The organism is Actinomycetospora sp. NBRC 106378, from assembly GCF_030269685.1.
In the GTDB taxonomy this organism is placed as follows: Bacteria; Actinomycetota; Actinomycetes; order Mycobacteriales; family Pseudonocardiaceae; genus Actinomycetospora.
Map to the genome: position 1 here is coordinate 111982 of NZ_BSTT01000009.1, position 57211 is coordinate 169192.

Consider the following 57211-nt stretch of genomic DNA (forward strand, 5'->3'; position numbering starts at 1 on the left):
GGTGGCCGTCGACCCGTCGTCGGGAACGGTGGTCGACACGGTGCGGTTCGCGGACTGGCCCCTCATGGCGAAGCTGGCGCGCTGGGGCGTGGACGCGCACATGGGGATGCTCTTCGGGGTCGCGAACCAGGTGGTGCTCGCGGCCCTCGCCCTGGGCCTGGCCTGCGGGATCGTCTGGGGCTCCGTGCTGTGGTGGCGACGCGGCCCGGGTCGCCGAGGAGGCACGGTGCCCCCGCGCGGCGCGTTCCTCGCCCTGTCGTGGCCCTGGCGGGCGGGGGTGCTGGCGGCGACCGTGCTGGTCGCGGTGGCGCTCCCGCTGCTCGGCGCGAGCCTGCTGATCTTCCTCGCCGCCGACGCGGCGTCCGGGGGACGGCGCCCGGCCGTCGAGGAGCGAAGGGTGCCGTCGGTCCGATAGACCGAGCGACGGGCGCCTTCGCTCGGGACGGCGGGTTCCGGACGGGGCTAGGAGCCGTGCCGTACCGCGACGACGGGCAGTGCCGGCCGTCCGGCACCCGGCTCGGCCGTGTCGTCCCGGTCGTCCCCGGCCTCCCAGGCGAGCCCGGGCAGGCCGCGCAGACCGGACACGAACGGGCCCAGCCCCGTGCGGGCGACGCTGTCGGCCAGGGTCTCGTGCCCGACCCGCAGGTCCTCCCACGTCCGCACGACCTGGTCCACGAGCTGGGCCACCTGGTCGGCGGCGACCCGGCCGAGCACCGTACCGAGGCGGTCGCGACCGAGGTCCCCGCCGAGGTGCACGCGGTACCCGGGCACGCGCCGGTCGCGGACCGACACCAGGTTCCCGGCGAGGCCGAGATCCGCGGCCTGGTGGCGGGCGCAGGAGGCGGGGCAGCCGGACACGCTGACCGCCACACCGGAGTTGCGGCGCAGGGCGGGCAGGTGCCAGAGGACCCGGGCCAGGTCGCGGGTGTGCGTGATGCCGAGCGCGCACGACGGGGCGCCGACGCAGGCCCGGACGTCGCGGGCCGGACGGTCGGTGTGCACGGCGAGGCCCACCGCGACGACCCGGGCGGCGAGCGCCCCGATCGCGTCGACGGACACGTCGCGCACCACGACGTTCTGGTCCCGGGACAGCCGCAGCACGCCGTCGCCGTGGATCCGGGCGGCGTCCGCGACGACGTCGAGGGCGTCGGCCGACAGGGTCCCCAGCGGCACCGTGACCGTCACGGTGGCCAGGCCCGCGACCCGTTGCGGCCGGACGTCGTCGCCCCAGCCGTGGCGGGGCGCCGGCCCCTCGGGGACGCCGGGGGCGCGGACGTCGGGCAACGGTGCGGGGGGCGGCCACGGGCGGTCCCGCAGGTCGGCCTCCGCCTCGGCGACCAGGGCACGGAAGCGGTCGACGCCGAGGCGGGCGACCAGGAACTTGAGCCGGGCCCGGTTCGGGTTCTCGAACGCCCCGTGGGCGAGGAACACGGCGAGCACGGCGTGGACGGCGGGGAGCACCCCGTCGCGGGGCACGAACCCGGCCAGCCGGGTCGCGAGCGTCGGCACGGACCGTCCGAGGCCGCCGCCCACCCACAGCTCGTAGCCGGGCCGGCCGTCGTCGTCGAGGACCGACACGAGCCCGACGTCGGAGGTCTTGGCCTGGGCGCGGCAGCCCGGGCACCCGCCGAGGCTCACCGAGAAGCGCTGCGGCAGCCGCGTGTTGAGCTCCGGGCCGAGGCGCAGCAGGGAGTCGGTGAGCTGCTCGGCGTCGGGCGTGCAGTCGAACGGCTCCTCGGCCGACACCCCGCCGTCCGGGCAGCTGGTCACCCCGCGCACCGTGTGGCCGCAGGTCGCGTCGGTGTCCAGCCCGGCGGCGTGCAGGGCGTCGAGGGTGTCGACGACCCGCCCGGACGGCACGTCGTGGAGTTCGAGCTGCTGGCGGGTGGTGAGGTGCACCGGTCCGAGGTCGCGGTCGCGGAGCAGGGCCGCGAGCGCGCGGGCGGCGGCCACCGGCACCTGGCCACGGGTGCGGGCCCGGAGCAGGAACATCCCGTCGTCGCGCTCCGAGCAGGCCCCGAGCGTCTTGAGGCTGTAGCGCTCCAGGGCGCCGAGCCGGGCGGGCTCGGCGACGGCGTCGAGGTCCAGGGGGAGCCCGGCGCGCTTGCTCGCGACGACGTCGCCCGGCGCGTCCCGTCCGCCGGGGCGGGCGGGGGCCGACGGGGCGTCGAGCGCCTCCTCGGGGCGCAGCGGGGCGGCCACCCGCGCGGGGGGCGCGGCGGGGGCGGCGGCCGCACCCGACGTCGGGAAGAGGGCGTAGCCGACGCCGCGCACGGTGCGGATCATGTCGCGGTGACCCGGCCCGAGCAGGCGGCGCAGCGCCCGGACGTGGACGTCGACGGTCCGGGCGCTGCCGTCGTAGTCGCGGCCCCACACCTGGCGCAGCAGGGCCGTGCGGGTGGTGGGACGGCCGGGCCGCGCGGCGAGGGCGGCGAGCAGCTCCAGCTCGCGGCGGGCCAGGGCGAGCGGGCGCCCGGCGATCCAGGCCTGGTAGGCGACGGTGTCGACGACGAGCTCGTCGACCACGAGCGCCCCGGGCGGCGGCGCGGCGGGCCGGGCGTCGCGGCGGCGGCGCGGGACCGGCGGGACGGGGCGGGCGAGCAGGCGCAGCCGGGCGGCGACCTCGGCGGGGGAGGCGTCGGGCAGCAGCAGCGTGTCGACCGGCACGTCGTCCTCGACCGGGAACGCCGCGTCCGGTCCGACCACGACCGCGACCGGCAGGCCAGGCCGCGCGGCGTCCACCGTGGCCGCCAGCTCGGCCGCCGCGAACGGCCGCGCGCGGGCGTCGAGCAGGACCGCGTCGACGTCCACGGCGGAGGTGAGGGCCTCGGCCGCGGTCAGCGCGCCGACGGTGACCCGGTGGTCGGGCAGCATCGCGAGCCCGGGGAGCACCTCGTCGACCGAGGACACCCCGGTGAGCAGCAGTAGGTGCACCCGCCCATGTCATCACCCCGTTATGACGGGCGTGTTGCTCCGTCGGCGACGTCGTGGCCGGCGAACAGGTCACGCACGGCGGCGCGGTCGGGCTTGCCGATGCCCCGCAACGGCAGCTCGTCGAGCACCCGGACCGCGCGGGGCGCCGCCCGGCCCAGCCGGTGCGCGACGTCGCGACGCACGGCCTCGGGCTCCAGGCCGGCGCCGGTGATCACGGCGACGACGCGCGCGCCCCACTCGGGGTCCGGCACCCCGACCACGCAGGCCTCCCGCACCCCGGGCACGCTGAGCAGGGCCTGCTCGACGACGACCGGCGGCACCTTCTCGCCGCCGGTCACGATGACGTCGTCGGCGCGGCCGAGCACCTCGAGCCGCCCGCCGGGCAGGACCCGTCCGAGGTCGGAGGTCCGGAACCGGCGCCCGGGGAGGAACGACGGGTCGTCCAGGCCCTGGTAGCCGTCGGCGACCGTCGCACCCCCGAGCACGATCCGTCCGGCGCCGCTCGGGTCGGGGTCCTCGATGTCCACCGTGACGCGGTCGAGCGGCACGCCGTCGTAGACGCAGCCGCCGCACGTCTCGCTCATGCCGTAGGTTGTGACGACCCGCACGCCGGCCGCCCGGGCCCGCTCCAGCAGGGCCGCCTCGGCCGCCGCCCCGCCGACGAGCACGGCCCCGATCGAGCGCAGCGCGTCCAGGCCGGCGCCGGCGTCGTCGAGCAGCCGCCGCAGCTGCGTGGGCACGAGCGACAGGCGGGCGATCGACGGCCGGGCCTCGGCCACCGCACCGGCGAACGCCTCGGGGCGGAAGCCGCCGCGCAGGTCCATCACCGCGGCCGGGACCCCGGCCCGCGCGGACCGCAGCAGCACCTGCACGCCGGCGACGTGGTGCGCGGGGAGCGCGAGGAGCCAGCGGCCCTCCCCGCCGAGCCGGGCCGCCGTCGCCGTGGCGGACGCGGCGAGCGCGGTGCCGGAGAGCAGCACGGCCTTCGGCACGCCGGTGGAACCCGACGTCGTCACCACCGCGGCCACCCCCGGCGCCACGGGCGCGCGCAGCGACGCCGGCGGGAGCGGGTCGCCGGGGCCGGTCGGCAGGATCGCCGGACCGTGCCCGGCGACGGCCGCCACGAGCCGCTCCCCGAGGGCGCGGGCGGCCGTGGCGGACCCGTCGGTGGGGACGACCTCGACGGGGCGGGAGCGGTCCATGACCGTCACGGTAGGCCGCGGGCTACGTTCGGACCGATGAGCGTTCTCGTCACGACCGCCGGTGGAGTCGAGCTGCAGGCGTACCCCGTGGCGCTGCCGATGCGCGTCCGCTTCCGCGGCATCACGGTCCGCGAGACGCTGCTGCTCTCCGGTCCCGACGGCGGGTGGGGCGAGTTCTGCCCCTTCGCCGAGTACGACGACGAGGAGTCCGCGCCGTGGTTGCGGTGCGCGCTGGAGTCCGCCCTCGGACCCGCGTGGCCGGCTCCGCGGCGCACGAGCATCCCGGTCAACGCGACCGTCCCCGCCGTCGGGCCGGAGCAGGCGCACCGCATCGTCACGGACTCGGGCGCGGGCACCGCGAAGGTGAAGGTCGCGGAGGCCGGGCAGGACCCGGCCGAGGACGTCGCCCGGGTCGAGGCGGTGCGCTCCGCGCTCGGGCCGTCGGGCCGGGTGCGGGTCGACGCGAACGGCGGGTGGTCGGTCGACGCGGCGATCGCCGCGGTCCGGGCGCTGGACCGGGCCGCGGGCGGGCTGGAGTACGTCGAGCAGCCGTGTCGCACCGTCGAGGAGCTGGCCGCGGTGCGCCGGCGGGTCGACGTCCCGGTCGCGGCCGACGAGTCGATCCGGCGGGCGGCCGACCCGCTGCGGGTGGTCGAGGCGGAGGCGGCGGACATCGCGGTGGTCAAGGTCGCGCCGCTCGGCGGGGTCGCGGCCGCGCTGGAGATCGCCGCCGCCATCGGCCTGCCGTGCGTGGTGTCCTCGGCGGTGGAGAGCTCGGTCGGGCTCGCCGCCGGGCTCGCGCTCGCAGGCGCGCTGCCCGACCTGCCCCACGCCTGCGGGCTGGGGACGACGAGCCTGCTCGCGGCGGACACCGTCCGGGAGTCCCTCGTTCCCGACGCCGGGTCGCTGCCGGTGCTGCGGAAGGCTCCCGCACCCGACGTCGGGAACGGGATGTCCCCGGACCGGGCCACGTGGTGGCTCGACCGGGTGACACGGGTGCTACGCCTGGTCGACGACCGTTGACGCGCCGCCCCGGCCCGACAGGCGGGGACGGACACGCCGGGGCTCGTGCCCCTGACTCGACCCGTGTCGGGTATAGCGTGCGGAGCGTGACGGGCAGGGCGTCCATGGTGACGGGGGAACGATGACCGCGGTGGCTGCGTCGTCCCAGGGAGCAGCGGCGCCGGGCGAGCCCGAGGGCCCGCCCGTGCACGTCCGCACCGCCTTCGGCGTCCGGGACTCCGTCCCGCGCCCGCGACCGCACCTGCCCGGGCCGGCGTGGAGCTGCGACGGCGTGCTCCTGCGTCCGGTCTCGGACACCGTGCTCGCCGCGTGGTCGGCCGCCACCCTCGAGGAGCTCGCCTCCGGCGGGGTCGACGGCGTCCGGCTCGCCCGACCGGTCCGCGCCTCCGACGGTCGCCGCGTGGTCTCCGGCTGGTCGGCCTGCCACGACGTCGCGGGCGAGGTCCGCCCCCGCCACGACGACGTCGTCGCGGTGTCGCTGCGCCTGCACCGGGCCACCGCCCGCCTGTCCCGCCCGCGGCTGGTCGACGACCGCGACGACATCCTCGCCCGCGCCGACCGGGCGGCGTTCGGGGAGAAGCAGGTGCCCCTCGACCCCGAGACCGGCGGCGACCTGTTCACCGAGCTCGCCCGCCGTCGGGTGGCCACGACGTTGCCGTTGCAGCTCGTGCACGGCGACCTGTTCGGCACCGTGCTCTTCGAGAGCGCCGGCGAGGACCAGACCCCGCCCGCCGTCCTGGACGTCGTCCCGTTCTGGCGGCCGGTGGAGTGGGCGGCGGCCGTGGTCGTGGTCGACGCGCTCGCGTGGGGCGGGGCCGACGCCGGCATCGTCACGCGCTGGGCGCACCTCGACCAGTGGCCGCAGATGCTGCTGACCGGACTGCTGTTCCGGCTCGCCGTGCACGCCCAGCACCCGGCGTGCACGAAGGAGTCGCTGCGGGGGCTGGAACACGCGGCACGGGTCATCACCGAACTGCTCTGAAACCGTGACGGTGGGCTCTTCGTCCGTCGTTCCGCCGAAACACGCTGTCATCGCCGTGTAACGGGCGCTTCCTAGCGTCGCCGCCGAGACAGGACGTCCCCGAACGGGACGTTCCCGGCACGGCGGGAGGACGACGAGATGACGGTGGCCGCGAGGTCCGAGGGGCCGATCCGGGGTCGGTGGATCGACGACTGGCGACCCGAGGACGAGTCCTTCTGGAACGGCGGCGGCAAGCGGGTCGCGAACCGGAACCTGTGGTTCTCGGTGTTCTCCGAGCACATCGGCTTCTCGATCTGGTCGCTGTTCGCCGTGCTCGTGCTCTTCATGCCCGAGCAGACCTATCACATCGACACGGCGGGCAAGTTCTTCCTCGTGTCGATGCCGACGTTGGTCGGGTCGGTGCTGCGCCTGCCGTACACCCTCGCGGTCGCCGTCTTCGGCGGACGGAACTGGTCGGTCATCAGCGCCGCGCTGCTGCTCGTGCCGACGATCCTGCTCGCCGTCTTCATGCACCCCGGCACGAGCTACACCACGTTCATGGTGATCGCCGCGATCGCCGGCGTGGGCGGCGGGAACTTCGCGTCGTCGATGACGAACATCAACGCGTTCTTCCCCGAGAAGGAGAAGGGCAAGGCCCTCGGGCTGAACGCCGGCGGCGGCAACCTCGGTGTCGCGGTGATCCAGCTGCTCGGGCTGCTCATCATCGCGACGGCGGGCACCGGCTCGCCGCGCATCCTGCTCGGCATCTACATCCCGCTCATCGTGCTGGCGCTGCTGGGCTCGGTCCTGTTCATGGACAACCTCACCTCGGTGCGCAACGACACCGGCGCGCTGAAGGAGGCCTGCTCCGAGGCCCAGACCTGGATCATCTCCTTCCTCTACATCGGCACCTTCGGCTCGTTCATCGGCTACAGCTTCGCGTTCGGCCTCGTCCTGCAGAACCAGTTCGGGCGCACCCCGCTGCAGGCGGCGACGCTCACCTTCATCGGCCCGCTGCTCGGCTCGCTGATCCGCCCGGTCGGCGGCGCCCTCTCCGACCGGATCGGTGGCGTGCGGGTCACCTTCTGGAACTTCGTCGCGATGGCCGTCGCCGCGCTCATCTGCATCGGTGCCTCGGCGGTCGACTCCCTGCCGATCTTCGTCATCGGCTTCGTCCTGCTGTTCATCACCTCGGGCATCGGCAACGGGTCGGTCTACAAGATGATCCCGGCGATCTTCCGGACGAAGGCCCTGGCCTCGTCGGAGTCGAGGGGCTGGGACCAGCAGGCCGCGCTGCTCTGGGCGCGGCGCATCTCCGGAGCGGTGATCGGCATCGCCGGCGCGATCGGCGCCTTCGGCGGGCTGCTCATCAACCTCGCCTTCCGCCAGTCCTTCCTCACGATGAAGAGCGGCGTCCCCGCGTTCTGGGCCTTCCTGGCCTTCTACGCGGTCTGCTTCGCCGTCACCTACCTCGTCTACATGCGCCGCCCGAAGGCCGCGACCGACCCGAAGACGGGGTCGACGGTCTCGTACGCGTCCGTGTGAGCACAGGTGAGCAGTAATCCGTGCTCAGGCACGGATTACTGCTCACCTGCGACCGAAGGGAGCACATCCGCATGAACCCCCGTACGGTCGTCGTCGTCGGCCACGGGATGGTGGGCCACCGGTTCGTCGAGAGCCTCCGTCGGCTCGACACCGAGGACGCCTGGAAGGTCGTGGTGCTGGCCGAGGAGAACCGGCCCGCGTACGACCGGGTCGCGCTGTCGTCCTACGTCGGCGACGCCTCGGCCGAGGACCTCACCCTCGACGAGCACAGCGACCCGCTGGTGGAGCTGCACCTCGACGAGCCGGTCACCGGCATGGACCTCGCGGCGCGCACCGTCCGCACCGCGAAGGGCCGCGACGTCGCCTACGACGAGCTCGTGATCGCCACCGGCAGCGTGCCGTTCGTGCCGCCGGTCCCGGGCCGCGATCTCGACAACGTCTTCGTCTACCGCACCCTCGACGACCTCGACGGGCTGCGGGCCGCCGCGGAGACGGCCATCGCCAACGCGGGGGCGGGCCGCCGGGCGGGCGTGGTGGTCGGCGGTGGGCTGCTCGGGCTGGAGGCCGCGAACGCGCTGCGCCAGCTCGGCCTCTCACCGCACGTGGTGGAGATGGCGCCGCGGCTGATGCCGGTCCAGGTCGACGAGGGTGGCGGCGCCCTGCTCCAGCGCCTGGTCTCCGACCTCGGCCTGCGGGTGCACACCGGCGTCTCGACGAGTTCGATCGCGCCGGACCACCGCGGCGGTCTCACCGTCACGCTCTCCGACGACACCGAGCTCGACGCGTCGGTGGTCGTGTTCTCCGCCGGCATCCGGCCCGCGGACTCCCTCGCCCGCGAGGTCGGCCTCGAGGTCGGCGAGCGCGGCGGCGTCCTGGTCGACGACCGCTGCCGCACCTCCGCCGAGCACGTGTGGGCCATCGGCGAGGTGGCCGCGGTGAAGGGCCGCACGTACGGGCTGGTCGCGCCCGGCTACGCGATGGCCGAGGTGGTCGCCGAGCGACTCACCGGTGGAGATGGCCGCTTCTCCGAGGCCGACATGTCGACGAAGCTCAAGCTGCTCGGGGTCGACGTCGCGAGCTTCGGCGACGCGCACGCGGCGAGCCCCGGGGCCCTCGAGGTCACGCTCAACGACCCGGTCGCCGGGACGTACTCGAAGCTCGTCGTCTCCGACGACGCGACGACCCTGCTCGGCGGGATCCTCGTCGGCGACGCGTCGAACTACGAGACGCTGCGCGGGTTCCTCGGCGAGAACCTCCCGGGCGACCCGATGTCGCTGATCGCGCCCGCGGGAGACGGCGCCGTGGGCGTCGGGGTCGACGCGCTGCCCGACGGCGCCCAGATCTGCTCCTGCAACGCCGTGACCAAGGGTGCGCTGGTCGCGGCCATCACCTCGGGCGAGGCCACCACGGTGCCCCAGCTCAAGGCGTGCACCCGGGCCGGCACCACGTGCGGGTCCTGCGTGCCGACGCTCGGCAAGGTCCTCGCGTCGTGCGGCGTCGAGGTGTCGAAGTCGCTCTGCGAGCACTTCTCCCAGTCCCGCGCCGAGCTCTACGAGATCGTCATGGCGACGGGCCTGCGGACGTTCTCCGAGATCGTCGGGCAGTACGGCACCGGGCGGGGCTGCGACATCTGCAAGCCCGCCGTCGCGTCCATGCTCGCGACCCTCGCCGGCGGCCACGTGCTCGACGGCGAGTCGGCGACGCTGCAGGACACCAACGACCACTTCCTCGCGAACATGCAGCGCAACGGCACCTACTCGGTGGTGCCGCGACTGCCCGGCGGGGAGGTCACGCCCGAGGGGCTCATCGCGATCGGCTCGGTGGCGAAGGACTTCGGGCTCTACACCAAGATCACCGGGGGTCAGCGGATCGACATGTTCGGGGCCCGGGTCGACGACCTCCCGAAGATCTGGCGCCGACTGGTCGACGCCGGGTTCGAGTCCGGCCACGCCTACGGGAAGTCGCTGCGCACGGTGAAGTCGTGCGTCGGCACCGACTGGTGCCGCTACGGCGTGCAGGACTCGGTCGGCCTCGCCGTCGCGCTCGAGCTGCGGTACCGGGGGCTGCGCTCGCCGCACAAGCTCAAGTCCGGGGTGTCGGGCTGCGCCCGCGAGTGCGCCGAGGCCCGCTCCAAGGACTTCGGCATCATCGCCACCGAGACCGGGTGGAACCTCTACCTGGGTGGGAACGGCGGGTTCACCCCGCGGCACGCGGAGCTGATCGCCTCCGACCTGGACACGACGACGCTGGTCCGCACGATCGACCGGTTCCTCATGTTCTACATCCGCACCGCCGACCGGCTGCAGCGGACGGCGCCGTGGATGGAGTCGCTCGAGGGCGGCATCGACCACCTCCGTGACGTGATCATGTCCGACTCGCTCGGCATCTGCACGTCCCTCGACGAGCAGATGGCACGCCACGTCGAGGGCTACGCCGACGAGTGGGCCGCGGTCCTGGAGGACCCGGAGAAGCTCGAGCGGTTCACCTCGTTCGTCAACGCCCCGGGCACGCCCGACCCGACGATCGAGTTCGTCGACCACCTCGGTCGCCGCGTCCCGGCCGGGATGAAGGACGGGCAGCCGACGGACCTCGCCGCCCTCGGCCTGGGCGGCGTTCCGATCACCGACGGAGCCCGCATCCCGATGGGAGCCCCCGCATGACCGCGCAGGCCGACGTCCGCCAGCACCCCTCGGGCTCGACCGACGGCGCCGAGGCCAAGGACCCGCACCCGACCCCCTCGACCCCCGCCGAACCCTCGTCCGGGACGGGGTGGACCGAGGTCTGCCCCCTGGAGAAGCTCCAGCCCGAGCGGGGGGTGTGCGCGCTGGTCGGCGGGGAGCCGGTCGCGGTGTTCCGTACCCACGACGACCGCCTGTTCGCCCTGCACAACGTCGACCCGTTCTCGAACGCCTCGGTGCTCTCGCGGGGCGTCGTCGGGGACCTCGGTGGCACCCCGGTGGTGGCCTCGCCGCTGTACAAGCAGCACTTCGCGCTGGAGTCCGGACAGGCGCTGGAGGACGAGACCGTCAGGGTGGCGACCTATCCTGTGCGGGTGGTGAACGGGACGGTCGAGGTCGGCGCATGAGCGGCGGGCCGCTGGACGGCGTGCGCGTCGGGGTGACGGCCGACCGTCGTGCCGACGACCAGATCGAGCTCCTGCACCGCAAGGGCGCGACCACGGTGCACGGGCCGACGATGCGGATCGTGCCCCTCGCCGACGACTCGGAGCTGGCCGCGACGACGCGGACGCTGCTCGACGCGCCGCCCGACGTCGTCGTGGCCACCACCGGGCAGGGCTTCCGCGGCTGGCTCGAGGTGGCCGACGAGTGGGGACTCGGCGAGCGCCTGCGGGAGGTGCTGGGGTCCGCGGAGGTGCTGGCGCGGGGCCCGAAGGCCCGCGGCGCGATCCGGAGGGCCGGGTTCCGCGAGGCGTGGTCGGCCGACGAGACCGAGTCGTCGCCGGAGGTGCTCGAGCACCTGCTCGCCGAGGGGGTGTCCGGGCGCCGGATCGCGGTGCAGCTGCACGGCGACCCGATGACCTCGTTCCTGGCGGCGCTGCGCGAGGCGGGCGCCGACGTCGTCGAGGTGCACGTCTACCGGTGGGAGCCGCCGCCCGACCTCCCGGCGGTCGACGCCCTGATCGCGGCCATCGTCGACGGTGCGGTCGACGTCGTGACGTTCACGTCCGCGCCGGCGGTGGAGGGCCTCTTCCACCGGGCGGAGGCGATCGGGTCGGTCCCGGACGTGGTGGCCGCCTTCCGCGGTGGGGTGCTCGCCTGCGCCGTCGGGCCGGTCACCGCGGCGCCGCTGGACCGGCTCGAGGTGCCCTCGATCGCCCCGGACCGGTTCCGCCTGGGCGCGATGGTGAAGCGGCTGGAGGAGCACGTGGGAGACGGAGCGCAGCGGAGCTCGGCCCCATGAGCGTGGCGGCGTCCTCGTGACCCTGGTGGTCCTCGCGCACGGCACGAACGACCCGGCCGGTCGCGCGACCTGGGGTGCGTTGCTCACGCGCGTGCGGGAGCTCCTCCCCGACACCGGCGTGCGGCTGGCCTGGGCAGGCGTGGCGCGTCCGCAGCTGGCCGACCTGCTGCCGAAGCTGCCCGACGGCCCCGTCGTGGTGGTGCCGGCGTTCCTCGCGTCGGGCTTCCACGTGCGCCGGGACGTGCCCGAGCAGCTGGCGGCCCTCGGGCGCCCCGACGTGCGGGTGACCGACCCGCTGGGCCCCGACCCGGTGCTCGTCGACGCCGCGCTCGCGCGGCTGCGCGACGCCGGGTGGCGCGACGAGCAGGTCGTGCTCGCGGCGGCCGGGTCCACCGACGAGGTGGCGCAGGCCGACCTGCGGGTGGCGGCGTCGCTGGTCGAGGAGCGGGTCGGGGTCGGGGTGCCGGTCGGCTACATCGCGGGCGGCGCGCCGAAGCTGGCCGAGGTGGTGGGCGCGCAGGACCGGCCGGTCGCGCTCCTGACGTGGTTGCTCGCGCCGGGGGTGTTCCACCGGTGGGCCGCCGCGACCGGCGCGGCGGTGGTCGCGGAGCCGTTGGGCGACCACCCGGCGGTCGTGTCGCTGCTCGTCGACCGGTACCGGGCCTCGGTGGCGCTCGCGGGCTGAGCCCGTGCCCGCCCCGGAGTATGTCCGGCGGCCCGGATGGGCACTCCCGACCGCGCGGACGGCGGAGGGAGAAGCATCGGGTGGCCGAGGACGAGCTGATCGCCGGGCGCTACCGCGTCGTCGCCCGCGTGGGGAGCGGCGCGATGGGGGTGGTCTGGCGCGCCGAGGACGAGCGGCTGCGGCGCGCGGTGGCCCTCAAACAGGTCCGGCTGCCCGGTGGCGTCGACGAGCGCAGCACCGAGCAGGCCCACCAGCGCGTGATCCGGGAGGGCCGGCTCGTCGCCCGCATCCACCATCCGCACGCCATCTCGGTGTTCGACGTCGTCGACCACGACGGCGAGCCGTGGCTGGTCATGGAGTACCTGCCCTCGCGGAGCCTCGCCGAGGTCGTCGCCGAGGACGGGGCGCTGACGTCGCACGCCGCGGCGGCGATGGGCCACCAGGTCGCCGCGGCGCTGACCGCCGCCCACGCGGCCGGGATCGTCCACCGCGACGTCAAGCCGGGCAACGTCCTCATCGGCACCGACGGCGTCGTCAAGGTGACCGACTTCGGCATCTCCCGCGCGGTCGACGAGGCCACCATCACCTCGACCGGCATGATGGCGGGCACGCCCGCCTACCTCGCTCCGGAGGTCGCCCGCGGGGCGGCCGCCGACTTCCGGTCGGACGTCTACTCGCTCGGGTCCACGATCTACGCGGCGGTCGAGGGTGCGCCGCCGTTCGGGACGGGCGAGAACCCGCTGGCGCTGCTGCACCGCGTCGCGACCGGGGACCACCCGGCGCCGCGGCTCGCGGGGAGTCTCGCGCCGCTGCTGGGGCGCCTGCTCGCCACCGACCCGCTGCACCGTCCGGAGATGCACCAGGTGCGCGACGAGCTCGAGCGCCTCGCCGCGGTCGACGTCGAGACCGACGCGTGGACCGAGGAGGCCCCGGGGACGAGCCCGACGGTGCCCGTGCCGCCCACGGACCGGCCGGAACCGATGCCGGCCGGCGCCGGCCGCGTCGCGGTCGCGCCGCCCGCACCGGGCCCCACGCATCCGCTGCCGCTCCGTCCGCAGGAGCCCGACCCGGCGCCGTCGCCCCGCCGTCGCCCGCTGCTGATCGGCCTCGCGCTGCTGCTGGTCGGGGCCGTCGCCGTCGTCGCCCTGGTGTTCTCGACGTCCGGGGGCGGGGTCACGGGCGCCACCACCGGGCCGTCGACGGGGGCCGCGCCCTCCGCCGGATCCGGATCCGGTTCCGCCTCCGACGACGGGTCGGACTCCGACTCCCCGCCCGCCCCCGCCCCGGGGACGTCCGAGCAGGTCGCCCAGCAGCAGGCGATCGTCGACTACTACGGCCTGATCCCGTCGGACCTCGCCGCAGGGTGGGAGCGGTTGACGCCGTCCTACCAGCGGAACACCGCGGGCGGCTTCGCCGGCTACTCGCAGTTCTGGGGCGACATGAGCCGCGTGACCGTCCGCGGTGTGTCCCCGGCGCCCGGCGACTCCGTGGACGCCACGGTCACCTACACCTACCGCGACGGGCGCACCAGCTCCGAGCGGACGCTGTTCCGGATGGTGCAGCAGGACGGCGGGTGGAAGATCGACGGGAGCCAGGTGCTCTCCAGCCGCTGACCCGTCGTCAGGAACGCCGGTAGCGCTCGGCGTAACGGGCCGCGGCCGCCTCGTCCTTGTCGCGGTCGCGTTCCGCGCGGGTGGCGACCCCGGTGCCCACCGGGAAGCCCGCCTTCACCAGCCGGTGCTCGGCGGTCTCGTGGACGTAGGCCACCGCGAAGATCATGCCCATGATCCCGCCGCCGAGCGCGCACATGAGACGCAGCCACAGCGGGCCGGGGACCAGGACGACGATCGCGAGCGCGAACGGCGCGATCTGCACGAGGATCCGGGCGACGTGCCGCAGCCACCAGGTGCGGCAGGTCGTGTCGTGCAGCACCCACGGCGCGAACCGCTCGGGCAGCCCGCCGCCGTAGGCGTACCAGAGCCACCACAGCGGGCCGGGTCGCTTGACGTTTTGCACACCAACAGTATGCACCCCACGTGTAGGGTCGCCGGTGTGACGGCGGCCCCGGAGGAGATCGACCCCCTCGCCCTGGAGAACCAGGTGTGCTTCGCGCTGGCCGTGGCGGCCCGCTCGGTGATCGCCCTCTACCGCCCGCTGCTCGAGCCGATGGGCCTCACGCACCCGCAGTACCTCGTGATGCTCGCGCTGTGGGGGGAGGAGCCGCTGTCGGTCACGGCGCTCTCGGAGAAGCTCGCGCTCGACCCCGGCACGCTCTCGCCGCTGCTCAAGCGCCTGGAGGCCCAGGGGCACGTGCGACGACGGCGGGTGCCGGGCAATGAGCGCACGCTCGCCGTCACCCTCACCGCCGCGGGACGGGCCCTGCGGGCCGAGGCGGAGCGCATCCCGCCGGCGATCGTCGAGCGGCTCGGGATGCCGGTCGAGGAGCTGCTGCGGTTGCACGGCGACCTGGGCGCGGTGATCGCGGCGGCGCGGGAGACGTAGTCCCGGACGGGATGTACAGGTCGGCCGCCGGCGGGGACGCTGCCAGGCATGACCACCACCACACCGGCGGCGCGCGACGTGGACGTCGCCGCGTCGCAGGACGTGCCCGAGCGGGGCCGGCTCGTCGTCGAGATCGACGGGACGACCACCGTCGGGATCTTCCGCTTCGCCGGCCGCCTCTACGCGTGGGAGAACGTCTGCGCCCACCAGGGTGGGCCGGCCTGCCAGGGGCGGATCGTCAGCCGGGTCCGCGAGCGGCTCGACGACGGGCAGCGCAGCCTCGGGATGCGGTTCGACGAGGACACGATGCACGTGGTGTGCCCGTGGCACGGCTACGAGTACGACGTGACGACGGGTCGGCACCCGGGGGTCCCGGGGGCGTCGCTGCGGTCGTTCCCGGTGGCCGAGGTGGAGGGCCGGATCCGTGTCACGATCTGAGCGGATCGCGGCGCTGGTGGCGGAGCTGGAGGCCGAGGTGGCGGCGGGTCTCGACGACGGGGCGATCGCCCGCCTGGAACCCGGCACCGCACGCCGGCTCGTCGGCGTCGCCGGCCGCTGCTGGGCGGTGGCCGCCGAGGAGGGGCACGACCCGCCGTCGCGAACCGATCTCAGTCCCACCGACGCGGTGGTGCTGGCGACCGCCGCCCTGCGCAGCAACGACCTGAACCCGTTCGATCTGGCCCTGTGGTTCTCGAGGAGCAGCTCATGACCGTCCGGCGCCTGGAGCCCCAGGAGATCACCACCACCACCGACACGCGCGACATCCTCGCCAACGCCCGGCGGGACACCGAGCGCTACGGGCTCGACGACTACTTCATCGTCGACGTCGACTCCCACCACGTGGAGCTCGACTCCTGGCCGGAGATCCTCGGGTACCTCGACTCGCCGGTCATGAAGGACACGGCCGCGCAGATGATGCGGAACTGGCCGCAGGCCTCGCACCTGGCGCTCCACAACCACCCGCCGGGGCTGACGATGCAGGACGTCTCCGGGCGCATCCCGCACCAGGCGTCGCTGGGGGAGCCGACCCCCGACGTCGGATCGGGCGCGGAGCGGGACGTGACGCTCGTGCGGCGCGCGATGGAGGCCATGTCGATCGACGTCCAGGTCGTGTTCCCGCAGCCGATGCTGGAGACGGGGCTGCACCCGCAACCGGAGGTCGCGACGGCGCTGCTGGCGGCCTACAACCGCTGGTTCACCGCCGAGGTGCTGCCCCGCGAGCCGCGGATCCGGACGATGCTCGGGCTGCCGTTCGAGAACCCCGATGCGTGCCTCGCGACGATCGAGGAGTTCGCGGACACCCCGGGCGTCATCGGGTTCCTCGTGACCTCGCAGCGGCACGCGGGCGTGCACCGCAACGCGTACATGCCGGTCTACCGGGAGCTCGAGCGCCGCGGCCTGCCGATCGGGTTCCACGCCGGGCCGAACCAGGCCGACACGATGACCTCGACGATGAACCGGTTCCTCTCGGCCCACGCGATGAGCTTCGTGACCTGCAACATGACCCACATGACGAACTGGGTCGTCAACGGCATCCCCGAGCGCTTCCCGGGGCTGCGGACGATCTGGATCGAGAGCGGCCTCGCGTGGCTGCCGTTCATGATGCAGCGCCTCGACCACGAGTACTCGATGCGCCAGTCGGACGCCCCGCTGCTCACGCGCCCGCCGTCGCACTACATCCGCGAGATGTACTACACCTCCCAGCCGATGGAGTGGACCGACGACAAGCTGCTCGCCGCGACGCTCGAGGCGATCGACGCGGAGAACACGCTGATGTACTCCAGCGACTGGCCGCACTGGGACTTCGACGTGCCGGGGCGGATCGCGGCGCTGCCGTTCGTCTCCGAGCACGGCAAGCGCAACATCCTCGGCGAGACGGCGCGCAAGGTGTTCTCGCTGGGCGGCTGACGACGTACCCACGGGCACCCTGTGCTCATGAGCGGATTCGTACGCCCGGCCGGGACCGGCGACACCTACGACTTCGACGGCGCCGTGTTCACGGTCAAGGCGTCCGCGGAGGACACCGAGGGCCGGGTGTCGGTCATGGAGCAGGCCGCACCCGTCGGGCTGGTCGTGGCGCCGCACGTCCACGAGGGGGAGGACGAGATGTTCCACGTCCTCGCGGGCGAGGTCGGCGGGCGGTGCGGCGACGACGAGTTCACCGCGGCCGCCGGCGACTTCATCTTCCTGCCGCGCGACGTCGAGCACACGCTCTGGGTCCGCGGCGACGAGCCGGTGCGGATGCTGACGATCTGCGGTCCGGCGAAGTTCGACCGACTGGTGACCGAGCAAGGTCGTCGACGCGGGTAACCGGCCGGATGGCGAAGGGCAAGCAGGACTACGAGAAGGACTACACCGACCCCGAGCTGCGGGAGCGCCTCAAGGAGGAGATCAAGCAGTCGGACAAGGGCGGTGCGCCCGGGAAGTGGTCCGCGCGCAAGAGCCAGCTGCTCACCCAGGAGTACGAGCGCCACGGCGGCGACTACAAGCACAAGGACCAGCCCACCGAGGAGCAGCGCAGCCTGAAGCAGTGGACCGACGAGGAGTGGCAGACCGCCGACGGCTCCGCCGAGGCCCGCGGTGAGGACGGCACCGACCGCTACCTGCCGAAGAAGGCGTGGGAGGAGTTGTCGGAGTCCGAACAAGAGGAGACCCGCGCGAAGAAGAAGGACGCGTCGAAGAAGGGCCAGGGCACCGTCGACAACACCGACGAGGCCAAGCAGGCCCGCACGGACGCGACGCTCGAGGAGATGAACGCCGACGACGCGGTCAAGCGGGCGACGTCGATGGAGCCCGACGAGGCGGAGAAGGCCCTCGAGCACGAGAAGGACACGAAGGACCGCAAGACCGTGGAGCAGAAGCTCGAGAAGGTCGCCGCGAAGGACTAGGGGCGCCGCGGGTCCTCCGGCCACGCGTGCTTCGGGTAGCGCCCGCGCAGATCGGCGCGCACCTGCCGGTAGCCCTCGCCCCAGAACGAGGCCAGGTCGGCGGTCACGGCCGCCGGCCGTCCCGCGGGTGAGAGCAGGTGCACGACGACGGGCACCCCCGCCAGCTCCGGCGCGCGCTCCCACCCGAAGGCGTGCTGCAGCTTGAGGGCGACGGTGGGCTTCTCGGGCTCGGAGTAGTCCACGCGTACCCGTCGCCCGTCCGGGGTGGTGACGTGCGTCGGGGCGAGCTCGTCGAGCCGGGACGCCTCGGGCCACGGGAGCAGCGCCGTCAGCGGAGGCGTCAGCCGGGCGAGGTCCGCACGGCGGCGGACGCGGCGCAGGTCGAGCCACTCGTCGGCCCGGGCGAGCAGCGACGCGTCGTCCATCGCGGGCCAGGGTGCGCCCCGGGCCGCGTGCAGGAAGGCGAGGCGCGCCCGGAGCTCGCGGGCTCCGTCGGTCCAGCGCAGCAGGCCCAGCCCCTCCTCCTGCAGCCCCGTCCGGACGGCGGGTGCGAGGGCCTCGGCGGTCGGCTGCGGGATCGGGCGTCGGGCGAGGACGATCGCGCCGAGCCGTTCGCGGCGCTCGGCGACGACGTCGCCGTCCTCCCAGGCGATCACCTCGTCGTCGGTGTGCAGGTGCTCGGCGGCGGAGCGGGCGAGGTCCTCGTCGATCGGCACGGCGAGCCGGACCCGGGCCACCCGGTCGCCGGGGCCGCGAGCCGCGTCGGCGACGGCGATCCACTGCTGGCCGCGCAGGACCGAGGACGGCCCGACCTCGACGCCGGTGCCACCCGTCGTCAGGAACTCGCGGGAGTCGGCGGAGCGGGCGCGGGCGAGGCGGTCGGGGTAGGCGAGGGCGACAACCGTGGCGGCGCCGGTCGCGAGGGTGACGTCAGGCAGGCGCGCGCCGCTCGTGGGCTGCCTGGTGTGCGCCTCGCGGAGGGCCCGGTCGAGACGGCGGACCTCCGCGCGCCAGCCGGGGTCGTCCCCGGCCCGGGCTGAGCGGAGGCGCTCCTCCAGGTCGTCCGATCCGCCCGGGCCGGCCGTGGCGAGGAGCGCGACCACCTCGGTGGCGAGGCGTGACCCGACGGCGTCGGCGCCGTCGAGCAGGGCGCGGCCCAGTCGTGGGTGCACTCCGACGCCCGCGACCGCGCGGCCCCGCGAGGTGATGGAGCCCCTATCGGCGTGCTCGGTTGCTCTGTCGTGAACGAGCCCGAGGCCGCGCAGGGTGGCGCGGGCGGCGTCGAAGGCGGCCGGTGGGGGAGGGTCGAGCAGGGCGAGGCCGCGGGCGTCGGGCGTGCCCCAGCGGGCGAGCGCGAGGGCGAAGGCGGCGAGGTCGGCGTGGGCGACCTCGGGGTCGTCGTCGCGGTCGCGGTGGGCGTGCTCGGCCTCCGACCAGCATCGATAGGCGACGCCGGGTGCCTCGCGACCGGCTCGACCGGCCCGCTGGGTGGCCGACGACTGCGACGCGAGCACGGTGACGAGGGCGTCGAGCCCGCGGGCGTGGTCGGTCCAGGGCTGCCGGGAGAGCCCGGCGTCGACGACGACCCGGACGCCGGGGACGGTCAGGCTGGTCTCGGCGATGGACGTGGTGAGGACGACGCGGCGGGTCGGTGCGATGGTCAGCCGTGGCCCACCGCTGACGTCCGGCGCCAGCAGGTCGCCACGCACGCTCCCCGCGAGCACGACGTCCTGCGCCGCGCTGCTCAGCCCGCCGTGCAGGGGGAGCACCTCGGCGTCGACCCCGGAGAGTCGCCGCGCCACGTCGTCGATCTCGCGGCGGCCGGGGAGGAACACGAGGGCGTCGCCGTCGTGCTCGGCCAGCGCCCGACGCGTGGTCGCGGCGACGTGGTCGAGCAGGGCCGGCTCCACCCGCATCCCCTGAGGCGGCGGTACGGGGCGGGGCGGCGGGGCCCAGACGACCGCGACGTCGTGCAGCGGGTCGGGGGCGGTGACGACGGGGCCGTCGAGGGCGTCGGCCAGCCGGTCGGCGGCGGCGGTCGCCGACGTCGCGAGGAGCCGGAGGTCGGGGCGCAGGACCCGGGCGTCGACGGTGAACGCGAGCGCCAGGTCGGTGTCGAGGTGGCGCTCGTGGCACTCGTCGAGGACGACCGCGTCGACCCCGGCGAGCTCCGGGTCGTGCTGCAGGCGGGCGACGAGCAGGCCCGTCGTCACGACCTCGACCCGCGAGCCCGGCTTGCGCTCGCCGCGGATCGCGTAGCCGACCCGGTCGCCGACCTTCTCGCCGAGCAGGGACGCCATCCGGGCGGCCGCCGCCCGCACCGCGACCCGTCGGGGTTCGGCGACGAGGACCCGCCCCTCGACCTGCCCGGCGAGTGCCAGCGGCACGAGCGTGGTCTTGCCGGTGCCGGGCGGCGCGACGAGGACGGCGGTGCCGTGCTCGTCCAGCGCGGCGCGCAGGGACGGCAGCGCGGCCCGCACCGGCAGGTCGAGCCGCACCTCGTCGATCACGCCCGCCGGTCTACCAGTCCGCGCTGCTCGGCGGTCGGTCGACGATGGTGCGCTGCACGCGTCCCGTGGGAGCAGCTCGCCATCGTCGTCATGCGCCGATGGCTCCTCCGACGCATCCGGTGCGACGGATCGGCCACCGACGCTGTGGGGCACCCGGCGTCGGGACGGAGTGCGGCACACTGCGCCACCCGTGACGCACATTGCCGCACTCGAGGGCGGACCGTGACCGTGGCGGCCTGCTGACACCGGACGTCAGCGGTGGGCCACGGCTGGCGCAGGACGTCAGCGCCGTGCCAGCCCCGTGCCAGCGGCCCGGCCCAGGGTCGGTGCCATGCACTCCACCCCCGCCATCGAGGTCGACGGCCTCGAGCGCTCGTTCGGCGATGTCCGGGCCGTCGACCGCATCTCCTTCACCGCCGAGAAGGGCCAGGTGCTCGGCCTGCTCGGGCCCAACGGGTCGGGCAAGACGACCACCGTCCGGATGCTCGCCACGCTGCTCCCGCCGACCGGCGGGCACGCGAGCGTCCTCGGCCACGACATCGTCACCGACGCCCCCGCGGTGCGTGGCCGGATCGGGCTCACCGGGCAGTACGCGGCCGTCGACGAGGCCCTGACCGGCCGCGACAACCTGTACCTCATCGGCCGGCTGCTCGACCTCCCGCGCCGCGACGCGAAGGCCCGGGCCACCGCGCTGATCGACCAGTTCGGGCTCACCGAGGCCGCCGACCGCCGCGCCCGCACCTACTCGGGGGGTATGCGGCGGCGCCTCGACCTGGCCGCGAGCCTGGTCGGACGGCCCGAGGTGCTGTTCCTCGACGAACCGACCACCGGGCTCGACCCGCACCACCGCAACGAGGTCTGGGACGCGGTCCGGACCCTCGCCGACGACGGCGTCACGGTCCTGCTCACCACCCAGTACCTCGAGGAGGCCGACCAGCTCGCCCACGACCTCGTCGTCCTCGACCGCGGCCTCGTCATCGCCTCCGGCACGGCGGCCGAACTGAAGTCGCGGGCCGGTGGCCGGCGGCTGCACGTCCGCCCGGAGCGGCCGGACGAGGCGGCGCTGGTCGCGGCCATCGTCGCCTCCGACGTCGGGCGGGAGCCGACGATCGCGCCCTCCGGCGAGGTCGTCGTCGGCACCCCGGACCCGCTCGCGCTGCGTCGCGTCGAGGAGCGGCTGGCCGTCGCCGACATCGCGGTCGCCGAGATCGGCCTGCGCCTGCCCAGCCTCGACGACGTCTTCCTCTCCCTCACCGGCCGCGCCACCGCAGGAGCCACCGCATGACCGCCACCCTCGAACCGACCACCTCCGTCGTCGGAACAGCGCCTTCCCGACGACGGGTGCCCTCGACCCTGCGCCACGGCCTGTCCCTCGCGCGGCGCGGGATCGTGAAGACGATCCACTCGCCGGAGGCGCTGATCGACGTGACGCTGCAGCCGGTCATCTTCCTGCTGCTGTTCGTCTACGTCTTCGGCGGTGCGATCGCCGGCAACAGCAGCGCCTACCTGCACTTCGCGCTGCCCGGCGTCCTGCTCCAGACCGTCGTGTTCGCCTCGGCGGGCACCGGGGTGGGGCTCGCCGAGGACCTCAAGACCGGGATCTTCGACCGGTTCCGCAGCCTGCCCATCTCCCGGGCGGCCCCGCTGCTCGGGGCGATCGGCGCGGACCTGGTCCGCTACCTGACGGCGGGCGTGATCATGCTGGTCTTCGGGTTCGCCCTCGGCTACCGCACGGTCGCCTCCCCGCTCGCGGTGCTCGCCGCGTTCGGGCTGGTCCTCGCGTTCGCGTTCGCCCTGTGCTGGGTGTTCACGGCGTTGGCGATGGTCGTGCGGGAGCCGCGGTCGGTGCAGGGGCTGTCGGCGACGATCATGCTGCCGCTGACGTTCGCCAGCTCGGTGTTCGTCCCGACGGCGACGATGCCCGGCTGGCTGCAGGGGTTCGTCGCGATCAACCCGGTGTCGCGGTCGGCCGACGCGGTGCGGGCGCTGCTCGACGGCGCTCCGGCCGGGGGAGCGGCGGCGATCTCGCTGCTGACGTCCGCCGTCGTCGTCGTGATCTTCGCGCCACTGGCCGTCGCGCTGTACCGGCGCCGCACCTGATCCGCGCGGCGCGCACACATTCTGGAGAGGCCGGCGGTCGATGCTGCGGACCCCTACGCGGGACGCACACACCGCCGGCCCGATGTGCGCGCGACGCGCAGGGGCCGCCGGAGTTCAGGCGTCGCAGCCCGAGAGGGTGTGCGGGACGCGCTCAGCCGGCGACCGGGTGGGAGCCGTCGGCGGCCTTCGGGACGAGCACCTCGCCCTCGAGGCCGTCGGGGTCGCGGAAGAACATGCTCCAGGCCGCGCCGAAGTCGCTGACGGTCCCGTCGGAGGCGCCGTGGGCGACGAGCCGCTCCCGGATCGTCGCGAACGTGGCGTAGGACGACGCGCGCAGCCCGAGGTGGTCGAGGCGGCCGCGGTGCCACATCGGGGTCTGGCGGTCGGCCTCGTCGCTGCTCGGGATCGTGAAGACGTTGAGCTCGGTGTGCGGCCCGATCCGCATCACCGTCATCGTCTCCTCCCCGTCCTGCCCGTGCCGCTCGGTCGGGCCGATCTCGGCGTCGAAGACGGCGGCGTAGAACGACCCGAGGCGGGCCGGGTCGTGGGTGAGGCAGGCGACGTGGTCGACCCCGTCGAGCAGCATGTCCTCATCCCCTCGTCGGCGGAACACGGGCACGGTACCGAGCCTGAGGAGCCGGGTCTTCTCGTGGCGCGAGGGTTCCCCTCACGCACGAGGAGTGAAGCCGCAGGCCGTCATGGTCGCGACGACGTCCGGGTCGCCCAGGTGCAGCGCCCCGCGCCGGGCGACGGCCTCCGCGAGCAGGTCGGCGGCCCGGGCGGGGTCGCCCTCGGCCAGCGCCAGCCGGGCCGCGGTCTCGGCGACCTGCCCGCGGACCGGGCCGTCCCTCGCCTCCTCGGCGGCGCGGCGGGCGGCGTCGACCTCCACGCGGGCCTCGTCGAGCCGGCCGAGATCGATCAGGGTGGCCGCGGTGATGCCGTGGACGACGGCCTCCCGCTGGGCGCGGCCCGGGCCGAGTCCGTCGCCCGACGACACCGGGTGTGCGTGCAACGTGGCGAGCGCCCGCTGCGGGTCCCCGAGGCGGCGGTCGACGTCGGCGCCGCCCCACGCGAGCCAGGCGGCGGTGCTCGGGTCCTGGGAGCCCCGCGCGGCCTCGTCGGCCCGCCGCAGCTGCTCGCGGGCCACCGCCGCATCGCCCTCGCGGGCCGCGAGCGCGGCGAGCCGGAGGCGGTACTGCGGGACGTCGTCGGCGTTGTCCAGCTCCGCCGCGAGCGCGATCGCCGTCGTGAACGTCCGGCGGGCGGCGTCCCGGTCCCCGGCGAGGTCCTCGAGCTCGCCGAGCGAGAAGGTCGTCATCCCGAGCCCGAACCGGTCGCCGAGCGCCGCGAACCCCTCGTGCGCCGCGCGCAGGCACCGGCGCTGGCCGTCGAGGTCGCCGGCGTTCTCGGCGTGCACCGCCGCGATCTGGGCCGCGGCCGCCCGCAGCCACGGGTCGTCGGCGGTCGCGACGAGGTCGAGCAGCCCGGACCGGTCGTCGTCGAGGAACGCCCGGGCCGTCGGCGCGTGCAGCGCGACCACCGGGTGCCACGGCCGGGGTAGCCCCGGGAGCATCGCGAGGACGGCGGCGGACTCGGCCCGGACGTCGGTGCCGGGGACGATCACGGCCCGCAGCACGGTGTGCAGCGACGCGTTGAGCGCGACGTCCGTCCCCGTCGCGGGAACCGGGAGCGCGAAGAGCGCCTCCGCCCACCGGATGAGGCTCGCCATGTCGCCGCGGACCACCCAGCTCCACGTGAGTGCCGCGAGCAGGCGGTGGCCCCCGACCGCGTCCCCGGCGTCGATCAGCCGTTCGAGGGCCCGCACCGCCTCGCCGTCGACCTCCCGCACGACGGCGAGCGCCTCGAGCTGCCGGCCGCCGCGCAGGCACGGCTCCACGGGTTCCAGGACGCCCAGCACCCATGCGGCGTGCGCGGCGAACACGGCGTCGCGCTCGCCCGAGGCCTCCAGCCGGGCCAGGGCGTACTCGCGGATCGTCTCGAGCATGCGGTACCGCGTCGGCTCGCCCGGCGCCGCGACGACCAGGGACTTCTCCACGAGCTGCCCGAGGAGATCGAACGCCTCCTCGCCGCACACCGCCTCCACGGCGCGGACGTCGACCGCGCCGGCGAAGGCCCCGAACCGGGCGGCGGCCCGGCGTTCGGCGTCGGTCAGCAGGTCCCAGCTCCAGTCCACCACCGCCCGCAGCGTCTGGTGGCGGGGCAGCGCGGTCCGCGCCCCCGTCGTCAGGAGCCGGAAGCGGTCGGCCAGGCGCTCGGCGATCTCGGCGGGTTCGAGGCTCCGGACGCGCGCGGCGGCGAGCTCGATCGGCAGCGGCTGGCCGTCGAGGCGCCGGCAGATCTCGCGCACGCTCGACTCCTGGCCGTTCGCCTCGAACCCCGGCCGCACGGCGGCGGCCCGCTCGACGAACAGCTCGACGGCGTGCCCGTCGTCGAGCGCGCCCAGCGGGTGGAGCACCTCGCCGGGCACCCCCAGCGGCTCGCGGCTGGTGGCGAGGACGACGAGCCCGGGCACGGCGGCGAGCAGCTCGTGGGCGAGCGTCGCCGCGGCGTCGACCAGGTGCTCGCAGTTGTCGAGCACCAGGACCGTCTCCCGGCCGCCGAGCGCAGCGCGCAACCGGGGCAGCACGCCGTCCGGCGCGACGGGTTCGCCGAGGGCGAGCTCCGGGCCGCCGACCGCGTGCAGCACGGTCGGGGCGACCTGGTCGTCGCCCGTCAGCGCGGCCAGCTCCGCCACCGCGACCCGGCGGGCGTCGTCGCGCACCGCCTCCGTCACCAACCGCGTCTTCCCCGCTCCACCCGGCCCGGTGACCGTGACCAGTCGCGCGCTCGTGGCGAGCGCCCGCAGGCGGGCGAGGTCGTCGGCACGCCCGACGAAGGAGGTCAGGGCGCGCGGTCGCGCCCGTCCGGACCCCCGGTCGAGCACGCCGACCGGGGGTGCGGGGGCAGCCGGCGCGTCCTGCAGGAGCTCGGTGCGGGCCCGCGCGAGCTCCGGACCGGGGTCGACGCCGAGCTCCTCGGCGAGGGCGCCGCGGGTGCGGTCGAGCGCGGCGAGGGCATCGGCGCGACGGCCGCCCGCGTGGAGCCCGCGGGCCAGGGCGACGGCGCTGGTCTCGCGGAGCGGGTCGGCCGCGAGGATCGCGACGAGGGTGTCGCGCCCGGCGTCGGGGCGGCCGACGGCGAGGCCACGCGCGGCGAGGTCCTCCGCGGCGGCGGCGCGGGCGTCGGTGAGACGCGCGGCGGCCGGGCGCGCGAACGGGAGGTCCTGCACGCCGCCCAGGACCGGGTCCTGCCACAGGTCGAGCGCCTCGGTCAGGACGGCGCAGGCGCGCCCGTCGTCGAGCTCGGCGCGTGCGGTGCGGCGCAGGCCCGCGAACCGGAGGGCGTCCACCTCGTCCGGTGCGACGTCGAGGACGTAGCCGCCGGCGGACGACCGGACCCGCTCCGCCCCGAGCGCCCGGCGCAGGCGCGACGCGAGCGACTGCAGGGCGTTCGCCGTCGACGGCGGGTCCTCGCCCCACAGCGCGTCGACCAGCGTGGCCGCGTCCACCGGACGGCCGGCGTCGAGCGCGAGCCGCGCCAGCAACCCGCGCAACCGCGGGCCGGCGGGCAGCAGCTCACGCCCGTCGTCGTCGGCCACCGAGACGGGGCCGAGCAGGCGGATGGGCACGGGATCATTGTGCCGCCGCCCGACCGCGGGAGCCCGGAACACACGAACGGGCCGTTCGTCACCGGAGACGGTGACGAACGGCCCGTTCGTGCGGAGAGAGCAGCGTCAGGAACCCAGCGCCAGCACGTTGCAGACGTCGCCGCGGCCGCCGGAGCTGGTCAGCCCGCGCTGCGAGCGGATGCGCTCGGCGAGGTAGCGGGCGTCGTCGCCCACCCCGGAGAACCGGCCCGAACCCCAGGTCCACTGCCAGGGCAGGCCGAGGAAGTAGAGCCCGGGCGCACTCGTGACGCCGCGCTGGTGGCCCGGCGCGCCACGGCCGGAGAACACCGGGACGTCGACCCACGCGAAGTTCTGCCGGAAGCCGATGCACCAGACGACGCTCGTGATGCCCGAGGAGGCGAGCTCGAGCGTCGTCGGGTCGGTCTCGGACCGCCAGACCGGGGTGTAGCGCTCCTCGACCGGGGCGTCGAGCTGCCGGTCGGCGATGTACTTGTCGATCGTGTCCTTGATCGACTCGGACACCTCGTCGGCGTGGTCGAGGCGCTCGGTGAGGTCGGGGTTGAAGTGCAGGACGCCGTCGCGGTGGTCGGTCATCAGCCCGTAGAGCCGCATCCCGTCGCGGGCGTGGGCGCGCAGGTCGATGTCGCGCCCGCCGTCGCGGCCGGTCACGTAGTGGTTGGCCTGCGCCCGGACCGCCTCCCGGCGCGGGTGCTCGGTGACGGGCATCCGGTAGTAGCCCATCTCGTCGAGCCAGTCGGTCACGTCGCGGCCGCGGTAGAAGCGCGCCACGCGCGGGGCGTCACCGACGACGAGGTGGACCGTGCGGCCCTCGAGGTGCAGGTCCTCGGCGATCTGCGCCCCGGACTGCCCGGAGCCGACGACGAGCACCTCGCCGGGCGGCAGCTGCGCCCCGCTCTTGTAGTCCTGCGACTGGACCTGGGTGATCCCCTCCGGCAGCGGCTGGGACAGCGGCGGGGTGATCGGGGTGTGGTAACCGCCGGTGGCGACGACGACCTGGTCGGCCGTGCACTCACCGGCGGTCGTCGCGAGGTGGTAGGTGCCGTGGTCGTCGCGGGAGAGCCGCGTGACCCCGACCCCCTCGAGCAGCGGCGGCTCCACGAACGTCCGGTAGGCCTCCAGGTACTCGACGATCTGCGAGCGCACCATGAACCCGTGCGGGTCGGTGCCCCCGAAGCCGCGGCCCTGCTCGTCGAGGCCGTAGGGGAAGTCGGGCAGGTTGCACTGCCAGTTCGGGGTCACCAGGCAGAAGGTGTCCCAGCGGTAGGTCTTCCACGAGTGCGCGACCTCGTCGCGCTCGAGCACGAGGTGGTCGACGCCCGCCCGCTGCAGGCACCGGCTCATCGACAGGCCGGCCTGGCCGCCGCCGATGACGATCACGGGGCGGTGGACTCCGGTGAGGTCGCTCGGGACGTCCGGGCGGCCGCGGGTGGGAAGCGGCGTGACGGTCATGGCCGGGGAGTTCCTTCCGGAGCGCGAGTGCGAATGAGCGCAGAGTTCGCCCGCGGTGTTTCCGAATGGTTGCGTGCGGAGGGCCGCCGTATTTCGGAATGTTTCGCAACACGCACGTCACGAACGGCCCGACCGGTGACGTCTTCGTAGTCACGTGGAAATGACCGGGAAACAGGCGGTTGGTGTGCTCTGGCAGCACGACGTCCGGGACAGCGACGACCCGGTCCCGTAGTCCCGGTCCGATCGTCACCAGGGGGTCATCGTGCCCGGCTTCTGGGCGACGGTGCGGCAGAAGGTGACCGGAAAGTCCGCGGGCAGCCCCGCGGCGGCTCCGGACACCGCTCCACCGGCGTCACCCGAGATCGCTCCGCCCACCGCAGATTCGAAGGAGAACGGCATGACCACGGCCGAACTGTCCGACGTCGAGCAGAAGAGCCTCGAGGAGATCCCGCACCCCTCCCTGCCGGAGGGCTCCAGCATCTACGGCGGCACCAAGGTCTTCCCCGACCTGCAGGCCGAGGGTGGCGAGACCTACTTCACCCTCGTCCACGGCATCGCCCACGAGTCCTCGGTCAGCTTCGTCGCGGTCCTGCAGGCCACGCGGGCGCTGCGCAAGGGCTTCGAGTCGGCCATGTACTTCTACGGCCCCGGTTCGCTGAACTGCCTCGCCACCCGCGGGTTCCCGACCACGGGCACCTCGGCCTTCCCCGGCGAGCACAACATCAACGACCAGCTGAAGACGTTCATGTCCGAGGGCGGCAAGGTGTTCTGCTGCCGCTTCGGGCTCTCGCTGCACGGTGCCCGCGAGGAGGACCTCATCGAGGGGATCATCCCGACGCACCCGCTCGACGTCCAGGACGCGCTCATCTACTACGCGCGCAAGGGCGCCATCATCAACTCGACCTACCAGCTCTAGGTGCCTCCGGCAGGTGAGCACTAATCCGTGCTCAGGCACGGATTAGTGCTCACCTGCGGCCCGCCGCACATCGAGGAGGTCCCCGCGTTGTCCGCTCCCGCCGAATCCCGTTCCGGGCTCGACGTCCGTTCCGAGGTGGCAGTCCGCGGCGTCGCGGTCGATCTCGGCTCCACCATCCCGCTGCGCCGCCCCGGCGGCGCCGGTCCCTCCGACGACGGGCACCTGCTCGTCGACGGCCTGAAGACCACCCTGCCGATCAACCCGTCGAGCCCCTTCCGGCTCCGGGACGGCCGGATCGTGCGCACCGGTCCCGACGGCGGGATCACCGACCTCGGCGTGGCCGTCGACACCGTCGCCCGGCCCGCCTTCTACGACCTCACCACCGCCGACGGCGTCCGCTACGAGCAGATCGCGCGGCTGCACGGGAACGACGTGCTCGCGACGACGGTCGTGCAGACCTGCGTGCGCTACGACGAAGCCGACCGCTGCCGCTTCTGCGCGATCGAGCAGTCGCTGCGCACCGGCGCGACCACCGCGGTGAAGACGCCCGCCCAGCTCGCCGAGGTCGCCGAGGCCGCGGTGCGGCTCGACGGCGTCCGGCAGATGGTCATGACGACGGGGACGAGCAACGGCCGCGACCGCGGCGCCCGCCACCTCGCGCGGTGCACCGCGGCGATCCGCGCCGCGGTGCCGGCCCTGCCGATCCAGGTGCAGTGCGAGCCCCCGGCGCCGGACGACCTCGACGCGCTGCGGGCACTCAAGGACGCCGGGGCCGACGCGATCGGCATCCACGTCGAGTCCCTCGACGACGCCGTCCGCCGCCGCTGGATGCCGGGCAAGGCCACGGTCCCGCTCGAGCAGTACTGGACGGCGTGGCACGAGAGCGTCCGCCTCTTCGGCCGCAACGCCGTGTCCACCTACCTCATCGTCGGTCTCGGCGAGGACCCCGACGAGCTGGTCGCGGGCGCCGAGCAGCTGATTGCTGCGGGCGTCTACCCCTTCGTCGTCCCCTACCGCCCGATCCCCGGGACGCTCGCGTTCGCCGACGGCGACCCCGCACCCGACCCGGCCCTCCTCGCCGACGTCACCGCCCGGGTGGCCGCCGCCCTGCGCGCGGCCGGCATGCGGGGCGCCGACCAGGCCGCCGGCTGCGCGGCCTGCGGGGCCTGCTCCGCCCTCTCCGCGGCGGGGGGCTGATCCGATGGCGCCGCCGCTCGACGATGTGGCTGTCCTGCCGTCCGGTGAGGGCAACGACGCTTTCCTGTCACGGGGGAGGGGACTCTCCGCCGCCGAGGAGATCCTCGGCGGTCTGGTGCGCCGCCCCCGGGACGTCACGATCTCCGAGGCGCCCGCCGCGGACGCGTCGCACCCCGACGTCGTCGCCCACCGCGCCCTGCGCCGCGCGGTGTTCGTCGACGAGCAGCGGGTCTTCGCCCACGACGACCTCGACGACACCGACACCGACCCCCGGGCGATCGTGCTCGTCGCCCGCGACGCCGACGGCAGCGTCCTCGGCGGCGTGCGCCTCGGACCCGCCCGGCCGGGCGAGCCCGACCTGGGCTGGTGGACCGGCAGTCGGCTCGCGGTCGACGTCGACGGCCGGCGCCGGGCCGGGGTGCGGGTGGGCGCGACGCTCGTCCGCGCCGCGGTGGCCCGCGCCGAGACGGCGGGCGTGCTCCGCTTCGAGGCCGACGTCCAGACCCCGAACCGGCGGCTGTTCGAACGGCTGGGCTGGGAGACCGTCGCCCCGTCGCGCACCGTCGGCGGCGTCGACCACGTGCGGATGCGGCGCCCGATGGACCGGATCCAGCGGCTCGTCGCCGCCACGAAGGCCCCGCTCGCCGGACTCGTGGCGGGCCTGGCCCCGGCCGGGTTCGTCGGCGACGACGGCGCCCCGGTGCCCGGCACGGACATGGTCGCGGCCTGCGACGCGATCCTGCCCGCGATGGTGGAGCGCGACCCGGAATGGGCCGGCTGGTGCTCCGTCCTGGTCAACCTCAACGACCTCGCCGCGATGGGCGCCCGCCCCGTGGGCCTGCTCGACGCGGTCGGCGGCACCGACGCCAGGTCCGTCGGGCGCGTGCTGCGCGGGATGCGCGCCGCGGCCGAGGCCTACGGTGTGCCGGTCCTCGGCGGGCACACCACGGTCGACGTCCCCGCCTCCCTCGCGGTCACCGCGCTCGGCACCACGTCCCGCCCCGTCCCCGCGGGGGGCGGTCGGGTCGGGCACGAGGTGCGCCTCACCGTGGATCTGGACGGCGGGTGGCGGCCCGGCTACACCGGTCGCCAGTTCGACACCACCTCGCGGCGCCGCCCCGAGGAGCTGCGCGCGATGGTCGGGGCGATCGGACCGGACGCCGCGTACCGGCCGGCGGCCGCCAAGGACGTCAGCATGGCGGGCCTCGTCGGGACCCTCGGGATGCTCGCGGAGGCCAGCGGCACCGGCGCGGTCCTCGACGTGGCCGCGGTACCGCGACCCGACGGGGTGGGCGTCGCGGACTGGTTCACCTGCTTCCCCGGCTTCGCGCTGCTGACCACCGACGAGCCGGGAGCCCCGCTCCCGGCCGCGGGACCCGCCGTCGGACAGGCGTGCGGGGAACTCGTCGAGGGCGCGGGCGTGACGCTGCGCTGGCCCGACGGGGCGACCACAACCGCGGTCACGGACACCGTGACCGGACTCGGGAGGGCCTGATGACGCTCACCTTCGCCGCTGCCGCCGAGGGCTTCGTGCGGGACCTGGACGAGGACTTCCGGCGGATCGAGGGCCTCATCGGGCAGGCCCGCGCCGCCGGCGCCGACCTGCTCGCGCTGCCGGAGGCCGCCCTCGGGGGTTACCTGTCCTCGCTGCACGACGACCCGGACGACGTGCCGCCGCAGCTCGACCCCGACGGGCCCGAGATCGCGCGGCTGGTGGCCCTCGCGGGCGACCTCGTGGTCACCGCCGGGTACTGCGAGCGCGGCGACGCCGCCTCCGGCGGGCGGCCGTACAACAGCGCGGTCGCGGTGCACGGCGACGGCGTGCTCGGCCGGCACCGCAAGGTCCACCAGCCGCTGAACGAGAACAACTCCTACGCGGCCGGCGACCGGTTCGCCGCCTTCGACTCCCCGGTCGGGCGGCTCGGGATGATGATCTGTTACGACAAGGCGTTCCCCGAGGCCGCGCGGGCCCTCGCCGTCGACGGCGCGCGGATCGTGGTGTGCATGTCGGCCTGGCCCGCCTCGCGGACCAACCGGGCTCCGGTGCTCGCCGACGACCGCTGGACCCGTCGGTTCGACCTGTTCGACCGGGCCCGGGCGCTGGAGAACCAGATCGTCTGGGTGTCGGCCAACCAGGCCGGGACGTTCGGCTCGATGCAGCTCGTGGCGAGCGCGAAGGTCGTCGACCCGGGCGGGGAGGTCCTCGACACCACCGGCACCCGCGCCGGACTCGCCGTCGCCTCGATCGACGTCGACGACGCGGTGGACAACGCCCGCCGCTTCATGGGCCACCTGCGCGACCGCCGGGAGGCCAGCTACACGTCGGTCCCGGCCTAGGCCCGGGCCCCGTGCTCCGGATCGCCGCCGCAGCGGCCCACTTCACCCGCGACCTCGAGTTCGACCTCGAACGGATCGGCGTCATCGTCGCGCACGCGCGCGACGCCGGGGTCCGGCTGCTGGCCCTGCCCGACGGGGCGCTCGGCGGGTACGTGACCGACCTGCGCCCGGACGACCTCGAGGCGGTGGACCTGCCGCCCGCGCTCGAGCCCAACGGCGACGCGGTGCGCTCGGTCATCGACCTCGCCGAGGACATGGTCGTGTGCCTCGGGTACTGCGAGCGGGGGCCCGGTGGCGAGCTCTACAACGCCGCGGTCGCGCTCTGCGGGGACGGGATCCTCGGTCGGCACCGCAAGGTGCACCAGCCGGCGGGCGTGGCCAAGCTGTTCACGCCGGGCTGCGGGTTCTCGGCCTTCGACAGCCCGGTCGGGCGCCTCGGGATGCTCATCGACCACGACAAGACGTTCCCGGAGTCGGCCCGGGCGCTGGCGCTCGACGGCGCGACCACGATCGCCTGCCTCTCCGCGTGGCCGACCTCCCTGACCAACCGCGCGCCGCGCATGGCCCAGGACCGGCAGGCCCGGCTGTTCGACCTCTACGACCAGTCGCGGGCCGCCGAGAACCAGGTGCTGTGGCTGTCGGCGAACCAGAGCGGGCGGTCGGGCGCGCTGCACTTCCTGGGGCGGGCGAAGGTCGTCGGGCCCGGTGGGGAGATCCTCGCGCGGACCTGGTCCAAGGGCGGCCTCGCCGTCGCCGAGGTCGACCCCGCCGCGATGGTCGACGCCGCGCGGGCCGTCCTGCACCACCTCGACGAACGACGGCCCTCGGCGTACTCGTGAGGATCCGGCTCTCCACCTACTCCACCAAGCCCCGCGGTGGGGTCGTCCACACGCTCGCCCTGGCCGAGGCGCTGGGCCGGGCCGGGCACGACGTCGAGGTGTGGGCGCTCGCGCGCGGCGGCGACACCTCCTTCTTCCGGGACGTCGCCGTCCCGATCCGGCTCGTCGGGGTGCCCGATCTCGACGGCGAGTCGGTCGGCGACCGCATCCTGCGCTCGATCTCCCTCCTGACCGCAGCGCTCTCGGAGGCGGGTCCGGTCGACGTCCGGCACGCCCAGGACTGCCTCACCGCCAACGCCGAGGGCGCGGCGCACGGGTACGCGGGTCTGGTCCGCACCGTGCACCACCTGGACCAGTTCACGACGCCGTCGCTCGCCGCCTGCCACGAACGCGCCCTGGTGCGGCCCGCGCAGCTGCTCTGCGTCTCCGAGTCGGTCGCCGCCGAGGTGGCGGCGGGCTGGGACCGGACCGCACCCGTCGTCGGGAACGGGGTGGACGCGGCCCGGTTCGCCGCGGCCGAGGCGGCCGGCGCGGGCGAGCCGTGGCGGGCCCGGTTCGGGCGCTACGTGCTGTCGGTCGGCGGCATCGAGCCGCGCAAGGGGACCGTGGACCTGGTCCGGGCGATGGCGGACGTCGACGCGCCCCTGGTGATCGCCGGCGGCGACACCCTCTTCGACTACCGCGGCTACCGCGACGAGGTGTTCGCCCTCGCGGCGTCGCTGGGCGTGGAGCCGGTGGTCCTCGGGCCCGTTCCCGACGACGAGCTCCCCGGGCTCGTGGCCGGCGCGTCCGCCTTCGCGTTCCCCTCGACCAAGGAGGGCTTCGGGCTCGCCGCCATGGAGGCGCTGGCCGCCGGGGTGCCCGTCGTCGCGCGGGACCTGCCGGTGCTGCGGGAGGTGTTCGCGGGCGCGGTGCGGTTCGCGGCGGACGCTCCCGGGTTCGCCGCCGAGCTCCGGGGTGTGCTCGCGGGGGACGACCCGGGCGCCCCGGCGCGCACGTCGATCGGGCGCGCCCTGGCCGCCTCGCACACCTGGGACGCCGTCGCGGCGCGGCACCTGGCGGAGTACGCCGCCGCGCCGTGACAGGACGTCGTTGCTGTCATCCAGTGGCAGCTCCGGCCACATCGTCGGGCGCGGTGCCCGCGTGGACCTGCTCGTAGACGGCGGGGGTCGAGGCGACCTCGGCCCACTCCGGCCCGCTGACGAGGGTCCGGAACTCCTCGTCGTGTGCCGCGGCGACGGCGGCAGGCGAGGCCCAGCGCGCCACGTTCACGAAACGGAACCGCGCGTCGGGCGCGAGTGAGCGGTACAGGCGGTGGCCCTCGTACCCGGCCCGGGTGCGCATGTGGGCGTTGACGTCCTGCCAGCGGGCGAAGAAGTCGTCCTCGCGACCGGCGGGGACCTCGAAGCAGTTGACGAACGTGACGGACATGACGGGCTCCTTCTCTGAGTGCACTGCTGTGCAGTGAGTGCACTGTCGTACACTGAGGCTTCCGTCGTCAAGAAGGAGCCCCGATGGACACCCGGGAGGCGCAGCGCCGCCGGACGCGCCGCGCGATCGTCGACGCCACTGCGGGTCTGCTCGCCGCCGATCCCGCGCGCACGCCGGCGGTCGCCGAGATCGCGGCGGTCGCCGAGGTCTCGCGGCGGACGGTCTACCTGCACTTCCCGACCCTCGACCAGCTCCTGCTCGACGCCGTGCTCGGCAGCCTGTCCGGCGACGTCGACGCCGCGCTCGAGGCCGCACCGGCCGACGACGTCCGGGCCCGGGTGATCGCACTCGTCGACGCCGTCGTGGCCACGATGGGCACCTCGCTGGGGCTGGGTCGCCGCCTGGTCGCGCTGACGGCCGGGTGGAGCCCGCAGGAGGACGGGGCGCCACGGCGCGGCTACCGGCGCGTCGGGTGGATCGAGGCGGCCCTCGCACCGCTGCGCGAGGTCCTCGGCGCCGACGCGTTCGAGGACCTCGTCTCGGCGCTCGCCGTCGTCATCGGCTGGGAGGCCGTGGTGGTGTTGACCGACGTCCGGGGGTTGACCGTCGCGAAGGCCGGCGAGGTGTGCCGCCGGGCCGCGCTCGCGCTCCTCGACGCCGCGACCGACGAGGTGCGACGCGCCCCGTGGGTACACCCCTGCCGTGACCACCCCTGACATCCGGTACTGGTTCGACCCCGTCTGCCCCTACTGCTGGCTGACCAGCGGCTGGGTCCGCACCGTGGCCCGTCGGCGTGACCTGACCGTGCAGTGGCAGTTCATCTCGCTGCGGCTGCTCAACGCCGGAGTCGACTACGACGCGCAGTTCCCGCCGGAGTACGAGGCCGGGCACACCGCGGGACTGCGGCTGCTGCGGGTGTGCGCGGCGGTGCGCGAGGCCCACGGCGACGAGGCCGTCGGCCGGTTCTACGAGCACCTCGGCGACGCCGTGTTCGAGCAGGGCGAGGTCCCCGAGCACTCCAGCGAGCGGGAGCGCCGCGGTACCCGGGACTTCGTCGTGCCGGTGCTGGAGGCCGCCGGCTTCGACCCCGCCCTCGCCGACGCGCTCGACGACGACCGTCACGACGCGACGATCCAGGCCGAGACCGACGAGGCGCTGTCGCTGGTGGGCAAGGACGTCGGCACCCCGCTCATGCAGATCGCGCCGCCCGACGGGCTCGCCTTCTTCGGGCCGGTGATCAGCCGCCGACCGACCGAGGAGCAGGCCGAGGAGTTGTGGGACCACGTCGTGGGGCTCGCGAGCTTCCCCGGGTTCGCCGAGCTCAAGCGCAGCCTGCGGGAACGCCCGCAGCTCCCGGCGTTCGGCGTCGCGGCGGGCGAGACCGGGATCGTCGAGGACTGGCACGGCGGCAGCCGCCGGCAGCACCGGTGACGTGACACGCGATCGGGCGCGACCGGCCGCGCGGACTGCTTAGGGTGGCGAACGATGAGTGCCCAGGCGGAGGCCCCGCCCACCCACCTCGGCCGACCCACCGTGCTGCTGCTCGCCGTGGTGTGCGGCGCGGCGGTCGCGAACATCTACTACGCGCAGCCGCTGCTCCCCGTCGTCGCGCAGGCCTTCGGCGTCGGCGAGGGCACGGCGGGCTACCTCGTCACGGCCTCGCAGATCGGCTACGCGCTGGCCCTGGCCTTCCTCGTGCCCGCGGGCGACATCCTGGAGCGGCGCCGGCTGGTCAGCACGCTGCTCGCGCTCACCGGCGTGCTGCTGCTGGGCGCCGCGGCCGCACCCACGCTCGGGGTGCTGCTCGGGGCCGTGGCGATCGTCGCCGTGACCTCCGCGGTCGCGCAGATCGTGGTGCCGATGGCTGCGTCGCTGGCCGACGACGCGAACCGCGGGTCGGTCGTCGGGACCGTGATGAGCGGGCTGCTGGTCGGCATCCTGCTCGCCCGCACCGTCGCCGGTCTGGTCGCCGAGATCGGCGGCTGGCGGCTCGTGTTCGTCCTCGCGGCCGTCGTCATGGTGGTACTCGCGGCGCTGGTGCGGCTCGCGCTGCCGAAGGTCGCGGTCGCGGCCGAGGCGTCGTACCCGTCGCTCCTGGCCTCGGTCGGCTCGATCGTGCGCCACGACTCCCTGGTCCGACGGCGGATGCTGCTCGGCGGCGTCGGGTTCGGCTGCTTCACGATCCTGTGGACAGCGCTGTCGTTCCTGCTCGCCGCACCGCCCTACTCCTACGGGTCGGGCGTCATCGGACTGTTCGGGCTCGCCGGCCTCGCCGGGGCGCTCGCCGCGATCTGGGCGGGCCGCTTCGCCGACCGCGGGCACGGGCGGCGAACCGTGACGGTCGGCCTGGTGCTGCTGCTCGCGAGCTGGGGGCTGCTCGCGCTCGGCGGCGCGTCCCTGGTCGCGCTGATCGCGGGCATCGTCGTGCTCGACCTCGCCCAGCAGCTGCTCCAGATCAGCCACCAGCACGCCATCTACGCCCGTCGCCCGAACGCCCGCAGCCGCGTGACCAGCGCCTACCTGGTCTCGGCGTTCATCGGCGGCGGGATCGCGTCGGCCCTGACGTCGGGGCTCTACGCCACCGTCGGCTGGGTCGGGGTGTGCACGCTCGGAGCGGTGGCGGCCCTCGTCGGGCTCGGGGTGTGGGTCCTCGAACTGCTCCGGCCGGCGCCGACCGAGCCGGTCGGCTGAGACCCGTCGTCGGGGGCCTCGAACGGAACGAACGACCCGTTCGTGGCTTCTAGGTGCACGAACGACCCGTTCGTTCCGGCTCCGGGAACACGTGTCGCTGGTCCTTCGCCGCGCGCGCGTCGACGACGAGGACCCCCTCGAGGGTCAGACGCCGGATCTGCTCGACGGCGATGTGCGGCGCCGGGATCCCGGTGGTCCGCAGCACGCGGTGCCACGGGACGTCCGCGCCGTCCTCGCGCAGGACCGTGCCGACCACCCGGGCCGACTTCTCGCCCGCGGCGGCCGCGACGTCGCCGTAGCTGCACCACGAGCCCTCCGGGATCGACGCGACCACCGCGCGGATCCGCTCGTGCCGTTCCTCGTCCACGCCCCGGAGTCTGCGCCCGGAGTGTGCGCCGCGGGCCCGTGGGGGCATCCGGCGGCCATGACGACCACGCCCCTGCAGGACGCCGCACGAGTGGGCCTCGGCACGTTCCTGGCCGGCGCCGGGCTCTCGCACCTGACCGTCGCGCGCCGGGGCTTCCGGGCGCAGGTGCCCGACTTCGTGCCCCTGGAGGTCGACCGTACCGTGGTGCTCTCCGGCGTCGCGGAGATCGCGCTCGGCACCGCGCTCGCGGCGCTCCCGTCGCAGCGCCGGCGGGTCGGGACGCTCGCCGCCCTGTTCTTCACCGCCGTGTTCCCGGGCAACGTCGCACAGTGGCGCCACCGTCGCGACGGGCTGGGCCTGAACTCCGACCGCACGCGGTTCCTGCGGCTGTTCGCGCAGCCGGTGCCGATCGCGGTCGCGCTGTGGTCGACCGGGGTCGTGCCCCGGCGCTGAGGAATCAGGCCCGGCGCGCGTAGGCGTCGACGAAGCAGTAGACGCCGTAGGCGGCGAGCCCCCCGCTCACCCCGACGAGGGCCACCGTGCCGAACGGTCCGGCGCCCTCGATGAACCACATCGCCTGGGTGAAGCCGCCCGAGTGCCGCGCGTCGCCGGTGATCGCGGCCTCCGCGAAGAGGATCCCGACGGAGCCGGTGAGAGCGGCGCGGGCGAGGTTGCCGTAGGTCCCCGCGATCCGGGCGACCACCCGCAGCCGCGGGGTCAGCCGCGCCGCGTGCAGGTCGCCGAGGTAGGTCGCGTTCAGTCCGGTCCAGCACATCCCGACGGCCATCCCGAGCGCGATCGCGGCGGCCACGCCGACCGCGACCCGCCCGGCGGGGAGCGCGAAGATGCTCGTGACCAGGTCACTGACCCCGTGCGGGGCGGACGGGGCGGGCGGACCACCGGGCGGCGGCCCCCGGAACGGACCGATCGCCGGCGGGAACGCGAGCGACGCCATCGAGAACATGGCGATGGCCTTGCCGGCGGCCCCGCAGCGCTTGCGGAACCGCTCGCCGCCCTCGACCCACCGGAAACCGACCAGGGCCGCCCGGGTCTGCCACACCCCGAAGGCGACGAGCCCCAGGATCGACAGCCCGAGCAGCGCCGCGCCGACCGGTCCGATCCCCGCGATCACCGCGATCGCGCCCTGCTGGTCGGCGTGCACGGTGCTGCTCCCGCGCATCAGGACGACGGCGAGGCCCGCCAACAGCAGGTGCAGCACCCCGTAGGTGATCAGCCCGCCACGTCCGAGGAGCTCGACCCCGTAGACCCCGGCGTCGCCGGACGGGTTCGTGGCGGAGCTGAGCACGCCGCGGAGTCGGGCGCGCACCGCCCGCCGGGTGCCGCCGGGAGCGGTCTCCGGCTCGGCCGTCTCCGGCGCCGTGGTCTCCGGCGCCGTGGTTCTCGGCGCCGCGGTCTCCGGCGCCGCAGGTGCCGCGGGCAGCGGGTGGATCGGCGCGGCCTCCGACGCCGCCGGCAGCGGATGCGCCGACGGGGCCGGCGCGCGACGACTGCGGACGAGGGGTGGCACGGCGCTCCCGGGCAGGACGACGGGGCGGCGCCCCCGCGGGCCGCGTGTACCGCCAGGATCCCCGCGGGCACCGCGGACCACACGCACCCGGAGCTGAAGATGTGCGCCCGTGCCCGAGGCTGTCGGGGGGTCGTGGTTCCCTCGGGGACATGACGGTCGAGTCGGCTCCGAGACTGCTGCGGTCGGCCACGCGGCTGCCCGCCGATCTCCTGCTCGACGACGGGTCGCGGCGGGTCCTCGAGCACCGCGCGGGCTTCCTGCGGGTCCTCGGCGGCCCCGGGACGGGGAAGACGACGCTGCTCGCCGAGCGGGTGGCGCGGCTGCTGCACGCGGACCCCGACGCCGGGTCGCTCGTCCTGGTGGGCGACCGGCGGTCGGCCGCCGCGCTCCGGGAGCGGATCTCGGCCCGACGGCGGGTGCTGGCGGGCGAGGCGGGCGGCGGGCTGACCGCCGCGCGCGAGCCGCTGGTGCGCAGCGTGCACTCCTACGCCTTCGCCGTGCTGCGCCGGCACGCCGCCCGACAGGACCAGGCGCCGCCGCGGCTGCTGCCCGGCGCCCAGCAGGACGCGATGGTGCGCGACCTCCTCGCCGGGGAGGCCGCGGGGGTGGGTCGCGCCTCGGGGTGGCCGGCCCGGCTCGCGCCCGCCCTCGAGGCGCCCGCGTTCGCCGCCGAGGTGCGGGACCTGCTGCTGCGTGCCGCCGAGCGCGGGCTCGGGCCGCGGGAGCTGCGGGCGCTGGGCAAGGAGCACGACGTCGCGGTGTGGGTCGCGGCGGCGCGCTTCTACCAGTCCTACGAGGAGGTCACGCTGTTGCGGGCGGCCGCGGGCTCCGCGAACCCGCTCGCCTCGGCGCCGCCGCTGGACGCCGCGGAGCTGGTCGCGGCGGTGCTCGACGCGTTCGCGCAGGACCCGGGGCTGCTCGAGGCCGAGCAGGCGGCCGTCCGGCACCTCGTCGTCGACGACGCGCACGACATGGATCCCCAGCAGCTCGAGCTCGGCCGGGTGCTCGGGCGCAGCGCCACCACGTACCTGCTGGCGGGCGACCCCGACTCGTCCGTGCTCGGGTTCCGCGGTGCCGCGCCGGGCCTGCTGCGCGACGCGGATCCGGGCGGCGACGCCACGGCGGTGCTGCACGTCGACCATCGCGGCACCCGGGCGGTGCGCGACGCGGTGGCGCGGGTGATCGAGCCGCTCCGGGGCACCGGTCCGGCCCGCCGCCGCACCGGCCCGGCGGGGGAGGACCCTGAGGGCGGGGCGGCCACGGTCTCGGTGTTCGCCACGCCGGGTCACCAGGCGGCCTGGGTGGCCGACACGCTGCGCCGCGCCCACCTCGTCGACGGGGTGCCGTGGTCGCGGCTGGCGGTGGTGGTCCGGTCGGTGCCGCTGTCGCTGCCGCCCCTGCGCCGGGCGCTGCTGGCCGCCGGGGTGCCGCTCGCCGTTCCCGCCGACGACACACCGCTCGCGGCCCTGCCCGCCGTCGCGCCCCTGCTGACGCTGCTGCGGGCCGCGTCCGCGGCGGCCGTCGCGCCGCCCGCCGAGGCGCTGGACGCCGACACCGCTCTCGGGCTGCTCGTGTCCCCCCTCGGCGGGGCCGAGCCGCTCGGGCTCCGCCGCCTGCGCCGGGGCCTCCTGCGGCTGCACGAGGGCGGTGGGAGCGGGGAGTCCCGCTCCAGCGACGAGCTGATCGTCGACGTGCTGGCCGACCACCTGGCCGGCCGGCCCGACCGGCTCACGCTGCTGCCCGACGGCGACGTCGGGCCGCTGCGGCGGATCGCCCGGCTGCTCGCCACCGCGGTGGAGGCGATCCGCGCCGGGCAGAGCGTGCCCGACGGGGTCTGGTCGGTGTGGTCGGCGAGCGGGCTGCAACGGCGCTGGGTCGCGGTGAGCGAGCGCGGCGGGGTGGCCGGCGCCCAGGCCGACCGCGACCTCGACGCCGTCGTCGCCCTCGTCGAGCGCGCCGGCCGCTACGCCGAGGAGCTGCCGGGCGGCACCGTCGCCGGGTTCGTCGCCCAGGTCGACGAGCAGCGCATCCGCAGCGACTCGCTCGCGCCCCGCGCACCCGACGGCGAGGCGGTCGCCCTGCTCACCGCGCACGCCGCGCGCGGTCGGGAGTGGGACGTCGTCGTCGTGCCCGACGTCCAGGAGGGCGTGTGGCCCGACCTGCGCCGTCGCGGCACGCTGCTCGGCGTCGAGCGGATGATCGACGTGCTCGCGGGTGTCCCCGACGACCCGGCGCTGTCCACCCGCGTGCCGCTGCTCGACGAGGAGCGGCGACTGTTCGCGGTCGCCCTGTCGCGGGCCCGGCAGGCCGTCCACGTCGGGGCGGTCGAGGCCGAGGACGTCACGCCGTCGCGGTTCCTCGACGACGTGGCGCCCACGGTGTCGGTCGACGACGCCCCGCGCCCGCGGGTGCGGCCCCGCCGCTCCCTCGTGCTCGCGGAGCTGGTGGGCGACCTGCGCCGCGCGGTCACCGACCCCGACTCTGACCCGGCACGGCGGGAACGCGCCGCCGCGCACCTGGCCCGGCTCGCCGAGGCCGGGGTGGCCGGCGCCGACCCCGACGAGTGGTACGGCCTGCTCGAGGTGTCCACCACCGACCGGCTGCGCGAGGACGGGGCACCGATCGCGGTGAGCCCGAGCGCGGTCGAGACGATCCTGACCTGCCCGCTGCGCTGGGCGCTGCAGGCGCACGGCGGCGACGACTCGGACTCGCTGGCCTCGGTCACGGGGTCGCTGGTGCACGCGCTCGTGCAGCGCGCGGCCGAGGGGGCGGGCGAGCGGGAGCTCGGGGAGGCCCTGGACGTGGCGTGGGCGTCGGTCGACGCGGGGGCGCCCTGGTTCTCCCGCCGCGAGCTGGCGAACTGCCGGTCGATGCTGCGCTCGTTCCTGTCCTGGCGCGACGCGTCGCGGCGGGAGCTGACCGAGGTCGCGGTGGAGGAGTCGGTCGCCGCCCGGCTCGCCGAGGGCGTCGCCATCCGGGGCCGGGTCGACCGGCTGGAGGTGGACGACCGGGGCCGCCCCGTGATCGTCGACGTCAAGACCGGCAAGTCGCCGATCAGCGCCCCGGCCGCGCAGGAGCACCCCCAGCTCGCGGTGTACCAGCTCGCCGTGGCGCTGGGGGCGTTCAGCGAGGTCCTCGCGGGGCCGTCCGACTCCGCCGCCCGCTCCGTGCCGGGCGGCGCCCGGCTGATCTACCTCCAGCGCGACGGCGGCGAGGCGAAGACCCGCGCGCAGCCGCCGCTCGACGAGGAGGGTGTCGAGCACTGGCGCGAGCAGGTCGCCACCGCGGCCCGCCTGACCGCCGGTCCGCGTTTCGTCGGGCAGGAGAACGACGCCTGCCCACGCTGTCCGGTGCGCACGGCCTGCCCCGTGCACACCTCGGGGAGGCAGGTGCCGTGACCGGCGTGATGAGCGGGCTGATCGACCCGATGGAGCTCTCCGAACGGCTCGGGCTGCGGCGCCCGACCGACGAGCAGGCCGAGGTGATCGCGGCGCCGTTCGCGTCGGCGCTGGTCACCGCAGGGGCCGGCTCGGGCAAGACCGAGACGATGGCGGCCCGCGTGGTGTGGCTGGTGGCCAACGGCGTCGTCACGCCCGACCAGGTCCTCGGGCTCACGTTCACCCGCAAGGCCGCCGGGCAGCTCGCCGACCGGATCCGCAAGCGGCTGCGCCGCCTCGCGTCCGACCCGTTGCTGGACGAGATCGACCCCAGCGGTGAGCGTCGCGTGCTGGTGCGCACCCTCGAGCCGACCGTGTCGACCTACCACGCCTACGCCGGACGGCTGCTCACCGAGCACGGGCTGCGGTTGCCCACCGACCCCGGGGCCCGGCTGCTCTCGCCCACCGCGTCGTGGCAGCTCGCCCACCGCGTGGTCTCCTCCTGGGCCCGCGACCTCGACACGTCGCTGATCCCCACCACCGTGACGCAGTACGTCCTCGCCCTGGCCGGGGAGCTGGGGGAGCACCTGGCCGACCCGGACGCGCTGCAGGCGCACACCGAGGCGCTGTGCCGGGTGATCGAGTCGACCCCGCCGGCGAAGCGACAGAAGGCCGCGGTGCCGCAGAGCCTGGTCAAGATCGTCGAGCGTCAGCGCTTCCGGGCGGCGCTGCTCCCGCTGGTCGCCGAGCTCGCCGCCCGCAAGCGCGCCGAACGGTGCCTCGACTTCGCCGACCAGATGGCGGCCGCGGCCCGGCTGGCCGACGAGCACCCGGAGGTGGGGCAGGCCGAGCGCGGGATGTTCCGGGCGGTGCTGCTCGACGAGTACCAGGACACCGGCCACGCCCAGCGGATCATGCTGCGGGCGTTGTTCGCGGGGGACGAGGCCACGGCGGTGACCGCGGTGGGCGACCCGTTCCAGTCGATCTACGGCTGGCGCGGCGCGAGCGCGGCCAACCTGCCCCGGTTCGTCACCGACTTCCCCCGGCCCGACCCGGACGGCGAGTGGGTGGCCGCGCGCCGCTTCGGGCTGCTCACGAGCTTCCGGAACCCGCCCGAGGTGCTCGGCCTCGCCAACGGGGTCGTCGAACCGCTCCGCGAGCCGCGGGCCCTCGACGGGGTCGGTGAGCTGCGGGCGTTCGCCGGGGCCGCGCCGGGCGACGTGCGGGTCGCGCTGCACCCCGACGTGCTCGCCGAGCGCGCGTGGATGGCCGACGCGGTGGCCGACCGGTGGCGGGCGGCGCTCGACGCGGGCGAGCCGGCGCCGACCAGTGCGGTGCTCGTCCGGCGTCGTGCCGACATGACCGAGATCGCGGCGGCCCTGCGTGACCGGGGGCTGCCGGTCGAGGTGGTCGGGCTCGGCGGGCTGCTCGACGAGCCCGAGGTGCGCGACCTCGTCTCGGCGCTGCGGCTCGTCGTCGACCCGCTCGCGGGCGGCGCGGCGGTCCGGCTGCTCACGGGGGCGCGGTGGCGGATCGGCGGAGCCGACCTCGCCGCGCTGTGGCGGCGCGCCCGCGAGCTCGCCGCCCCGCCCACGCCGCCCGACCTGCCGACGGCCGCCGCGCCCGACCCGATCGCCGACGCCCTGCCCGGTGAGCACGCCGAACGGGCCGGGCTGGTCGACGCGCTCGACGACCCCGGGCCCCCGGCGCGCTACTCGGCCGCCGGGTTCGCCCGGATCACCCGGCTCGCCCGCGAGCTCGCGGGCCTGCGACGCCGGGTGACGGCGCCGCTGGTCGACCTGGTCGCCGACGTCGAGCGGACCCTGCTGCTCGACGTCGAGGCGGTCGCCCGTCCCGGCGCGGTGGGCCGGGCGCACCTCGACGCCTTCGCCGACGTCGTCGCCGACTTCTCCGGCGGCGCCGCGGCCTCCGGCGGCACGGCGACCCCGACGGCGCTGCTCGCCTACCTCGACGCCGCCGAGGACGCGGAGGACGGCCTGACGCCGGGGGAGGTCGACGTGGCCGCCGCCTCCGATCCGGCGCTCGGCGGCACCCGGGTCCAGGTCCTGACGGCGCACGCCGCGAAGGGCCTGGAGTGGCAGGTCGTGGCAGTGCCGCACGTCTGCGCCAAGGTGTTCCCGGGGCCGAAGCTCAGCGGCTCGTGGCTGACGACGATCCCGTCGCTGCCGGTCGACCTGCGCGGTGACCGGCCCGACCTGCCGGCGCTCGACGTCTCCGGGGTCGGCGACCGCAAGGAGCTCACCGACCGCCTGGACCGCCACGAGCAGGAGTTCGACGAGCGGCGCCTGGTCGAGGAGCGGCGCCTGTTCTACGTCGCGCTCACCCGGGCGGAGCGGACGCTGCTGGTCTCGGGCCACTGGTGGGGCGAGTCCGGGAGCACGCCGCGGGGGCCGTCGGACTTCCTGCAGGAGGTCGGGACCCTGGCCGGGACGGTCGGCGCGGTCCTCGACACGTGGGCCGACCCGCCGGAGGAGGGCACGGACAACCCGCTCGCCGAGACCGTGCGCGCCGAGGCGTGGCCGATCGACCCGCTGGTCGGGCGACGGGAGGCGGTCGAGGAGGGCGCGGCGCTGGTCCGCGCCGCTCGCGAGCGTGCGGCCGAGGTGCCGGCGGACGACCCCGACACGGACGGTTGGGCCGCCGACGTCGACGTGCTGCTCGCCGAGCGGGCCGCCACCCGGGAACGGCACGCCCGCGTGCTGCTGCCCCCGCAGCTCTCGGTCAGCCAGCTCGTCGACCTCGCGGCCGACCCCGACGCGCTCGCCCGGCGGCTGCGCCGGCCGGTGCCCCGCCCGCCCGACCCGCGCGCCCGCCGCGGGACGGAGTTCCACGCGTGGGTCGAGCGGTGGTTCGCCCGCACCGAGCTGCTCGAGTTCGACGAGCTGCCGGGCGCGGCGGACGACGCGGCCGACGACGACGCCGAGGCGGCCGCCGACCTCGCCGTGCTGCAGGACCGCTTCACCGCGAGCCGGTGGGCCTCGCGCAGCCCCGTGGCGGTCGAGGTGCCGTTCGAGACCGAGGTCGAGGGCACGTTGGTGCGCGGCCGGATCGACGCCGTGTTCGCCGACCCCGACGGCGGGGCCACGGTCGTCGACTGGAAGACCGGCGCACCACCCGGCCCGGAGGCGATGCCGGCCCTGTCGGTCCAGCTGGCGGCCTACCGGCTGGCGTGGGCGGCGCTCACGGGCACGCCCGTCGAGCGGGTCCGCGCGGCGCTGCACTACGTCCGGGACGACCGCACCGTCACCCCGGCCGACCTGCTCGACGCCGCCGGGCTGCGCGCCCTCGTGGCGAGCGTGCCGGTGGAGGTCCGCGAACCCGTCGGCGACGACGTCGTGCGCGGGGCCGACTTCGCGGACGACGAGGCCGATCCCGACACCACGGACTTCGACGAGGGCGACCCGGAGGTGCGCTGACCTCGCCGACCTTGCTGACCGTGCTGACCGTGCTGACCGTGCTGACCGTGCTGACCGCGAGAGTTACATGAGGCAGGTCCCGGGGTCCGCAGACCTGCCTGATGTACCCCTCGCGCAGCGGGCCAGGGGCGCGCTGACCGCGGGGGGCACGTGAGGCCGGCCGGACCCGCCCTCGGATCTGCCTGATGTGCAGCCCACGGCCCGGGCGGGTCGTCGTCCGACGCTGCTGGCCACCACGGCGCCACGAGGGGGATGATCGTGGGGTGAGCAACGTCGAGACGGCACCCGACGAGGTCCTCTGCGACGGCAGCGAGGCCCCCGACGCCGCGGTGGAGATCCTGAGCCCGCGCGAGGTGCCGCTCGGTGGGCCGCGGGCGATGACGGTGCGCCGGACCCTCCCGCAGCGGCAGCGCTCGCTCATCGGCGCGTGGTGCTTCCTCGACCACTACGGCCCCGACGACGTGTCGGTGTCGGGCGGGATGGACGTCGCTCCGCACCCGCACACCGGGCTCGCCACCGTGAGCTGGCTGTTCACCGGCGAGGTGGAGCACCGCGACTCCCACGGGGTGCACGCCATCGTCCGGCCCGGAGAGCTGAACCTCATGACCGGCGGCCACGGCGTGTGCCACTCGGAGGTCTCCACCCCCGACACCACGGTGCTGCACGGGGCGCAGCTCTGGCTGGCCCTGCCCGACGCGCAGCGCGACACCCCCCGCGCCTTCGCCCACCACGCCCCCGACGCGGTCGACCTCGTGGGCGCGACGCTGCGGGTGTTCCTCGGCGAGCTCGCCGGGATCAGCAGCCCTGTCGAGACGTTCAGCCCCCTGCTCGGCGCCGAGGTGCTCCTCGAGCCGCACGCGACGGTGACCCTGGACGTCGACCCCGCCTTCGAGCACGGCGTGCTCGTGGACACCGGCCGTCTCGCGATCGGCGGGCACCCGGTCGCGGCGGCCGAGCTCGCCTACCTCGCGCCCGGTCGCGAGCGGATCGAGCTCACCAACCCCGACGACGAGCCGGCCCGGCTCCTCCTGCTCGGCGGCACGCCCTTCGGCGAGCAGATCGTCATGTGGTGGAACTTCGTCGGGCGCTCTCACGACGAGATCGCGTCGTTCCGGGCCGCGTGGGAGGACGACCCCGAGCAGCGGTACGGCCACGTCACGGGCTACGTCGGCCGGGACGGCTCCACCGCACGCCTGCACGCCCCCGCGCTGCCGAACGCGACCATCCGTCCCCGCGGTTGATCCGCACACGGACCGTGAGGTCCGGCTCGTACTCTCCGTGACAGATCCAGCGCAGAACTGCGTCTTGTGTCACGCAGAGTGTGCTCTCTACGGTCGATGACAGCGATCACTCACCCGAGTGACACTGATGCGATCACGGAGAGTTCGACATGACCGAGCTGTTCACTCCCACCGTCTCCGCCTCCCTCGACCTCACCGAGCTCCGCAGAGCCGTGACCGGACCCGTGTGGGATCCGGGGGACGTCGCGGTCGTCGCCGAGCTCGCGGGCTTCAACCTCGCGCCCGTGCACGAGCCGGTCGGCGTCGTGGGGGCCACCGACGCGCACGACGTGGCCGCGGCCGTGCGCTGGGCCCGCGCCCGCGACCTCGGCGTCGCGGTCGTCGCCACCGGGCACGCCGACTTCTCCCACCGCGGCACGCTGATCGTCTCCACCCGGCGCCTCGACCGGTGCGACGTCGACCCCGCCGCGCGCACCGCCGTCGTCGGCGCGGGTGTGAAGTGGGCCCGCGTCATCGAGGCCGCCGCCCCGCACGGCCTGACGGGGGTCAGTGGCTCGACCACCGACGTCGGGGTCGTCGGCTTCTGCACCGGCGGCGGCGTCGGCCCGATGATCCGCCGCTTCGGGTTGGGCTCCGACCGGGTGCGCGCGATCACGGTGGTCACCGGCGAGGGCGCGATCCGCGAGGTCGGCCCGGGCGACGAGCTCTTCGACGCGATGCTGGGCGGCAAGGACGCCGCCGGGATCGTCGTCGAGATGACCGTCGAGCTCGTCGAGGTCTCCCGCTTCTACGGCGGGGCGATCTTCTACGACGCCGCCGACGCACCCGCCGTCCTCCACGCGTGGCGGGAGTGGCAGGCGGGCCTGGGGGAGAACACCACCACCTCGATCGCGATCCTGCGGATGCCCGACCTCGAGGCGGCGCCGCCGCCGCTGCGCGGGCGGACGGTCGTGCACCTGCGGGTCTGGCACCTGGGCCCGGAGATCGAGGGCCTCGAGGTCCTCTCGCCGATGCGCCGGGTCGCCACGCCGATCGTGGACATGGTCGACGAGCTGCCCTCGGCGGCGATCGACGCGGTGCACTGCGACCCCACCGACCCGATGCCCTCCTGGATCACCGGCGGCCACCTCCGCGAGATCACCGCGGAGACCATCGACACGGTCCTGGAGATCGCCGGGCCGCAGCGGGAGCTGCCGGTCATCATCGTCGAGCTGCGCCAGACCGGTGGTCGGGGCGTGCGCGGCACGCAGGGGGTCGCGGCCCGGGCGCCCTACACGGTCGGCGTGGTCGCGCCCATGGTGCCGGCGCTGGCCGAGGTTGTGCCCGCGGTCGGGCTCGGCCTGGTCGACGCCCTCGCGGCGTGGTCGACCGGCACGGTGCCCGCGAACTACGCCTCGCCCGAGACGATCGCCGCCCGGCCGGGGGCCTGCTGGGACGACGACGGGCGGGCCCGGCTGGCCGCGGTCGTCGCCCGGACCGACCCCGACGGCGTGCTCGGCGGCCGACGGCTCGGGCTGCGCTGAGCGGAACACCGGCAGAGGAACACAGAACACAGGGACACGGACCGGATCGGACGACGGGGGGACGTCATGACGATCGATCCACGCGAACTGCCCGCCCGGCGCGTGCTGCGCGCCGGGCGGGCGGGTCGGGCCGCCGCGGAGCTCGAACCGCTCCTCGACGGCCCGGTGTTCGCGCCGTACACGATCGACGCCGCCGTCGAGCTGTGCGCCGACCCGACCGTCGGGGCGCTGCCACGGCTGCTCGCGGTGGTGGGGGCGACGAGCACCGACGACGTCGCCGCGGCGGTCGGCTGGGCCGGCGCGCACGGGGTGCGGGTCGCGGTCGTCGACTCCCGCCCCCATCGCCCGCCGCTCGCGGTCGGACCGACGGGAGCCGCGGTGCGCCCGCTGATCGTGGTCACCCTCGGCCGCCTCGACCGGGTGCACCTCGATCGGGGGGCACGGACGCTGCGTGCCGGGGTCGGTGCGTCGTGGGCGGCGGTGCACCGGGCCGCCGCCCGCGACGGTCAGGGCCCACGGGCCCTGCTGTGCCGGCCCGGCCTGGTCGCCCACGGCGTCGGGACGGTGACGAGGCGGGCGGTCGTCCTCGTCACCGGCGACGGCACGGTGCACCGGCTCGCGGCCGGGGTCGGGGACCCCGACCTGTGGTGGGCCTACCGGGCGCGGCCCGAGCGCGTCGGTGTCCTGACCGAGGTCGTGCTCGACCCGTGGGACGCGGCGGCCCTGGCGCGGCGGTCGCCGTGGAGCGCGGGCGACCGGATGCGTTTCGCGGACGTCGTACGCCGACACGACCCCGACGCAACACTCACCTGATCGGACGGGGAATCCGGATAACCCTTCCGGGTCGGCGAACGATGCACCGGGCGTGACCATCAGTCCGCGTCCGCACCGTGGCGACGCCGCCGGCCGCGTGGCCCGTGCGGCCCTCGAGCTCGGCGAGCTCGTGCACGGTCCGGTGCTCGCGCCCCACACCGCCGACGCCGCCGTCGAACTGCTGCGCACCGTCTCCCTCGGGCGTCCGCCGTCGCACCTGGTGGCCGTGGTCGGGGCCACCGGCACCGCGGACGTCGTCCACACCCTGGCCTGGGCGAACGCGCACGACGTCGAGGTGGTCGTCCTCGACCCGCACACCGCGCAGCCGCCGAGCCGCTCCGGGCGGCCGACCGTGGCCCTCTCCCTCGCCCGCGCCGACCGCGTCGTCGTCCGTGACGGCCTGGTGCACGCCGGCGTGGGCGCCTCCTGGGCGCAGGTCCGTCGGGTGGTCGCCGGCGGTGGTGGCACGGTGCGCGTCCCGCGCCGCGGCGACACCGTGGCCGACGCCCCCGGCGCGGGTGGTCTGCGCGGGGTCACCCTGGTCACCGGCGACGCCGTGGTGCACGAGCTGGCCGGCGCCCACCCGGACCCCGAGTTGTGGTGGGCGTTCCGGTGCCGCCCGGAGGCGGTCGGGGTGGTCACCGAGGTCGTCCTCGACGCCGACGGAGCGGGCCCGGCCCTGCTCGCCGCCGACCCCGCGGACACCGACGAGGCCCGCTTCACCGCGCTCGCCCGCCGTCACGATCCCGCCGGGGTCCTCGGCCTCCCGGCCTGACCTGCTCAGGAGTCGGCGCGCACCCGCAGGGCGTGGGTGATCATCGGGTACTGCAGCGGCAGCCGCCCGAGGGCCACCGCCTGCCACGGCCACGGGCGGCGTCGCCAGTCCCACGCCATCTGCACGTTCGCCGGGAAGACCGCCAGGAACAGCCCGACGGCGGCGGTCGCCCCCAGCCGCCGCGTCCGCGGCACGGCCACCGCGGTCCCGACGGCGAGCTCCACCACCCCGCTGGCGTAGGTCCAGAACCGCGCCTCGCCCGGGATCCAGGGCGGGACGAGGGTGTCGAACGGCGCCGGCGCGGCGAAGTGCAGCACCCCCATCCCCAGCAGCGGGTACGCGAGCAGCGCTGCGGACGTCTCGGGCGAGGGACGACGGCGGCGACGCAGGAGGGCCATGACGATCACGATAGGCGCGACACGCTGCGGCGGGACGCCCGCACGTGGTCACCCGTGAGCGTCGCGGCGCGCTCGGCGTCGCGGGACCGGACGGCGTCGACGATCCCGGCGTGCTCGGCCCAGGACTCGGCGGCCCGCACCCGCACGTCGGAGGCGTAGAGCCAGCGGACGGTGCCCGAGAGCTGCTGCTGCAGCGCGACGAGGGCGGGGTTGCCGCTCGCCCGGGCCACCGCCAGGTGGAAGCGGTCGTTGAGCTCGGGGAGGACGTCGAGTCGTTCGTCGGCCAGCGCGGCCCGGCCGTGGGCCACGATCACCTCGAGCTCGATGAGCGCGTCCTGCCCGGCGCGCTGCGCAGCCCGCCGCGCCGACGTGCGTTCCACGGTCTCCCGCACCTCGAACAGGTCTTCGGCCTCGTCGGCGGACAGGCTCGCGACCCGCGCGCCCCGGTAGGCCTCGACGACGACCAGCCCCTCGCTGGCGAGCACCCGCAGCGCCTCCCGCACGGGGACGCGGGACACGCCGTAGCGCTGCGAGAGCCGCGCCTCGACCAGGCGCTCGCCGGGAGCGAGCGCCCCGCCGACGATGTCCGAGCGCAGGCGGCGCGCCGCCTCCTCGGTGGCGTTCACGCCGCTCGCCCGGGCACCGCCGCCAGCAGCTCCCGGGTGTACTCGGCCTCCGGCGCCTCGAGGACCCGGGCGGCCGGGCCCTGCTCCTCCACCCGGCCGCTCCGCATCACGACCACGCGGTCGGCGATGCGCCGCACCACCCCGAGGTCGTGGGAGATGAACAGGTAGGCCAGCCCGAGCCGTTCCTGCAGGTCCTCGAGCAGCCGCAGCACCTGGTCCTGCACGAGGACGTCGAGCGCCGAGACGGCCTCGTCGCACACGACCAGCTGCGGTTCCAGGGCCAGCGCGCGGGCGATCGCCACCCGCTGACGCTGACCCCCGGAGAGCTCCCGCGGCACCCGCCGGCCGGTCGTCGCGGGCAGGGCGACGGCGTCGAGCAGCTCGGCCACGCGGGCGCCCCGGCCGTCGTGGCCGTGCACCCGCAACGGTTCCGCGATCAGCGAGGCGACCGTCCACGTCGGGTCGAGCGACCCGAACGGGTCCTGGAGGACCGGCTGCACCGCGGCGGCCACGGTGCGACGCTCCGCCCGGTCCAGACCCGAGCGCACCCCGGTCTCCCGGCCGTCGAGCCGGACCGTACCCGACGACGGGGCGAGCAGGCCCAGGGCGATCCGCGCGGCGGTCGTCTTCCCCGATCCCGACTCCCCGACGACGGCGGTGGTCGTGCCGGGGGCGACGGCGAACGACACGTCGTCCAGGGCGTGCACCGTGTGCCCGCCCCGCAGCCGGAACCGGTGGGACACCCCGTCGAGCTCCAGCACCGGGGCCGTGTCCGGGAGCGCCCCGGCCACCGCGCGGGGCGCCCCGGGGGACAGCCCGGGGGAGGCGTCGATGAGGGCGCGGGTGTAGTCGTCGGTGGGCGAACGCAGCACGCGGGCCGCGCCGCCGGCCTCGGCGACGCGTCCGTCGCGCAGCACGACCACGCGGTCGGCGCGCTCCGCGGCGAGCCCGAGGTCGTGGGTGACCAGCAGCAGCGAGGTGCCGGACGACGCGGTCAGCTCGCCGACGAGGTCGAGGATGCGCCGCGCGACGGTGACGTCGAGCGCGGACGTCGGCTCGTCGGCCAGCAGCAGCGCCGGCCGGCAGGCGAGCGCGATCGTCACGAGCACCCGCTGACGCATCCCGCCGGAGAGTTCGTGCGGATACTGCACGGCCCGGCGGGCGGGTTCGGGGATCCCGGCAGCGGCCAGCAGGTCGACGGCGCGCCCGCGCGCGTCCCGCCGGCTCTCGGCCAGGCCGTGCGCGCGCAGCGCCGTCGCGACCTGCGTCCCCACCCGTCGCACCGGGTCCAGCCCCGAGAGCGGGTCCTGCGGGACCAGCCCGATCCCCGCGCCGCGCAGCTCCCGCAGCCGTCGCGGACCCGCCGTCGTGATGTCCTCGCCGCGGAAGCGCACCGACCCGGCGGTGACCCGCCCGCCGGCGGGCAGCAGGCCCAGGACGGCGAGCGCGGTCGTCGACTTCCCCGACCCCGAGCCGCCGACCAGGGCCACCCGCTCGCCCGCCCCGATCGTGAGGTCGACGCCGTGCACCACCTCGTCGTCGCCGAACGCGACCCGCAGACCGCGCACCTCGAGGACCGGCTCACCGTCCGACGGCATAGCCCTGCATCCCCCTCGGGTTGGCGGCGCCCCACAGCACCCCGCGGTCGCGGTCGATCCCGACGGCCGAGAGCCGCCCCAGTGCCCAGTCGCCGGCGCGGGTGACGCGGTGGCCGCGCCGGTCCAGCTCGGCGATCACGTCCTCGCCGAGGCGGTCCTCGACGGTCGCGTTCGCGGGCTCGCGGTCGCGCGGCCAGAACGAGCCGGGCGACGACGTCGTGTGCAGGGCGGGGGCGTCGATCGCGGCCTGTGGTGACCACCCGCCCGCGAGGGTGCGCAGCAGGTACAGCAGCTGCCACTGGTCCTGCTGGTCGCCCCCGGGGGAGCCCAGCGCGACGACGGGGCCGCGGTCGTCGAGCACCAGCGTGGGCGTCAGCGTGGTGCGCGGTCGGCGGCCCGGGGTGAGCGTGGAGGGCAGGCCCTCCTCCAACCACGTCATCTGCAGTCGCGTCCCGAGGGCGAAGCCGAGCTCCGGGACGGTCGGCGACGACTGCAGCCAGCCTCCGGACGGGGTCGCGGAGACGATGTTGCCCCACCGGTCCACCACGTCCACGTGACAGGTGTCGCCGCGCACTTCTCCCGTCGCTGCGCTCGCCTGCTGCGTCTCGCCCGCGAGGGTCACCGTCGGCTCGCCCACCGCCGACCCCGCGCTGACCGCCGGGGCCGAGCCCGCCGTCGCGAGCTCCGCCATCCGCGGCTCGCGCCCGCCGACCCGGCCCGGCCGGACGTCGGCCGAGGCCTCGTCGCCGATCAGCGCCCGCCGCGCGTCGAGGTAGGCGGGGTCGAGCAGCTCGTCGACGGTCACCGGGGAGTCTCCGCCGAACCACGCCTCCCGGTCGGCCTGCGCGAGCTTGATCGCCTCCAGCACGCGGTGGGCGCCCTCGCCGGTCGCCGGGTCGGGCGGGTCCGGCTCGAGCAGGGCCAGCATCTGCAGCAGGGCCGGGCCCTGCCCCCAGGGCGGGGTCTTCGCCACCCGGTACCCGAGGAAGGTCCCGACGAAGGCGTCGGTCACCGAGGCCCGCCAGCCGGCGGAGTCGGCGACGGTCAGCACCCCGGCGTGGTCGGTGCCCGAGGAGTGCCGGTGCGGTGCACGGCAGAAGGCCGCGATCGCCTCGGCGACGAAGCCCTCGGCCCACACCTCGCGCACCGCGTCGACCCGCGCCGCGCGGGTGGGGCCCTGCGCGGCGGCGGCGAGCCGGTCGAGCGTGTCGGCCCACGCGGGGTTGCGCAGCACCGCGCCGGGCGCGGGGGGACGGCCGTCGGGCAGCCACAGCGCGGCCGAGGAGGGCCAGTGGTCGCGGAACAGGTCCGCGACCGCCCCGATCGTCGAGCCGATCCGCCCGACCGCCGGGAAGCCGTCGCGGGCGTAGCCGATCGCGGGGCCGACGACGTCGCCGACCTCCCAGGTGCCGTGGTCGCGCAGCAGGAGCAGCCACGCGTCGGTGGCGCCGGGGATCGCCGCGGCCAGCGCCCCCGCACCCGGTACGCGGTCGAGGCCCTCGTCGCGGTAGCGCGCCGCGGAGGCGGCCGCCGGGGCGGGTCCCTGGCCGTCGAGCACCCGGGGAGTGGGGTCCTCCGCCGTCGCGAAGATCGCCGTCAGGTCGCCGCCCGGGCCGTTGAGGTGCGGCTCGACGACCTGCAGGACGAAGGCGGCCGACACCGCGGCGTCGAAGGCGTTGCCGCCGCGCTCCAGCACACCCATCGCGGTCGCCGAGGCGGCCCAGTGGGTGGAGGCGGCCATCCCGACCGTGCCCTCCAGGGTGGGCCGGGTGGTGAAGGCGGGTTCGCGGGTGAAGCGGGGGGAGGTCATCGTCGGGCTCCCGTGGCGGGGTCGAGGCGGTCGCGCAGCGCGTCCCCGACCAGGTTGAACGCCAGGCAGAGCAGCGCGAGCACGACACCGGGCAGCACCGCGGGCCACGCGGTGCGGTACAGGTACTGCTGGGCGTCGGAGAGCATGATCCCCAGACTCGAGCCCGGCGGCTGGATGCCCAGCCCGAGGAACGAGAGCACGGCCTCGCCGAGCACCACCTGGGGCAGGATCACCGTCGCCTGCACGACGATGGTCGACGCCGCGTTCGGGAGCACGTGCCCGAGCAGCATCCCCGGCGCGCGGGCGTCCATGGCGCGCGCGGCGAGCACGAAGTCGGTGGCCCGCACCCGCAGCGTCTCGGCCCGCACCGTGAGGGCCACGTGCGGGACGTAGGCCAGTCCCAGCGAGATCGCGGCGCCGCCCAGGCTCGGGCCCTGCACGGCCGCGAACCCGATCGCGAGCACGAGGAACGGGAAGGCGAGCATGACGTCGGTGATCCGCGCGATCACCGGGTCGAGCCGGCGCCACCAGCCGGCGGCCAGCCCCAGCAGCGTCCCGAGCACCACGCTGACGGCCACCCCGATCGCGGCGACCTGCAGGGAGCTGCGCAGGCCGTAGAGGGTGCGGGAGGCGAGGTCGCGGCCGAGGTCGTCGGTGCCCAACGGGAACCCGATCGTCAGCGGCACCTGGAAGGGCAGGGCGAAGTGGACCTGGGTCGGCGGGTACGGCGCGAGCAGCGGGGCCCCGACGCCGGCGAGGACCAGCACGACGACGAGCGCGCCGCCGACCGCCCCCGCCGGGTCGGCCCGGAGGGCCGCCCGGAGTCGGGCCCCGCGTGGCCCGCGGGGCTCCTGCCGCGCGGACGCGGCCGTCACGACGGCGGTCACGCGGCCGCTCCCGCGACCCGGATCCGCGGGTCGACCACGGAGTAGAGGACGTCCACGAGCAGGTTGATCACGACGTAGGCCGCCGTCACCACGAGCACCACCGCCTGCACCACCGGGTAGTCGCGACTGAAGACCGAGTCCAGCGTGAGCTTGCCGAGTCCCGGCAGACCGAAGATCCGTTCGGTCACCGCGGCGCCCGCGATGAGCGTCCCGAGCTGCAGCCCGACGATGGTCGTGAGCACGACCAGGGAGTTGCGCAGGGCCACCGTCCACACCACGCGGTTCTCCGACAGGCCGGTGGCCCGGGCGGTGCGCACGAAGTCGGAGTCGAGCGCCCCCAGCATCGAGGCGCGTGTCTGGCGCAGCACCACGGCCGCCGTCGGGAGCCCGACGATCACCGCGGGCAGGATCAGGTGGTGCAGCGCCCGCAGGGGATCGGTGAGCGGGGAGACGTAGCCCGAGGCGGGGAAGGCGCCGAGCCCGACGGCGAGGTAGAGCACCGCGAGCAGGCCGAGCCAGAACACCGGGACCGAGAGCGCCGCCAGCGAGAACACCGAGGCGAGCCACTCCGGCCACCGGCCGCGGTACCGGGCGGCGAGGACGCCCGCGACGATCCCGACGGCGACCGCGACGAGCAGGGCCAGGACCGACAGCTGCAGGGTGACCGGCAGGGCCGAGAGGATCGCGTCCGACACCGGCTCGCCGGTCCGCGTGGAGGTGCCGAGGTCCCCGGTGACGGTGCGGCCGAGGAAGCGCAGGTACTGGACGACGAGGGGCTGGTCCAGGCCGAGCTGCGCGCGCACGGTGGCGAGGGTCGCCGGGTCGGCCTCCTCGCCCGCAGCCGCGAGCGCCGGGTCGCCGGGCAGCGCACGGACCCCGAGGAAGATCACCAGCGAGGCGAGCAGCAGCGTGACCACCGCCTGGGCCAGGCGGGAGGCGAGACGGCGGATCACGGGGTGCCCCCGGTCCGCGCGAACCCGGCCCGGGAGAGCCGGACGACGCCGTCGGCGAAGGTCTGCACGCCGAGCACCTCGCTGCGCGCGGCGGTGAGGTTGCGCTGGCGGTAGAGGTAGACGAGCGGGTTGTCGCGCTGCACCTGCTCGGTCGCCTGCGCGTAGAGCCGTGTACGGGCGGCGGTGTCGAACGTGGCCGCGGCGTCGGCGAGCAGGCGGTCCACCTCCGGGTCGGCGTAGTCGCCGTAGTTGGCGCCGGCCCCCGTCGTCAGGAAGCGGGTGGTGTTGCCGTCCGGGTCGATGCGGCCGGACCAGCCGAGCTGCAGCGCGGAGAAGGTGCCGTCGGTCTGCACGTCGAGCAGCGTCGAGTACTCCACGGGCTCGATCCGCAGGTCGAAGCCGGCGTCGGCGACAGCGGCCTGCAGCGCCTGGGCGAGCCGCAGCGAGTCCGCCGTGTTCGAGGTCTGCATGGTGATCGGGAACGGCACCGGCACCCCGGCCTGGGCCAGCAGCGCCCGGGCGCCCGCCGGGTCGTAGGCCGGGCACCCGACGTCGGCGGCGGCGCCGAAGTCGGTGTTCGGGGAGATCGGCGAGCAGGCCGGGGTGTACCAGCCGTTGAACACGACGTCGGCGAGCCGGGCCCGGTCGACGGCCTTCGAGAACGCGAGCCGGATGCGGGGGTCGTGGGCGAGCGGCGTGTCGTCCTCCGGTCGCTTCGGGGCGCTGTTGAAGGTGACGGCCTGGTAGCCGAGGGAGAGGGTCTTGGTGACGCGGACGTCGCTCTCGCGGGCGAGGGCGTCGACGTCCTGCGGGGAGATGCTGTCGGCCACCTGGATGTCGCCGGAGCGCAGGTTGGCCGCGCGGACGCCGGCGTCGGACATGATCCGGTAGGTGATGCGGTCGAGCGGGACCGCGGCGGCGTCGTAGTAGAGCGGGTCGCGTTCGACGGTGATCGCGGTCTGGGCGACGCGGTCGACGAACCGGAACGGGCCGACGCAGACGGGGCGCTGGGAGAAGTTCGTGCCCTCGGCCGCCAGC

General features: G+C 75.5%; 50 protein-coding genes (2 of these 50 running past the window's edge). 33 read left to right on the plus strand and 17 right to left on the minus strand.

Annotated features, from left to right (window positions below):
* On the plus strand, positions 1-415 hold the 3' portion of the coding sequence (locus QSK00_RS19905; RefSeq protein WP_285593295.1) for a PepSY-associated TM helix domain-containing protein. The gene continues 1130 nt to the left of window position 1, outside the view; the window shows 415 of its 1545 coding nt (coding positions 1131-1545); its start codon lies beyond the left edge, outside the window; the stop codon is at positions 413-415.
* 47 nt (positions 416-462) lie between these two features.
* Here QSK00_RS19905 and QSK00_RS19910 read toward each other — a convergent pair whose 3' ends face one another.
* Positions 463-2934: a winged helix-turn-helix domain-containing protein gene (locus QSK00_RS19910; RefSeq protein WP_285593297.1), complete on the minus strand. Its 2472-nt coding sequence runs from the start codon at positions 2932-2934 to the stop codon at positions 463-465.
* A gap of 20 nt (positions 2935-2954) precedes the next feature.
* Entirely contained in the window at positions 2955-4136 is a 1182-nt protein-coding gene (menE, locus tag QSK00_RS19915; protein WP_285593299.1) for an o-succinylbenzoate--CoA ligase, read from the minus strand.
* Between the two features lie 36 nt (positions 4137-4172).
* Between menE and QSK00_RS19920 the strand changes: the two genes are divergently transcribed.
* The 8 genes from QSK00_RS19920 (at position 4173) to QSK00_RS19955 (ending at position 13884) form a co-directional block, all read left to right on the plus strand.
* Entirely contained in the window at positions 4173-5159 is a 987-nt protein-coding gene (locus tag QSK00_RS19920; protein ID WP_285593301.1) for an o-succinylbenzoate synthase, read from the plus strand.
* A 121-nt stretch (positions 5160-5280) separates the two neighbouring features.
* Complete coding sequence (locus QSK00_RS19925) at positions 5281-6141, plus strand: TIGR02569 family protein (protein WP_285593307.1); 861 nt, start codon at positions 5281-5283, stop codon at positions 6139-6141.
* Between the two features lie 138 nt (positions 6142-6279).
* Positions 6280-7665 (plus strand): nitrate/nitrite transporter, encoded by a 1386-nt coding sequence (locus QSK00_RS19930; RefSeq protein WP_285593310.1) that lies wholly within the window; start codon positions 6280-6282, stop codon positions 7663-7665.
* A gap of 71 nt (positions 7666-7736) precedes the next feature.
* Positions 7737-10325 carry a nitrite reductase large subunit NirB gene (gene nirB, locus QSK00_RS19935; protein ID WP_285593312.1) on the plus strand — a complete coding sequence of 863 codons (2589 nt, stop codon included), beginning with the start codon at positions 7737-7739 and terminating at the stop codon, positions 10323-10325.
* On the plus strand, positions 10322-10750 hold the full coding sequence (gene nirD / locus QSK00_RS19940; RefSeq protein WP_285593313.1) for a nitrite reductase small subunit NirD: 429 nt from the start codon (positions 10322-10324) through the stop codon (positions 10748-10750). The genes nirB and nirD overlap by 4 nt, the downstream gene beginning before the upstream one ends.
* Entirely contained in the window at positions 10747-11586 is an 840-nt protein-coding gene (locus QSK00_RS19945) for a uroporphyrinogen-III synthase (RefSeq protein ID WP_285593315.1), read from the plus strand. Before nirD ends, QSK00_RS19945 begins: the two co-directional genes overlap by 4 nt.
* A 16-nt stretch (positions 11587-11602) precedes the next feature.
* A complete protein-coding gene (locus QSK00_RS19950) occupies positions 11603-12271 on the plus strand; it encodes a sirohydrochlorin chelatase (protein ID WP_285593317.1) in 669 nt (222 codons plus the stop codon).
* 80 nt (positions 12272-12351) lie between these two features.
* A complete protein-coding gene (locus QSK00_RS19955) occupies positions 12352-13884 on the plus strand; it encodes a serine/threonine-protein kinase (protein ID WP_285593319.1) in 1533 nt (510 codons plus the stop codon).
* 7 nt (positions 13885-13891) lie between these two features.
* On the opposite strand, the gene QSK00_RS19960 is transcribed toward QSK00_RS19955, so the two are convergent.
* Positions 13892-14287: a DUF5313 family protein gene (locus tag QSK00_RS19960; protein ID WP_285593321.1), complete on the minus strand. Its 396-nt coding sequence runs from the start codon at positions 14285-14287 to the stop codon at positions 13892-13894.
* A gap of 9 nt (positions 14288-14296) precedes the next feature.
* Here QSK00_RS19960 and QSK00_RS19965 point away from each other — a divergent pair, with 9 nt between their 5' ends.
* Genes QSK00_RS19965 through QSK00_RS19990 form a run of 6 tightly spaced genes read left to right on the plus strand, consistent with a single transcriptional unit; the run spans position 14297 to position 17661 of the window.
* Entirely contained in the window at positions 14297-14773 is a 477-nt protein-coding gene (locus tag QSK00_RS19965) for a MarR family winged helix-turn-helix transcriptional regulator (protein ID WP_502872056.1), read from the plus strand.
* Positions 14774-14821: 48 nt separating this feature from the next.
* A complete protein-coding gene (locus tag QSK00_RS19970) occupies positions 14822-15211 on the plus strand; it encodes a Rieske (2Fe-2S) protein (protein ID WP_285593323.1) in 390 nt (129 codons plus the stop codon).
* Positions 15198-15482, plus strand: coding sequence for a hypothetical protein (locus QSK00_RS19975; RefSeq protein ID WP_285593324.1), 285 nt, complete (start codon positions 15198-15200; stop codon positions 15480-15482). The genes QSK00_RS19970 and QSK00_RS19975 overlap by 14 nt, the downstream gene beginning before the upstream one ends.
* Complete coding sequence (locus tag QSK00_RS19980; protein WP_285593325.1) at positions 15479-16681, plus strand: amidohydrolase family protein; 1203 nt, start codon at positions 15479-15481, stop codon at positions 16679-16681. Before QSK00_RS19975 ends, QSK00_RS19980 begins: the two co-directional genes overlap by 4 nt.
* 27 nt (positions 16682-16708) lie before the next feature.
* Positions 16709-17083 carry a cupin domain-containing protein gene (locus QSK00_RS19985; RefSeq protein ID WP_285593327.1) on the plus strand — a complete coding sequence of 125 codons (375 nt, stop codon included), beginning with the start codon at positions 16709-16711 and terminating at the stop codon, positions 17081-17083.
* Positions 17084-17091: 8 nt separating this feature from the next.
* The gene (locus QSK00_RS19990; RefSeq protein ID WP_285593329.1) at positions 17092-17661 is read left to right on the plus strand and encodes a DUF5872 domain-containing protein; all 570 of its coding nucleotides are present in this window, start codon (positions 17092-17094) and stop codon (positions 17659-17661) included.
* On the opposite strand, the gene hrpB is transcribed toward QSK00_RS19990, so the two are convergent.
* On the minus strand, positions 17658-20171 hold the full coding sequence (gene hrpB, locus QSK00_RS19995; protein WP_285593331.1) for an ATP-dependent helicase HrpB: 2514 nt from the start codon (positions 20169-20171) through the stop codon (positions 17658-17660). The genes QSK00_RS19990 and hrpB overlap by 4 nt on opposite strands.
* 331 nt (positions 20172-20502) lie before the next feature.
* Here hrpB and QSK00_RS20000 point away from each other — a divergent pair, with 331 nt between their 5' ends.
* The gene (locus QSK00_RS20000; protein WP_285593332.1) at positions 20503-21456 is read left to right on the plus strand and encodes an ATP-binding cassette domain-containing protein; all 954 of its coding nucleotides are present in this window, start codon (positions 20503-20505) and stop codon (positions 21454-21456) included.
* Positions 21453-22271 carry an ABC transporter permease gene (locus tag QSK00_RS20005; RefSeq protein ID WP_285593333.1) on the plus strand — a complete coding sequence of 273 codons (819 nt, stop codon included), beginning with the start codon at positions 21453-21455 and terminating at the stop codon, positions 22269-22271. The genes QSK00_RS20000 and QSK00_RS20005 overlap by 4 nt, the downstream gene beginning before the upstream one ends.
* Before the next feature lie 151 nt (positions 22272-22422).
* Here the strand turns inward: QSK00_RS20005 and QSK00_RS20010 are convergent, their stop codons facing one another.
* The 3 genes from QSK00_RS20010 to QSK00_RS20020 all read right to left on the minus strand — a co-directional run bounded on the left by QSK00_RS20010 (position 22423) and on the right by QSK00_RS20020 (position 27429).
* Positions 22423-22857, minus strand: a complete 435-nt coding sequence (locus QSK00_RS20010) for a VOC family protein (protein WP_285593335.1) — start codon at positions 22855-22857, stop codon at positions 22423-22425.
* Positions 22858-22938: 81 nt separating this feature from the next.
* On the minus strand, positions 22939-25959 hold the full coding sequence (locus QSK00_RS20015) for an AfsR/SARP family transcriptional regulator (RefSeq protein WP_285593337.1): 3021 nt from the start codon (positions 25957-25959) through the stop codon (positions 22939-22941).
* Between the two features lie 105 nt (positions 25960-26064).
* Positions 26065-27429, minus strand: a complete 1365-nt coding sequence (locus QSK00_RS20020) for an MSMEG_0569 family flavin-dependent oxidoreductase (RefSeq protein WP_285593339.1) — start codon at positions 27427-27429, stop codon at positions 26065-26067.
* Positions 27430-27826: 397 nt separating this feature from the next.
* Between QSK00_RS20020 and QSK00_RS20025 the strand changes: the two genes are divergently transcribed.
* From QSK00_RS20025 to QSK00_RS20050, 6 genes are all read left to right on the plus strand, one after another.
* A complete protein-coding gene (locus tag QSK00_RS20025; protein ID WP_285593340.1) occupies positions 27827-28345 on the plus strand; it encodes an MSMEG_0572/Sll0783 family nitrogen starvation response protein in 519 nt (172 codons plus the stop codon).
* Between the two features lie 135 nt (positions 28346-28480).
* Positions 28481-29542 (plus strand): MSMEG_0568 family radical SAM protein, encoded by a 1062-nt coding sequence (locus QSK00_RS20030; protein WP_285593341.1) that lies wholly within the window; start codon positions 28481-28483, stop codon positions 29540-29542.
* Positions 29543-29546: 4 nt separating this feature from the next.
* Positions 29547-31037: an MSMEG_0567/sll0787 family protein gene (locus tag QSK00_RS20035; RefSeq protein WP_285593342.1), complete on the plus strand. Its 1491-nt coding sequence runs from the start codon at positions 29547-29549 to the stop codon at positions 31035-31037.
* The gene (locus QSK00_RS20040; RefSeq protein ID WP_285593344.1) at positions 31037-31879 is read left to right on the plus strand and encodes a carbon-nitrogen hydrolase family protein; all 843 of its coding nucleotides are present in this window, start codon (positions 31037-31039) and stop codon (positions 31877-31879) included. Before QSK00_RS20035 ends, QSK00_RS20040 begins: the two co-directional genes overlap by 1 nt.
* Positions 31880-31890: 11 nt before the next feature.
* Entirely contained in the window at positions 31891-32718 is an 828-nt protein-coding gene (locus tag QSK00_RS20045; protein WP_285593346.1) for a carbon-nitrogen hydrolase family protein, read from the plus strand.
* Complete coding sequence (locus QSK00_RS20050; RefSeq protein ID WP_285593348.1) at positions 32715-33800, plus strand: MSMEG_0565 family glycosyltransferase; 1086 nt, start codon at positions 32715-32717, stop codon at positions 33798-33800. The genes QSK00_RS20045 and QSK00_RS20050 overlap by 4 nt, the downstream gene beginning before the upstream one ends.
* A 16-nt stretch (positions 33801-33816) precedes the next feature.
* Here QSK00_RS20050 and QSK00_RS20055 read toward each other — a convergent pair whose 3' ends face one another.
* Positions 33817-34149, minus strand: coding sequence for an antibiotic biosynthesis monooxygenase family protein (locus QSK00_RS20055; RefSeq protein WP_285593350.1), 333 nt, complete (start codon positions 34147-34149; stop codon positions 33817-33819).
* Between the two features lie 83 nt (positions 34150-34232).
* Here QSK00_RS20055 and QSK00_RS20060 point away from each other — a divergent pair, with 83 nt between their 5' ends.
* From QSK00_RS20060 to QSK00_RS20070, 3 genes are read left to right on the plus strand one after another with little or no spacing between them, the layout of a single operon-like run.
* Positions 34233-34865 carry a TetR/AcrR family transcriptional regulator gene (locus tag QSK00_RS20060; protein WP_285593352.1) on the plus strand — a complete coding sequence of 211 codons (633 nt, stop codon included), beginning with the start codon at positions 34233-34235 and terminating at the stop codon, positions 34863-34865.
* The gene (locus tag QSK00_RS20065; RefSeq protein WP_285593354.1) at positions 34852-35580 is read left to right on the plus strand and encodes a mycothiol-dependent nitroreductase Rv2466c family protein; all 729 of its coding nucleotides are present in this window, start codon (positions 34852-34854) and stop codon (positions 35578-35580) included. The genes QSK00_RS20060 and QSK00_RS20065 overlap by 14 nt, the downstream gene beginning before the upstream one ends.
* 54 nt (positions 35581-35634) lie before the next feature.
* On the plus strand, positions 35635-36840 hold the full coding sequence (locus QSK00_RS20070) for an MFS transporter (RefSeq protein ID WP_285593356.1): 1206 nt from the start codon (positions 35635-35637) through the stop codon (positions 36838-36840).
* 49 nt (positions 36841-36889) lie between these two features.
* Here the strand turns inward: QSK00_RS20070 and QSK00_RS20075 are convergent, their stop codons facing one another.
* Positions 36890-37207 carry an MGMT family protein gene (locus tag QSK00_RS20075; RefSeq protein ID WP_285593362.1) on the minus strand — a complete coding sequence of 106 codons (318 nt, stop codon included), beginning with the start codon at positions 37205-37207 and terminating at the stop codon, positions 36890-36892.
* A gap of 57 nt (positions 37208-37264) precedes the next feature.
* Here QSK00_RS20075 and QSK00_RS20080 point away from each other — a divergent pair, with 57 nt between their 5' ends.
* Positions 37265-37660 (plus strand): DoxX family protein, encoded by a 396-nt coding sequence (locus QSK00_RS20080; RefSeq protein ID WP_285593364.1) that lies wholly within the window; start codon positions 37265-37267, stop codon positions 37658-37660.
* Positions 37661-37664: 4 nt separating this feature from the next.
* Here QSK00_RS20080 and QSK00_RS20085 read toward each other — a convergent pair whose 3' ends face one another.
* The gene (locus tag QSK00_RS20085; RefSeq protein WP_285593368.1) at positions 37665-38735 is read right to left on the minus strand and encodes a DUF1206 domain-containing protein; all 1071 of its coding nucleotides are present in this window, start codon (positions 38733-38735) and stop codon (positions 37665-37667) included.
* Positions 38736-38884: 149 nt separating this feature from the next.
* Between QSK00_RS20085 and QSK00_RS20090 the strand changes: the two genes are divergently transcribed.
* From QSK00_RS20090 to QSK00_RS20115, 6 genes are all read left to right on the plus strand, one after another.
* A complete protein-coding gene (locus QSK00_RS20090; RefSeq protein ID WP_285593370.1) occupies positions 38885-42133 on the plus strand; it encodes an ATP-dependent helicase in 3249 nt (1082 codons plus the stop codon).
* 8 nt (positions 42134-42141) lie between these two features.
* Positions 42142-45549, plus strand: coding sequence for an ATP-dependent helicase (locus QSK00_RS20095; RefSeq protein WP_285593530.1), 3408 nt, complete (start codon positions 42142-42144; stop codon positions 45547-45549).
* A 263-nt stretch (positions 45550-45812) separates the two neighbouring features.
* The gene (locus QSK00_RS20100) at positions 45813-46790 is read left to right on the plus strand and encodes a pirin family protein (protein ID WP_285593372.1); all 978 of its coding nucleotides are present in this window, start codon (positions 45813-45815) and stop codon (positions 46788-46790) included.
* A 149-nt stretch (positions 46791-46939) separates the two neighbouring features.
* Positions 46940-48313: an FAD-binding oxidoreductase gene (locus tag QSK00_RS20105; protein ID WP_285593374.1), complete on the plus strand. Its 1374-nt coding sequence runs from the start codon at positions 46940-46942 to the stop codon at positions 48311-48313.
* 66 nt (positions 48314-48379) lie between these two features.
* Positions 48380-49126, plus strand: coding sequence for an FAD-binding protein (locus tag QSK00_RS20110; RefSeq protein WP_285593377.1), 747 nt, complete (start codon positions 48380-48382; stop codon positions 49124-49126).
* A gap of 52 nt (positions 49127-49178) precedes the next feature.
* Positions 49179-49901, plus strand: coding sequence for a hypothetical protein (locus QSK00_RS20115; RefSeq protein ID WP_285593379.1), 723 nt, complete (start codon positions 49179-49181; stop codon positions 49899-49901).
* 5 nt (positions 49902-49906) lie between these two features.
* Here the strand turns inward: QSK00_RS20115 and QSK00_RS20120 are convergent, their stop codons facing one another.
* The 7 genes in view from QSK00_RS20120 to QSK00_RS20150 are tightly spaced (at most 5 nt apart) and all read right to left on the minus strand, a layout consistent with a single transcriptional unit that may run on beyond the window.
* On the minus strand, positions 49907-50299 hold the full coding sequence (locus QSK00_RS20120; RefSeq protein WP_285593381.1) for a DoxX family protein: 393 nt from the start codon (positions 50297-50299) through the stop codon (positions 49907-49909).
* Positions 50300-50304: 5 nt separating this feature from the next.
* Complete coding sequence (locus QSK00_RS20125) at positions 50305-50925, minus strand: GntR family transcriptional regulator (RefSeq protein WP_285593383.1); 621 nt, start codon at positions 50923-50925, stop codon at positions 50305-50307.
* The gene (locus QSK00_RS20130) at positions 50922-52523 is read right to left on the minus strand and encodes an ATP-binding cassette domain-containing protein (protein ID WP_285593385.1); all 1602 of its coding nucleotides are present in this window, start codon (positions 52521-52523) and stop codon (positions 50922-50924) included. Before QSK00_RS20130 ends, QSK00_RS20125 begins: the two co-directional genes overlap by 4 nt.
* Positions 52507-54333, minus strand: a complete 1827-nt coding sequence (locus QSK00_RS20135) for a gamma-glutamyltransferase family protein (protein WP_285593387.1) — start codon at positions 54331-54333, stop codon at positions 52507-52509. The genes QSK00_RS20130 and QSK00_RS20135 overlap by 17 nt, the downstream gene beginning before the upstream one ends.
* Positions 54330-55220, minus strand: coding sequence for an ABC transporter permease (locus QSK00_RS20140; RefSeq protein WP_285593389.1), 891 nt, complete (start codon positions 55218-55220; stop codon positions 54330-54332). The genes QSK00_RS20135 and QSK00_RS20140 overlap by 4 nt, the downstream gene beginning before the upstream one ends.
* Positions 55217-56173, minus strand: coding sequence for an ABC transporter permease (locus QSK00_RS20145; protein WP_285593391.1), 957 nt, complete (start codon positions 56171-56173; stop codon positions 55217-55219). Before QSK00_RS20145 ends, QSK00_RS20140 begins: the two co-directional genes overlap by 4 nt.
* On the minus strand, positions 56170-57211 hold the 3' portion of the coding sequence (locus tag QSK00_RS20150) for an ABC transporter substrate-binding protein (RefSeq protein ID WP_285593393.1). It continues 578 nt past the right edge of the window; only the last 1042 of its 1620 coding nucleotides appear in the window; its start codon lies off the right edge, out of view — the gene reads right to left on this strand; its stop codon occupies positions 56170-56172. The genes QSK00_RS20145 and QSK00_RS20150 overlap by 4 nt, the downstream gene beginning before the upstream one ends.

What these genes read in the sequence shown, in the direction of transcription:
- QSK00_RS20095 (WP_285593530.1), top strand. Translation starts at nt 42,142, where the DNA reads ATGAGCGGGCTGATCGACCCGATGGAGCTCTCCGAACGGCTCGGGCTG.
- QSK00_RS20055 (WP_285593350.1), bottom strand. Translation starts at nt 34,149, where the DNA reads ATGTCCGTCACGTTCGTCAACTGCTTCGAGGTCCCCGCCGGTCGCGAG.
- QSK00_RS19965 (WP_502872056.1), top strand. Translation starts at nt 14,297, where the DNA reads ATGCACCCCACGTGTAGGGTCGCCGGTGTGACGGCGGCCCCGGAGGAG.
- QSK00_RS20080 (WP_285593364.1), top strand. Translation starts at nt 37,265, where the DNA reads ATGACGACCACGCCCCTGCAGGACGCCGCACGAGTGGGCCTCGGCACG.
- QSK00_RS20105 (WP_285593374.1), top strand. Translation starts at nt 46,940, where the DNA reads ATGACCGAGCTGTTCACTCCCACCGTCTCCGCCTCCCTCGACCTCACC.
- QSK00_RS20070 (WP_285593356.1), top strand. Translation starts at nt 35,635, where the DNA reads ATGAGTGCCCAGGCGGAGGCCCCGCCCACCCACCTCGGCCGACCCACC.
- QSK00_RS19925 (WP_285593307.1), top strand. Translation starts at nt 5,281, where the DNA reads ATGACCGCGGTGGCTGCGTCGTCCCAGGGAGCAGCGGCGCCGGGCGAG.
- QSK00_RS20120 (WP_285593381.1), bottom strand. Translation starts at nt 50,299, where the DNA reads ATGGCCCTCCTGCGTCGCCGCCGTCGTCCCTCGCCCGAGACGTCCGCA.
- QSK00_RS20040 (WP_285593344.1), top strand. Translation starts at nt 31,037, where the DNA reads ATGACGCTCACCTTCGCCGCTGCCGCCGAGGGCTTCGTGCGGGACCTG.
- QSK00_RS20000 (WP_285593332.1), top strand. Translation starts at nt 20,503, where the DNA reads ATGCACTCCACCCCCGCCATCGAGGTCGACGGCCTCGAGCGCTCGTTC.
- QSK00_RS20035 (WP_285593342.1), top strand. Translation starts at nt 29,547, where the DNA reads ATGGCGCCGCCGCTCGACGATGTGGCTGTCCTGCCGTCCGGTGAGGGC.
- QSK00_RS19990 (WP_285593329.1), top strand. Translation starts at nt 17,092, where the DNA reads ATGGCGAAGGGCAAGCAGGACTACGAGAAGGACTACACCGACCCCGAG.
- QSK00_RS20130 (WP_285593385.1), bottom strand. Translation starts at nt 52,523, where the DNA reads ATGCCGTCGGACGGTGAGCCGGTCCTCGAGGTGCGCGGTCTGCGGGTC.
- QSK00_RS19985 (WP_285593327.1), top strand. Translation starts at nt 16,709, where the DNA reads ATGAGCGGATTCGTACGCCCGGCCGGGACCGGCGACACCTACGACTTC.
- QSK00_RS20135 (WP_285593387.1), bottom strand. Translation starts at nt 54,333, where the DNA reads ATGACCTCCCCCCGCTTCACCCGCGAACCCGCCTTCACCACCCGGCCC.
- QSK00_RS20005 (WP_285593333.1), top strand. Translation starts at nt 21,453, where the DNA reads ATGACCGCCACCCTCGAACCGACCACCTCCGTCGTCGGAACAGCGCCT.
- QSK00_RS20090 (WP_285593370.1), top strand. Translation starts at nt 38,885, where the DNA reads ATGACGGTCGAGTCGGCTCCGAGACTGCTGCGGTCGGCCACGCGGCTG.
- QSK00_RS19930 (WP_285593310.1), top strand. Translation starts at nt 6,280, where the DNA reads ATGACGGTGGCCGCGAGGTCCGAGGGGCCGATCCGGGGTCGGTGGATC.
- QSK00_RS19920 (WP_285593301.1), top strand. Translation starts at nt 4,173, where the DNA reads ATGAGCGTTCTCGTCACGACCGCCGGTGGAGTCGAGCTGCAGGCGTAC.
- nirD (WP_285593313.1), top strand. Translation starts at nt 10,322, where the DNA reads ATGACCGCGCAGGCCGACGTCCGCCAGCACCCCTCGGGCTCGACCGAC.
- QSK00_RS19970 (WP_285593323.1), top strand. Translation starts at nt 14,822, where the DNA reads ATGACCACCACCACACCGGCGGCGCGCGACGTGGACGTCGCCGCGTCG.
- menE (WP_285593299.1), bottom strand. Translation starts at nt 4,136, where the DNA reads ATGGACCGCTCCCGCCCCGTCGAGGTCGTCCCCACCGACGGGTCCGCC.
- QSK00_RS20060 (WP_285593352.1), top strand. Translation starts at nt 34,233, where the DNA reads ATGGACACCCGGGAGGCGCAGCGCCGCCGGACGCGCCGCGCGATCGTC.
- QSK00_RS20020 (WP_285593339.1), bottom strand. Translation starts at nt 27,429, where the DNA reads ATGACCGTCACGCCGCTTCCCACCCGCGGCCGCCCGGACGTCCCGAGC.
- QSK00_RS19945 (WP_285593315.1), top strand. Translation starts at nt 10,747, where the DNA reads ATGAGCGGCGGGCCGCTGGACGGCGTGCGCGTCGGGGTGACGGCCGAC.
- QSK00_RS20010 (WP_285593335.1), bottom strand. Translation starts at nt 22,857, where the DNA reads ATGCTGCTCGACGGGGTCGACCACGTCGCCTGCCTCACCCACGACCCG.
- nirB (WP_285593312.1), top strand. Translation starts at nt 7,737, where the DNA reads ATGAACCCCCGTACGGTCGTCGTCGTCGGCCACGGGATGGTGGGCCAC.
- QSK00_RS19980 (WP_285593325.1), top strand. Translation starts at nt 15,479, where the DNA reads ATGACCGTCCGGCGCCTGGAGCCCCAGGAGATCACCACCACCACCGAC.
- QSK00_RS20110 (WP_285593377.1), top strand. Translation starts at nt 48,380, where the DNA reads ATGACGATCGATCCACGCGAACTGCCCGCCCGGCGCGTGCTGCGCGCC.
- QSK00_RS20025 (WP_285593340.1), top strand. Translation starts at nt 27,827, where the DNA reads ATGACCACGGCCGAACTGTCCGACGTCGAGCAGAAGAGCCTCGAGGAG.